Genomic DNA, 50132 nt, shown 5'->3' with positions numbered 1-50132 from the left:
ATGTACAGAGGGTGCTTGTTTTTTGCAAAGCTGAATAATTAGCATCTACAGGAATGCTAAATCGCCGGGGGCACAATCCATCGCCAAATATGCAAGGTGGAACAGACCTTCCAACATCAATTTGCGCTCTTACGCGGCGGGTGAGAGGAGTGCCGCTCAACAAAACGGGTATCCACCCTGATTTTGGAGGTGGCCTCGACTCCTTGCTCGATGGATTCGATCAGCAGGTCAACGGCTAATTGAGCCATGCGTTTTTTCTCGACATGAACGGTGGTTAGCTCCGGTGAAATGATGCGTGACTCCGAAATGTTGTCAAACCCAACGACAGATACTTGTTCGGGCACACGGATGCCTAGCTCCGATAACGTCTTCATAGCGCTAATGGCGATGTAATCACATTCGCAGAAGATAGCGGTCGGCAGTTGTCGGCCCGTTTCCATATACGCCTTGATTTGTTTCTTGAGATCTTCTTGAGACGATAACATGGTCGGCGCTACAGCAAAGATATGATCGGGATGGATTTCGAGTCCCTGTTCATGCAAAGCCTCATAAAAGCCAACTTTACGCTCCTCAAAGTTCTGAATCCGAACATTGGAAGCTATATAGCCAATTTCTGTATGTCCGATGCTGCATAGATGAGCACCCGCTTGATAGGCTCCCATGAAGTTATTCATGCTCACAAAATGAACAGGCAGCTTATCAAAGCAATTGTCGAGCACCACGAGGTGAGGTCCCAGACGATTTGAAATATCCAGAATCTCCTCCGGAGTCAGGTTATTGCCAAGTAAAATAATGCCGTCGCTTTGATTATCCTCCGCAAGCATCTTAATTTCGCGTTCAAAATACTCCATATCTACCGAAGAGAAAAGCAAGGAATAACCTTTGGAGCGGCAGCGATCCTCAATATAATGAATCAGCTCTCTAAAAAAGGGCTGCTGGTAATACGCTTCAAGTACGATACCCGAGTTGGTGAAAACGAGAAATGAGAGTGATTTCACGGCGTTTTCGACAGCGGATGCCCGAGGCTTCGGGGAATAACCGCTTTCTCTGGCAATTTCAAGTACACGATCACGAGTCTCCGAGCTAATCCCCGTTTTCCCGTTTAGAGCCAGTGATACCGCAGATTTGGAAACCCCGGCCATTTTCGCAATGTCTTCCATTTTCAAATCAAACAATCCCCATTTACTAAATTAGTTGAGTGAGTTTAGTTTATCTGTAACGACGTGGAAATGCAACGATCTATTTAATGTTTACTAAACTTTTTACATAAAAATAACTAAACTTTCGTAAAAAACAGCATTGACGTCCCATTATTGGCATGTTAGATTAAGTTTATTCATATAATTAACTAAACAAAGACGAAAAGAAGTATATTAATTTCAGTTCTGTTATTACTAAAAATTTAGTTGTTTAGCTAAACTAATCAGGAGGCACATCCATGAAAAAATTAAAGCTGGGCTACGCGCCGACTCGCCGATTCGTTTTTAGCGCGGAAGATGCGTTTAAGTACAAAGTGCTCATTAGGGAAAAAATTCAAAATTTCGGATTGGACATCGATATTGTCGATCTCGAGGGAATCAATTCAGAAGGTCTTCTCTATGACGATAACATTAACGCGGATCTCATCATCAATCGGTTCAAGCAAGAGGATGTAGATGCGGTATTTTTCCCGCACTGTAACTTCGGTACGGAAGACACAGTTGCACGGGTAGGCAAAGCGCTAGGCAAGCCTGTGCTGCTATGGGGGCCACGCGATGAAGCTCCGCTTGAGGATGGCATGCGGCTTCGAGATACACAGTGCGGACTATTTGCAACGGGGAAGGTGCTTAGACGCTTTAATGTACCATTTTCCTACGTGACGAACACGCGTGTGAATGATCCCGTTTTTGAAAGGGGTTTCTCAAATTTCATCTCGGCAGCGAATGTGGTTCGCCAGTTCCGTTCGCTGCGCATCCTGCAAATCGGACCGAGACCGTCGTCGTTTTGGACGATGATGTGCAATGAAGGGGAATTACTGGAGCGATTCGGTATTGAACTGCACCCGATTACGCTCGTTGACATCCAGCGTGCTACCAAACGCATTGAAAACGGCCAATCCTCGGAATTGGCGCAAGCGATGGACTACATCAAGGAGAAGCTGGACTGGTCGGAAGTGACGGAAGAGGACGTGAGGCGAATTGCCGCACTGAAAGTAGCCATGAAGCAGTACGCACAGCAAACAGGCAGCACGGCGATTGCCATTCAATGCTGGTCAGCGCTGCAGGAAGCGATGGGCATTATGCCTTGTCTGGCGAACGCGATTTTGACGGATGAACAGATTCCGGTAACGTGCGAGACCGACATCCATGGTGCGATTACCTCCGTTATGGTTCAAGCTGCTGCGATGAATGAAGCGCCGACCTTTTTTGCCGATTTAACGGTACGCCATCCGGAGAACGCCAACGGTGAATTGTTGTTCCATTGCGGGAACTTTCCTGTTTCTCTCTCCGTTGAAAATAAGCCTAAACTGCGCAAGCATTTCTTATTCGACGATCATGCGCCTGGTACTCACGAAGGTGAGATTAAAGGCGGCGGCATGACGTTGGCCCGTTTTGACGGCGATCATGGCGAATATCAATTATTCCTTGGGAAAGCCAAGGGAATTCAAGGGCCTTATACACGTGGATCTTATGTATGGGTTGAAGTGAATGACTGGCCGCTATGGGAAGAGAAGCTTGTGAAGGGGCCGTATGTGCATCATTCCGTAGGCATTCATGCCAATGTCATTCCTGCTTTATATGAAGCATGCTCGTATATCCCGGGACTATCCCCTGATCCTGTTGATCCGACGGAAAGCGAAATTCAGGCTTGGCTGCGAGGCAAGGGCCTGTAAATAAGGAGGGTTTATGGAAATCACAGCACTTCAAGCGAAAGCAACGCAAATCAGGATGGATTTATTGCAAATGATTGCACAGGCTCAAACCGGCCACACGGGCGGTTCACTTAGCAATACAGATATTTTAACCGCACTCTATTATCGTGTGATGAATATTGATCCAACGAGGCCGAAGGCGGCAGATCGCGACAGATTTATTTTGAGTAAAGGGCATTCGGTAGAATCGCTATGGTCAATCCTTGCTGACCGTGGTTTTTTTCCAAAAGAGGAGCTCGCAACCTTCAGTAAATTCGGCACGAAGCTCATCGGACACCCGAACAATAAGGTGCCGGGCATCGAGATGAATACAGGTGCGCTAGGCCATGGACTTGCGGTGGCTGTAGGTATGGCGCTTGCCGCGAAAAAAGACGGTGCCGCCTATAGAACTTATTGCCTCATGGGAGACGGCGAGCAGGCGGAGGGTTCGGTATGGGAGGCAGCGATGGCGGGATCTCACTACAAATTAGATAATTTGATCGGGATCATCGACCGTAATCGGCTGCAGATCAGCGGCTCAACGGAAGACGTTATGGGCTTGGATCCGCTTGAGGACAAATGGACGGCTTTTGGCTGGCATGTTGTTTCGATTGACGGCAATGACATGCAGGCTTTGATCGAGACGTTTGAGGCTGTACCGGAAATTAATGGAAAACCGACGCTTGTCATGGCAAATACGGTGAAGGGCAAAGGTGTTTCTTTTGCCGAAAATGTTCCACACTGGCATCATCATGTGCCTAATCAGGTTGAGTTGGAGAAAGCCCTGGCAGAGCTCGCTGCTACATTCGATAACTACGAGCAGAAAGGGAAGGTGGGTTAAGATGAACACGATTCCAAATCGGCAGGTCATATGCGAGACATTGCTCGAAAAGGCGCAGCATGACCGCTCTATTATGGTGCTTGCCAGCGATTCGCGGGGTTCGGCGGCGATGGGGCCTTTCGCCAAAGCGTTTCCGGAGCAATTCGTTGAGGTGGGCATCGCCGAGCAAAATATCGTCGGGATCTCCGCCGGGCTTGCCCACAGCGGCAAAAAGCCGTTCGTTACCTCGCCGGCCTGTTTCCTTAGCATGCGCAGCATTGAGCAAATCAAAGTGGACGTAGCGTACTCGGCAACGAACGTGAAGCTGGTGGGAATTAGTGGCGGCGTCAGCTATGGCGCGCTTGGCATGTCCCACCATTCCGTACAAGATGTAGCCGTTATGCGGGCGATACCGGGCATCGCTGTGATGATGCCGGCTGATCGGCATGAAACGAAGCGGATGACGGAGGCCCTTGTGCAGCACGAAGGCGGCGTTTATGTGCGAATTGGCCGCAACGCGGTAGAAGATGTATATGATTCGGACGATTACGAATTCATTATTGGCAAATCCGTGCAAATGCGCGAAGGCAGCGACATAACGATCATTGCGGCAGGAGAAACGGTACGCGTGGCTCTGGATGCACATCAAGCCCTGAAGGAAGCGGGCGTATCTTGCCGAGTGATCAATATGCACACGATAAAACCACTGGATGTGGATGCCATTATTCAGGCGGCGAAGGAAACAGGGCACATCATCACAGTGGAAGAGCACAGTGTTCATGGCGGGCTTGGTGCAGCTGTGTCGGAAGTAGTCGTTCAACATCAGCCCGTACCGATGCGGATTATCGGCATCCCAGACGAACCGGCGATTGCGGGAAAAACAGCTGAGGTTTTCGGCCATTATGGCATTAGCAGCAGCAATCTTAAGCGTGTGGCGCTTGGCATGCTCGGCAGACAGGAGTAATGACGATGGAAAAGTCCTATCTGCTCGCGATTGATCAAAGCACATCAGGAACGAAAGCGCTCATTATTGACCGCGCAGGACAGATAACGGCTCAAAGCGCGATCCCGCATCGCCAGTACTATCCTCGCCCGGGTTGGGTCGAACACGATCCAATGGAAATTTACGCAAATAGCATTCGCGCTGCGAAAGAAGCTTTGGCAATAGCCGGAGTAGGGCCGGAATCTTTAGCTGCCTTAACGATCACGAACCAACGGGAGACAGCCGTGTTGTGGGATGTAACGACAGGGCTTCCCGTGCATGCTGCGATCGTATGGCAGTGCCAGCGAACGGCTGACCAGTGCGCCGCCTATCAAAAGGCTGGGCACGAGGAGAGTGTGCGCAGCAAAACGGGCTTGATGCTCGATCCGTATTTCTCCGCTGCGAAATGGGGCTGGATCCTGGAGCATGCCGAGGGTGTGCGCGAAAAGCTGGCCGATGGCAAGCTGCTCGCAGGCACAATCGACAGCTGGCTGCTGTGGAAGCTGAGCGGGGGCAAGACGCATGCGACGGATTACACGAACGCCAGCCGCACCTCGCTTTTTAATATCCACACGTTACAGTGGGATGAGGAGTTGTGCGGCCTCTTTGGCGTGCCGCTGCAGCTTCTTCCCGAGGTCAAGGGCTCGGACGAGATTTTTGGCTACACGGAAGATAGCGAATTATTCGGCGATTGCCTTGTTCCCATCACGGGGGTCATCGGCGACTCGCAGGGAGCTTTATTCGGCAACCAATGTTTTGAGAGCGGTATGGCGAAAGCTACCTACGGCACAGGTACTTCGGTGTTGATGAATGTAGGCGAGAGTCCGATTTCATCGGGCAACGGACTTGTGAGCGCCATTGCTTGGGGCAGAGGCGGCAAAGTGACTTATGCCGTTGAAGCTGTTATCCGCACCTCGGGTGATAGCTTGACTTGGGTTCGGGATAATTTGGGCTTGTTTCGTACGTTCGAGGAGATGGAGATGATGCTTGAGCACACGCCGGATAGTGAAGGCGTATATTTGGTGCCGGCATTCGTCGGGCTTGGCGCGCCTTACTGGGACTCTTATGCCAGAGCATCTATCACGGGTATGAATCGGGGGACGACGAAAGCGCACATCATTCGGGCTGCCATTGAAAGCATTGCTTTTCAAGTACACGATGCGGTTAGATTGATGGAAAATGAAACGGCCGTTGCGCTGCAAGAACTGCGGGCAGATGGCGGTGCGTCGGATAATGTAAAGTTGATGCAATTCCAAGCTGATTTGTTAGGTAAAAGGGTCGTGAAATCGGAAATTGCGGAATTGTCCGCGTTAGGCTCCGCTTATTTGGGCGGTGTCGGAATCGGCTTTTGGACTTCACTAGAAGCGATAGGTGCAACGCGAGAAGGATCTATATCGTATCAGCCGAAAATGCGGCCGGAACTGCGCGAAGCCCATTGTTCGGGCTGGAATAAGGCCGTTTCCTCGGTATTAACCCGGAATGCTTAGACGCAAAAAAGGAGAGATCATAAATGCCGCATCATTTTATGCCGTATGAGGTTCCAGAGCAAAAGCAGGTTCGTGTCATTATCAATACCGATGCCAAATGCGAAGCGGACGATCAATACGCGATTGTTCATGCAATTTTATCACAACGCTTACAAATCAAAGGCTTTATCGGCGCTCATTTCGGTCCAAGAAGCGCCGCTCCGATGGAAGAATCTTATGAGGAAGTGGAGCACGTGCTCCAGCTCATGGGGATGAGAGAGCAATATGGCGTTTATCGGGGGGCTCCTCACAAAATCCCGGATGTGCATACACCCGTGCCTTCGGAAGGCAGCCAACTCATTATTGACGAAGCGATGAAGGACGATCCGAGGCCTTTATTCGTCACCTTTCAAGGGCCGTTAACCGATCTGGCCAGCGCTTATTTGCAGGAGCCGCGCATTGCGGATCGTCTTATCGCCGTTTGGATCGGCGGAGGTACGTATCCTGAGGGGCATGATGAATTTAATTTATCCAATGATGTCGACGCAGTGAATGCCGTTTTCAATTCGCCGATTCCGCTATGGCAGGTTCCTAAAAATGTGTACGAAATGGTGCGCGTTAGCCTCGCCGAGCTTGCTGTAAAGGTTCGTCCTCATGGCCGCATCGGCAGCTACTTGTATGAGTATCTCGTCAATCACAATATGAAAAACGGACATCGCCCGCAGTGGCCGAAAGGGGAGACTTGGGTGCTCGGCGATTCGCCGGCCGTTTCTCTGCTGCTGGAGGAGCAAAGGTTCGATTATGAGTTGATCGAGGCGCCGAATGTGGACGCCGAAATGCGCTATTTCGCGAAGCCGGGTAACCGCAAAATCCGTGTCTATCGGAGTGTGGATTCCCGATTTATTTTGGAGGATTTTTACGCGAAATTGGCGTTGTTTGCTCTCTATGAGAAGGAGCGGGATTCCCAGGAGTAGCGCGAGGGGGGCTATTTACGTCGCTAAGGTAACCACTCCCCCCCGACTCTAGCTGAGAAAGCTAAATAGGCCGTTTCGCAGTCGTAAAATCTCCTATTTCCAAATGAAAGTACTAAAAAGGCCGTCTCGCATTGCAATATAGGCATAATTCCGCCATATCTCCGGCGAGAAGGTCAAAAAATTCGTCTCGTAGTCGTAAAATCCGGCAATTCATTGCGAGAAAGCCTAATAGGCTTTCTCGCACCTTCAAAAGTACCTAGAACCTGCTTAAGTGCTCGCCGCAGCTGCCTTCCACCACAAAGACAAGCTGTAACGTTGTTTTATGTCGCTAACGTAGCTACAAACTGCACTCATTAGCATTGTAGAACAAGCTTAAATTCTGCGAGAAACCCCAATCCACGCCTACGACACGCTGTAGCGTTGTTTTACAACGCTAACGTAGCCCCTTCCCCCGAGTCAGCTCAACTGAAAAGTACAATCGGTTGTCTCACAGCCAAAAAATGCTCCATTACCTTCCGAGAAAGCTCTAAAGGCTGTCTCATATTCCATTGCCCCTTACTCAAGCACCAGCGTTTCCAACTAAAGCAGCTTCCACTTTTAACGATCCAAATCGCATGATAAAACGGAGTTTGGCTGATTAATTATGAAAGCGTTTCATTAAAAAATGCTTCAAGCTGAGTCTTTGCTAATTTCAAGCAGATAATGTGAAATACTTCAAATCTCCATTCGTTTTCTTCCCTCGCAAGCTGGAAAACATATGTTTTTAGCTCCTAGTATGGGGTTATAAAAATTACAATTCTACATATATCCAGTTTCATAAAAGCGTGGTATGATGTGTGATGTCACAATATTTCGTATACGAATGATTTTGGTGTGTAGGGGGGCGCGTTTTGGAAGAGGTTAAAGAACTTGTGGCTGAACTTACGAGGCTGCATAAAGTACGGGCTTCTTTACTGTATCGAGAACTTCAGCGGGAAGAGCTTACAGGACCTCAGTTATTTATCTTGCGTGAATTGTTTCAGAAGCAACCTAGAAAGCTTGGTGACCTTGCCCAGTCTGTGCAGCTCAGTAATAGTACTGTGTCAGGTATTGTCGACAGGCTTGAACGTGATGGGATGGTGGAACGCAAAAGAGATGAACAAGATCGCAGGGTGGTCTGGATTGGTACGACGGATTTCTGCCAACAAATGAAGAAATCGAAGGTCGAGACGATGAATAATGAGTTTTATGCAGGTCTAGAAAACGTCTTTACACCCGAGCAGATTGCGACTTGCAAAGAAGTAGTTGGTACATTGATTAAACATTTGGAGAAAAAGCTGGAGGGAACGGAATGAAACGTAAATTAATTTTAATTGTTATTCTGGCTGTTATTGTGCTTAGCGGAGCCTTTATCGGCAGTTATTACTGGTATCAAGGCGCTAACTATGTAGCGACGGACAATGCCCGTATCTCTGCGGATATCTACCGTGTCATGCCTCGAATTTCCGGCAAAATCAATACGCTGGGCATTAAGATGGGCGATACGGTTGTGGCGGATCAAATCGTTGGGCAGCAGGATATTACGAACTTATCCAATAGCTTATTAGATCAAGCATCCCTGCGTGCTCCGATTAGCGGAACGGTCATTCAAACTTCTGCCAAGGTCGGCGAAGTCGTGGCTCCTGGGCAATCGGTAGCGATGATTGTAGATAAAAATGCACTTTACGTATCCGCAGACATCGATGAGACGAAGATCAAAAAAGTCCATGTGGGTCAAGTGGTAACATTTGATGTCGATACATATGGCAAAACGGAATTCCAAGGGAAAATAATGGAGATTGGTCAAGCGACAGCTTCCACGTTCTCTTTGCTTCCAACAACAAGTTCAAGCGGGAACTTCACCAAAGTAACACAAAGAATGAGTGTAAAAATTTCTATAGACGATAATAAAGGATTGGATCTAGCGCCAGGAATGAATGCTTCGATCAAAATCCATATCAAAGGGGAGTAAGGATAGCCCATGAAAAAACATCTTAACGTCGTTATATCTTTAAGTGTTCTGGCCGGTTCCATGATACTTGCGAGCGGTTGTACATCCTCGTCGGCTACTACTGCGCAGTCAACCGTACCTTCCGTCAAGGTGATTACGATCAACAGCGCGAATGCTGTAGGCGCAAGCGGTAAACTGGCATCAGATCAAACCGTTCAAGTTGTGTCCAAAATTGGCGGTAAAATTGCCGCAGTTTCCGTTGAAGAAGGCGCTAAAGTGAAAAAGGGTGATCTGCTTGTGCAGCTTGATACGGAAGATTTGCTCCAGCAGTTGGATCAAGCGCAAGCAGGACTAACGGCTTCGCAAGCCAAATTGGCTGATACGGAAGCTGGTGCCCGCTCGCAGGATGTTCAGGCGGCAATGTCAGGTGTTGATCAAGCCAAAGCAGCTGTTAACCAAGCGAAAGCAGGGGTAACGCAAGCGCAAGCCGCTTATGATCTTGTGACCAAAGGATACAATCATGCTAAGAACTTTTATGATCAAGGCGATGTAACTTCGGATGAATTGGATAAAGTAACACTTGATTATGAAAAGGCTAAGTCAGCGAATGATGCTGCCCTTTCACAACAACAGGCTGCGAATGCGCAATTGACTGCGGCAGAAGCGAAGCTTGGTTTGCTTAGAGAAGGTGCAACAGCGAATGCGTTAGAACAATTAAAAGCCGATGTAACCGCTAAACAAGCTGCTTTGAATCTCGTTCAAATTGCAGTGAAAAATGCGGGAGTCGTATCTCCTATCGATGGCGTCATTGTTAAAAAGAACGTAAACGCAGGAGAAATGGCGCAAGCGGGTGCTGCTTTATTGACCGTTGTTAATGTGGATAAAGTGAAAGTTGAAGTTAGCGTACCTGAAGGAATGATCAATTCGATCAAGGAAGGTGGCAAAGGTAACGTTGTTGTCCCTAGTGTTCCTGGTAAAACATTCGAAGGAACGGTTTCCTTTGTAAGCCCGGTATCTGACACGAATAATAATACATTCCCGGTTAAGTTGACAGTAAACAACCCGGATGGAACGTTACATGCAGGTGCTGTAGCAAGTGTTGACTTCGGAGGCAGCAGCAGCGAAAGTCGTGTTGAAGTGCCTAAAGTAGCGCTTGTTCAAAAAGATGGGAAATCCGTCGCATTCAAACTTAACGGTGACGCCGTGCAATCCGTTGTTCTTCAGACTGAAGATAAGAATCAGGATTGGGTATACCTTAAAGGAGACTCGGCTCTGAAACCGGGAGATAAAATCGTCTTGAACCCGGGTGACAAGCTGACAGACGGAGCTAAGGTTCATGCCGAGTAAAGGAGGCTGCTACAATGTCAACAACAACGGCAGATACAGCTACTCCGGCAGTTGAGCAAAAAGAGGAGCAGATTACAGTCTACCAGTGGTTAGCACTGTTAGTACTCATTCTAGGCACATTTCTAGCCATTTTGGACAATAGTTTAATGAACGTTGCGATACCGAAACTGATGGCTGTATTCGGTTCAACATCTACGGAAATCGAATGGGTTGTTACGGGATATATGCTCGCTTCAGCTGTCGTTGTTCCGATGGGTGGCTTTCTGGCGGACCGATTCGGTTACAAAACAACGTTTCTGACCACGGTGAGCGCGTTTATCGTCGGCTCGGTATTGTGCGGGATCGCTTGGAGCGACACGAGTCTTATTATTTTCCGAATTATTCAAGGGCTTGGCGGCGGCTTTATTATGCCGGTCGGGATGGCCATGCTTTACCAGATCATGCCTCGCAGCAAAATTCAAGTAGCGATGGGGATTTGGGGGATTTCGGCGATGGCTGCGCCTGCGATGGGGCCAACGTTAAGCGGATATTTAATTGATAATTTCAGCTGGCGTTATTTATTTTACATTAACGTTCCCATTGGGATTGTTGCCGTAGGTCTTGGTTTAATTATCTTGAAAGAGACGCCTAAACGTGCAGGGCTGAAATTTGATTACGTAGGCAGTATCTTATGTATGATTGTTTTCAGTACGCTGCTTCTGGCATTGACGGACGGTCAAGCGGACGGATGGACTTCCTTCTATATTGTGAGTTTGTTCTTCATCTCTATTTCCTGTTTTATTCTATTAGTTTATATCGAGCTGGGTAAAGATAACCCGATTATGGATTTTCGGTTGTTTAAAAATTCCGTCTTTACAATCAGCTTGGCAGCCTCAAGTTTCGTTATGATTTCCATGCAGGGCGGGATCTATATGATGCCAATTTTCCTGCAAAATGTAACGGGACTGACGCCTATGCAGACAGGGTTGGTCATGATGCCGCAATCGATCGCCATGGCTTTCATGATGCCTGTTGCAGGAAAGCTTGTTTCCAAATACGGAGTCGTACCTCTAAGTATCGTAGGTTTGGCTATTATTGGTTTTACAACGTTGGAAATGCATGTTCTTTCGCAGCAAACGTCTACACATTGGATTAGCGGTTTGCTTGTTATCCGTGGGATTGGTATCGGTTTGTGTATGATGCCGCTGTCTTCAGCCGGGATGAATACGTTGCCCAATCATTTGATCGGCAGAGCTTCCTCTGTATCCAACGTTGTGCGTAACGTAATGGCATCGCTTGGTATCGCCTTGCTGACCAGTATTATGAATAACAAATCTACGCAGTTCGGAGTGAGATTCAATGAATCTATTTCTACGAATACGCCTGCGTATGCTGATTTTCAGACAAATGTCGTTCATCGTTACCTAGAACTCGGAACGGACGCGAGTTCAGCTTCCGGCGGTGTTATCGGCGTTTTATATGGACTCGTACAGAAAGAGGCTTTGACAAGAGCCATTGCTGACACCTTAATGGTATCTGCGGTTCCGGCTTTCATTGCGATCGTCTTGGTCATTTTTATGCGGAAGAAAAAGAAAAGTGAGGCAGCCGAGCAGCAATCCGCCAAAGATTCTGATGCTCAGCACCATGTGATGATCGAAATGTAATCGCAATACTCACTCTTGGGAGGAACGGGAAAAATGAAAATTCAATTTAAACAAGTAGCAATGACGCTCGTTCTGTCATCAGCATTGCTGATGACGGGACTTCCGGCGCTTGCAGAAGGAACAGATGCTGCTGTTGCTCAAACAGTCGCAGCTCCGGTCTATCAAATAAGCGACAGCCTGCAAGTTGTAATCGAAGGCGTCTCCAGCGAGAAAACAGCAAACGGTGTGCGTCTCGGTTCTGTAATTAGAATCATGAACACCAGCAATCAGACCCTGCGCATCCCAGACTATGAGCTTAAAGTAAAAACGACGGATGGTACCATCTATACGCTGCGTCCAAGCAGCAGCAATGCACACGGGGTGCAGCCGGAGTCGGAAGTCGAATTGACTTATTTGAAAGTCATTAACCGTCAAACAGAAGTGGATTTAAGCAATCTATCACTGATTGATGTGAATTATGATGTGTATCCGAAACAAGAGACTTTGCTTCTTTCTGCTCCAATCGATGGGGTAGTATGGAACGGAAATCGCGGAGAGTTTAAAAAGGCTCCAGCTTCCATTAAGTGGGGAGAAACGTTCAGCATCCCAACTGTGGCATCGCCACTGCAATACAAAACAGTGGATATTACCAGAAGCAACAGCAATGAAGGTGCTGTGTATGTTGTGAAACTTCTGGTAACCAATCCGAACGATCAAGCCGAAACTTTGCCAGCTATTGAATTGGATGGCAAGTCCAAAACGAATCTGTATGCGGGCAAACAGGTTGAAGATGCTCCTGTCGTGCTGGATGCAGGTCAAAGTAAATATGTTCATTATGCAATTCATGCCGATATGGATACTGTGCTGAACAGCATCAATGTGCTGACATCCGAAAGCTTCACGCAAGCAGATGCAGCAGGCAATGTAAAAACTTCAGCATTCACGATCGGGAAACTGAATGTGGAGATGCCTGGCGCTGCTGGTGCTACAGGCAGTTATACGTACGGAACGCCGATTACTTTTGAGAAATGGAATGACGTTATTAATCAGGATCTTGATGTAGCCCTGGTAGAACTGCATGTTACGGACAACAAAGATCAAGGCAGTAAAGTCGCTTTTGCTAAGTTTACTTTGACGAACAAGGGTGTAAGTGACATTCCTGTTCCCGCTTTCCAAACAATGCTTTCTAGCCCGACCGGCTATGACTACACAGGTTCCAGACAAAATGATGCACAGAAGTCGATCGCGCCAGGAACTTCAACGGTTGTCAGCTATGCATTTGTACTGCCTGTGTCTGAGACAAGCGATACATACACGATGAAGGTTCAAAACGAAATCAAAGGACAAACGGGCGGAGAATCCAAACCAACGTTCAAGTCAACGATTGCTTCCTACAAAGTAGCTGTACAGGAGCCAGAGGATAGACACGAAATCTCTTTGTATCCTTATACGGTTAATTTGAAAGACTACATGTTGTCTCAAATTACAGTGCCTGGACAAACGATTGCTCTGAATTACACCTACAAATTGCAGTTGTATATGGATCTCATTCGTGATCCTAAGGTGTTGGTAGACAATAGCTTCTCCAAATTGAAATTTGAGCTGGTTGATCGATCGGGCACGATTCTGGGCTCTAAAATCTTCCCATTCACCGGCACTGACCGCTTGGTCAATGGCAAACAAACGTTAACTTTCAGCAACTTAACGACAGATCAACTTCAAAATAATGTACTAGTTAATGTATATGAAGTGTTGAACACACCTTCAGGCGAAGTAGATCGACTGATTGCAGAGTTGAAATAAATAACAGAAGAGGGTGTCTCAATAGCCATGTACATGGTGGGGGCTCCCTCTTTGTTTTAAATGCTTGGATTTTCTGGTAGACTGTCTGATATCATGTCTGTAGGGTTACCGCTTACCCTTCCTGTTATTTTTTTAAATACAGATAGGCAAACGATTCGTAAAGCCATATAATTAGGAAGGACAATCAAAGTTATTCAGGAGGAAGGGAATCATGTCATTAATTGGAGAAGAACGCAAAGACTATATACTAAACCTGCTTAACCTTGAGGGCAAAGTAAAAACGACGGACCTGGTTGACAATCTGAATGTATCTTCTGAAACGATTCGCAGATATCTGGAAGAATTGGAAGAAGAAAACAAATTGAAGCGGGTATATGGCGGCGCTGTGAAAATCAATCTCTCCCGTGAGGAACCCTCCCATCTGAAGAGAGAAGTTTTGCATGCGGAAGAAAAACGAATCATTGGCCGTTCTGCAGCTACTTTAGTGGAAGATAACGAGGTCATTTTCATCGATGATGGATCAACGACTTTGCACATCATTGACTATTTGCTTAATAAGAAAAATATAACAGTACTTACAAATTCAGTTCCTGCTCTTTACCTGCTTATTGATTACAAGAACAAGGAACTCCTTTCCGGCGATATCTTCTTCATCGGAGGCAAAGTAAGTTCATTACAGTCTCGTGTTGTCGGCTCTATGGCTGAAAAAATGATCGAGAACTTTTATGTGGATAAAGCTTTTATTTCGATTGACGGCATTATGTTGGACAAAGGGATCACAGCTTTTGATGAAGATCGCGGACAATTTGCCAGGAAATTAATTGACCAATCGAAAATTAGCGTTGTGGTAACGGACAATTCGAAATTTGGGCAAGTACAATTTTACAAAATTGCGGACTTGAACAAGATCGATATTATCGTCAGCAATGTGGACGCTCCTAAAGAGTGGAAAGAACAGTTAGTGCAAAAAGATATTACCTGGATTCAGGCAGAATAGAAATTAGGTAGTGAGAGAAGCATCTGAGGCAGCGGCCTTGGGTGCTTTTTTGTGTTTCTTTCAACCATTTATCGGTAATTTTTCGACTTTTTTATGAAAATACTCCACTCTCAATTGAAGCGTTTACAGCTAAGATGAAAGCAGTAAACGATATTGAGGTGAACAACCAAAGTGATACATCCACTTGTACAAATGGAAGGTATTGATAAGCATTTCCCCGGCGTACAGGCGCTTTCCGGCTGCCAATTTGAACTAATGCCAGGTGAGGTCCATGCCTTGGTTGGTGAGAATGGTGCAGGAAAGTCGACCATGATGAAGATCCTGACCGGCATTTATCAGAAAGACGGCGGACGCCTCCTGTTGAAAGGGAAGGAGGTTCAGATTCCGGATACCAAAACCGCTCAACAACTAGGGATCAGCATCATTCATCAAGAGCTCAATTTGATACCCGATTTGACGATCGCTCAGAATATGTTCATTGGGCGGGAGCCGCGTAAAAAACTGCGATTTCTTTTAGATGAAAAGAAAATGAATGATGACACGAAGGCGCTTCTGGAACAGCTGAACCTGAACTTGGATCCGCGTATGAAAATATCGGAGCTGAGTGTCGCCAAGCAGCAAATGATTGAGATCGCCAAGGCGCTGTCTTTCCATTCCGAGGTGCTCATCATGGATGAACCGACTGCGGCGCTGACGGAAGCGGAAATAAACGAGCTGTTCCGGATGATTGAGAAGCTGAGGCATAACGGTGTAGGTATTGTGTATATTTCGCATCGCATGGAGGAGTTAAGAAGAATCAGCGACCGAATAACGGTCATGCGGGACGGGCGTTACATAACGACTGTGAAGACGCAAGAAACATCCATGAATGCGATCATTTCGATGATGGTTGGAAGGGAAATCGTCGTTGAGAAACGGCCAAGCTGGCAAGTCGGATCGCAGGATACGGTTTTGAAAGTCGAAAATCTAAGCCGAGGGAATGCCTTCAAGGATATTCATTTTACCGTGAATGCCGGTGAGATCGTGGGTGTTGCCGGTTTAATGGGAGCAGGCCGAACGGAGATGGCGCGAGCGATTTTTGGAGCCGATCGTATGGATACTGGTGAAGTCTATGTACACGGGAAAAAAGTGAATATTCGCGGAACACATGACGCGGTGAAACACGGGATCGGATATCTCTCCGAGGACCGCAAGCGATATGGACTTGTCGTGGATATGGAGGTGGGGGCCAACATTGCGCTGCCCTCTTTGAAGAAATTCCGCAACCGCATCGGGTGGATGAAGGATGGTCGCATTGAACAAGTATCAGGCCAATATGTAGAGTCTCTGAAAATAAAAACGCCGAGTGTGCAGCAGAAAGCGAAGTTTCTGTCAGGAGGCAATCAGCAAAAGGTCGTCATCGGGAAATGGTTGCATCGCGATTGCCAGATTCTTATCTTTGATGAGCCGACAAGAGGGATTGATGTGGGGGCAAAATCGGAGATTTATGCACTGTTAGAGGATTTAGCCAAGCAGGGAAAGGCGATTTTGATGATTTCCTCCGAGCTGCCCGAAATTTTACGTTTAAGCCATCGTGTGCTGGTGATGTGTGAAGGGCGAATTACCGGTGAGCTTCCAGGGGATCTGGCCAACCAAGAAGAGATTATGAAATTAGCAACAAGCCGCAATTAAGAAAGGATGGACATTCATGCAATTAAGCAGCTTGAAATCTTCAAAGCCTATGCTTCCAAAGACAGCGGCTACACAGAAATTGTTAGCTTTCGCCAGCTTGGCGCTCTTAGTTATTATTTTCTCGCTCTCCTCCAGCAATTTCTTGCAATTCACGAATATCGTCGGGATTCTTCTATCAACGGCTGTCATCGGTGTCCTGGCGTTAGGCTCAACGTTCGTTATTATTGCAGGCGGCATTGATCTCAGCGTCGGCACGGTCATGACTTTCTCGGCTGTGATGACCGGCGTGTTCATTACGAACTGGCATTTGCCGATTCCCATTGGCATTCTGGCAGGAATTTTGACAGGCGTCCTATGCGGATTGTTCAGCGGTTTTGCGGTAGCGAAGATGAATATTCCACCGTTTATTGCGACACTGGCCGTCATGATGATGACGAAAGGCTTGTCTCTCGTTATCTCGCATGCGAAACCAATTTATTTCAATGAAACACCTGCATTTCGTGAAATTGTGATGGGCACCGCGCTGGAGAAGGTGATTCCCGGCTTTGCAGTTCCGAATGCGATTCTGATCTTTTTCGGCCTTGCCATTGTTTCAAGCCTGGTGCTGACGAAAACGGTGATTGGACGCTATAACTTTGCATTAGGCAGCAATGAGGAAGCAACGCGGCTATCCGGTGTAAACATCCGTTTCTGGAAAATTGCCATCTATGTATTAACCGGTTTATTTAGCGGAATTGCGGGGGTCATGATCGCTTCGAGACTTGACTCCGCTCAACCGGCGCTTGGGATGGGGTATGAATTGGAAGCCATCGCGGCCGTCGTCATTGGGGGCACTTCGTTAAGCGGAGGCCAGGGTTCTATTCTCGGAACCGTGATCGGGGCTTTGATTATGAGTGTGATGACCAACGGTTTAAGGATCTTGTCCGTTCCTCAAGAATGGCAAACAGTTATCGTGGGTATTGTGGTTTTACTTGCGGTGTATGCAGACATTCTGCGTCGGCGTAAGGCGAGGTAATGACTTCAGGTATTCCTTCTTTGTAAGAATTCATATACCAAATTCCATGTAAAAGGGAGACGACAAAATGAAAAACAAAATGAGTAAAGTTGTCATGGTCACCGCTGCGCTTACACTTTCTGCATCTCTTCTCGCTGCTTGCGGCTCAAGCTCAACCTCCAGTACATCAACATCATCTTCAGCCAAACCTGCTTCTTCGAACGCTTCCAAACCTTATATTCCTGTGATTTCCAAAGGTTTTCAGCACCAATTTTGGCAAGCGGTAAAGCAAGGAGCAGAAAAAGCCGCCAAAGAATTCGACGTGAATATTACGTTCGAAGGCCCGGAAACCGAAGCGCAGGTCGATAAACAGATTGAAATGCTGCAAGCTGCGCTGGATAAAAAGCCAACCGCCATCGCTTTCGCAGCGCTGGACAGCAAAGCATCCGTTTCGCTTCTGCAGAAAGCGAAGTCCGCAAATATTCCGGTTATCGGCTTCGATTCCGGCGTAGACAGCGACATTCCCGTCACGACAGCAGCGACGGATAATAAAAAAGCCGCAGCGCTCGCCGCTGACAAAATGGCGGAGAAGATTGGCGATGCCGGTGAAGTTGCGCTTGTTGTGCATGACCAAACGAGCCGCACCGGCGTTGATCGCAGAGACGGCTTCGTCGACCAGATGAAAGCGAAGCATCCCAACATCAAAATCGTTGATATTCAATATGGCGGCGGCGACCAATTGAAATCAACCGATTTGGCCAAGGCGATCATTCAAGGGCACCCGAACTTGAAAGGTATTTTTGGAGCCAATGAAGGCTCGGCGATTGGTGTCGTCAACGCGGTGACGGAGCTCAAAAACGATAAGCTTGTCATTATTGGCTATGACTCGGGCAAAGCGCAAATTGACGCCATTAAGAGCGGAAAAATGGCTGGCGCCATTACTCAGGACCCGATCGGAATCGGCTATTGGTCCGTTAAGGCAGCAGTCATGGCTAGTAAAGGCGAAAAAGTAGAGAAGACCATCGATACAGGCTTCCATTGGTATGATAAAACAAACATTGACTCTGCTGAAATTAAGGTGCTGTTGTATAACTAAGTTTAGAGGAGGTTGCTCTTAAGCGGGCAACCTCTTTCTCTAAAAGAAATTCCAGGCCTCTACAGGAAATGTAAGCGTTATTCTCGAATAAAGTTGAGGTTCAGAGCGAATTTGTAAAACCTGAGGTGGTAAGGTGTATACCCTAATCATAGTTGATGACGAAGAAGCTGTACGGGAAAGTATTCGTGAGAAAATAGATTGGGAGGCCCATGGCTTTGAGTTAATTGGTTCTTATGGTGATGGGAGAGAGGCCTTGGATTCCCTCGAAATCCGTGTGCCGGATGTGATTATTACGGATATTTCGATGCCTCACATGGATGGGCTGGCGCTTGCCGCGGCCATTGCTGATCGTTACCGGGATATTACCGTCATTATTATGACGGGGTTCGGAGAATTCGAATACGCCAAGCAGGCCGTAAAACTGAAGGTTTATGAATATGTAATGAAACCCGTTGGCCATCACGAATTTACGGGTATTTTGCAGCATTTGAGAAAAGAGCTGGATGAGAAACGGTTAAGGAATGAAGATCTGTCCAGGCTGCAAAGCCAACTAAATATGAGCATGCCTTTATTGCGTGAGCAATTTTTAGAACGCATGGTCACCAGTGAAGTGAAGAAAGAGGAGATTCTGAATAAATTTGCTCTGTTTCATTTGTCACTCCCGGGGCCGCACTATATGGCGGCAACGCTAGACGTGGAAGAGTTTATGTACCCAATGGCTGCGAAAATAAGCTCGGAGACCGAATTGCTGCGGTTTGCCGTGTATAATATTGTTCACGAAATTTTTGAGTTAGAGCAAGGCGGTATTGTCTTTCGAACGAGAGACGAGCGAATCGGCATCATTTTCTCAGGTGAAATGCCTTATTTGATTCTGGCTGTCCAGAAATACGCGGAGCAAGCCCTGCAGTGCATAGAAAAGTATGTGAGAGTTCGCGTTTCGATTGGGATTGGCAGACCGTACCGGACGATGGAGGAGCTGTCCAAATCGTATTCCGAAGCGGGTTCGGCGCTCGATTATCGATTTATGGTCGGCAAAAATAAGATTATTTCCATTGAAGATATCGTACATGGGAAAGGCAAATTGCAGGTGCATCATGCAGAATGGGAGCGCAAGCTGATCGCAGCGTTGAAGACGGGGAATAAAGAGCTTTTCGCCAGGCTCTTGAATGACTGGATGCATGAGCTGCGCGCTTCGCAATCCTCGGTAGATCGCTGCTACATTTATGTGCAAAGGCTTCTTGTCGCCATCATTCAAGTATTTGAGGACTCCGGCCATGACGCCCTGGAGGCTGCGGATATTCTCGGACAGGTTCGAGCCTATAAAACCTTAGATGAAATAAAAGGGTGGCTGGAGTTGTTATGCCTGCAGTTGTTTGAACAGGTTATGATGAAAATGGCGCAAGATGTAGACTCTTTGTTGATCCGGTCTGAAGTGTATATTCTCGAAAACTATCAAAATGATAACTTATCGCTGAATGAAGTGGCCCAACACGTCTACATGAGCATGAATTATTTCAGCGGGCTGTTTAAGCAAAAGAAAGGCCAGTCCTTCATTGAATATGTCACATGGATACGCCTTGCCAAAGCAAAGGAACTGTTAACCGAGACGAATTTGAAAGCCTATGAAATTGCCGCGAAAATTGGATACAGTGACCCGCAGTATTTCAGCGTGATTTTTAAGCGGCATCATGGGATGACGCCCAAAGAATATAGATCAGCAAGCAGAGAGGGGAGCTCTCTTGAATAAAAGGCGTTTCTTTCGATTTAAAAGCATTCACACAAGCATAGCTGTCGCTTTCTCCTGTTTGATCATTGGCACTACGCTTATTCTGAGCTACAACACATACCGCCAGTCGTCGGACTCCGTTACCGAAAATTCGGTGCAGTATACGAATGAGCTGATTAATCAGGTTGGAACGACGATTGAGACGTATATTGATAATATGAAAAGTATTTCGTCCCTTCTATATAACAATGGGCAAATCAGACAGTATTTGACGATGACGGATCCACATTCAGAAGTCGGACAAAGCCTGGTCAACGCGATTGAAAGCTCCTTGCAAGTCATCGTTCAATCCAGAAATGACATTAGCGCAATTCTTTTTATAGGCTCCAATGGAGCTGTCATCTCCGACCGGGAGCAGAGCGCCCTGAAGAGTTATCCGGAGTTAATTGCGCAGGATTGGTATACGAAAGCGAAAAATGACGCCATCTATATTTCTTCCTCGGAAGTTGAACACGTCTATCACAACGAATATCCCTGGGTCATCTCCATGAGCCAGCAGTTTCGGGGCGACGATCGAATCAACAAGACCGGCGTGCTGCTGATCGATTTGAATTACACGATTATTAATGACCTCTGCAGCCATATTCAACTAGGCAAAAGAGGGTATGTGTTTATTGTCAATTCCGAAGGAGACCTCGTTTATCACCCTCAGCAGCAGATCATCCATACGAATTTGAAAAGTGAACCTATTGAAGCGATTCTGGCCTCGGGAGACGGGCAGTTATCATTGAAAGAAAATGATCATGAAAAAATCTTATCGATTCGAACGACGAATTTTGGTTGGAAAATTGTTGGTGTCACGTATCCCGAAGAGCTGGTTGGAAATAAAAAAAAGATGCAGCTGTCAACGGTTCTGTGGGGCAGCGTGTGTTTGATCATCGCGCTGGGCATTTCGATCGTGCTATCGTTTACACTCAGTCGGCCGATCAAGAAGCTGGAAGCGAATATGAAACAGGTGGAACAGGGCAACTTTGATATTCGGGCTGATATTACGCAAGCCGATGAGATTGGGAAATTAGCAAGGAGCTTCAATGTCATGCTGGTCAAAATAAAGGACCTCATGAAGCAAATTGTTCATGAAGAGGCGCTGCTTCGGACAAGTGAAATCAAAGCGCTCCAATCCCAGATCAACCCGCATTTCTTGTATAACACGTTGGAATCAATCATTTGGATGGCGGAAACGAACAAAATGAGAGAAGTCGTGAAAATGACCATGGCCCTCTCCAAAATGCTGCGTTACAGCATAGGCAAAGGGGAGCAAGAAGTTTCCGTATCCATGGAAATGGAGCACTTGGCTAACTATCTAACGGTGCAATCCATGCGATACACCAATAAATTTTCGTACGCGATTGAGGTTGAACCCGAACTGCAGGGCTGCCGTATGCTGAGGATAATGCTGCAACCGCTCGTGGAAAATGCAATTTACCATGGCATCAGGCGCATGGAAGAACGGGGGCATATCCGCATCGTAGGGCGGATGGTTGACGGCGTCATCCAAATTACGGTAAGTGATAACGGGCTAGGTATGGATAAAGCCAAGCTGCAAGGCTTGCTGGGAGCGGGACAAGGACCAGATTCGGAATCTTCCAAGGATCAGGGGCTAGGTGTTTGGAATGTGCATCATCGTATTCAGCTGTTCTATGGTACAGCGTATGGCTTGTCTTTCGAAAGCGAGCCGGAAGAAGGGACGACAGTCACATTGCGAATTCCTTGCTCCGAGTTGGAGGTGAAAGACGAATGAAGCGCTGGTTACTTTTAATTGTCATAGCGATCCTATCAATGGTTGTTTATGTGTATGGTTTAAAAGCGGCAGGTAAAAATAATCAGCCCATCGTTTTTGTGCCCAAGACCATTGATAAGCAAATTGAGTTTTGGCAGGTTGTCGAGCAAGGCGTCAATGCCGCTGCCGCAGAGATGGGGAGCACAGTGAAGGTTGTCGGCACAGACACGGAAAAAGATGTCGATGGTCAAATTCGGTTGCTGCGCGAAGTCATAGCGATGAAGCCGAAGGCGATTGTCTTGTCGGCTTTAGATTTCGAGCGAACGGTGCCTATTGCGCACGAAATTGTAAAAGCCGGCATTCCCTTAATTACCGTGGATTCCGGTCTTAAGGGAGGCATCTCCAAGTCGTTTATCGCCACGGATAATGTGGAAGCGGGGAAAAAAGCGGGTGAAGCGCTGATCCAGACACTGCCGAATCGCGGGCAAGTAGCTATTATTAATTTCATTAAAGGGTCATCTACTTCCATTGAAAGAGAAAACGGGCTTCGCTCTGCCATTCAAAGGGATACGGGCTTCCAAATCCTGAATACCTACTACAGCGAAGGTTCTTCGGAAAAAGCGTACGACATTACGATGCAGCTGCTGAAGGATTACCCGAATTTGCAAGGAATAGTCGGATTAAATGAGCCTTCGACCCTTGGCGCGGCCAAAGCGCTTCATGATTCGAAGAAGCCAGGAGAGATCAAGCTGATTGGCTTCGACAGTTCCATGGAGGAAATCGGTTTCCTGGAAGAGGAAATCATTCAGGCAATGGTCGTCCAGAAGCCGTTCAATATGGGCTATGTGGCATTGAAGACGGCGGTTCAACTGAGCAGTGGGCAGAAGGTGGAAGGAAGGATCGATACGGGGTCGGAGGTTATCTGGAAAACGAACATGTATACGAAACCGAATCAGAAGCTGCTTTTTCCAATCCTGGATAAGCGTCCTTAGTGGATGCTTTCAGGATTTTTTCTTTTCGACAGCATTTGACACCAAATTCTTCCAAAAAAAGTTGTTGCATTTTCCAATATTACACGGTACGATACAGATAATAGTTAAGCGCTTACATTGCGAGCGACCACGATTAAATCGGTTTAACAAAATCCATACCATACGTTTAATTCCACTCAAAAGAGGAGATTACCCGACTGTTATGTACGTTGTTAAACCGGTTTAATTTGTTGTTTATCGTTTTTTTAATGCTTTTTAAAGAAAGCGCTTTCCCTGTTCTCCGCATACTTAAACCGGTTTAAGCTTAAGTCTATCTAGGGGGTGGAAGGGAACCAATTTCCAGTTCGTGATGAGGAAGATTGAAGTACCAGATGAAAGATGGAGGGGATAGGTTTGAAAATGAATCGCATATTTATGGGCATGATGCTGATGGTGTCTGCTGTTGTTTTTGCTGCCTGCGAGAGTGCAAGTGAAGTTAGTCCAATGGCAAGCTCATCTGTTAAAGAGGCAACGACGGCTCCCGTAGCACCCGCTCCTGCAAAGACAGACGGATTCAAAGAAGCTCCTATGCTGACTAAGCTAGTGAGCGCAGGGACGTTAAAGCCAGTGGCTGAGCGTATGCCTGCCAAGGAAGATATCATGGTCGAAACCGTATCCGAGGAAATTGGCAAATACGGCGGAGATTGGAAGATGCCATGGACCGGACCAAATGACCGGTGGACTGTAGGTCAACCTACAGAGGAAGCTCTGTTTCGTTTTAAAAAAGATGGAAGCACGATTGAACCTAATGTGGCCAAAAGCTATGAGGTTAACAAAGATTCTACCGAATTTACGATTCATTTAAGAAAGGGTATGAAATGGTCGGACGGGGTGCCTTTTACCGCCGATGACGTGCTGTTTTACTGGGAGCATATGCTGACCAAAGAAACGTTCGGTAAAAAAATATATGACGCTTATTATTCCGTAGATCCTGTATCCGGGGAGAAGGCTTTGGCGACGGTTACGAAGGTAGATGACTACACCTTTAAGGTTGTGCATAAGTATCCAAGCGTACAATTCCTGGAACGTGTTGCGATAGATAACAAATGGTTCTTCGCGCCGGCGCACTTCCAAAAAACGATACTCCCTGAATTTGTAGGTCAAGAGAAGGCACTTGAGATTGCGAAAAAATGGGGCTTCGAAGACGTAAAAACATTCTTAGTCGCAACAGGCTACTATTATTGGGTTAATCCGCAAATCCCGACATTGCGGGCTTGGGTGGCCAAAAATGACCCCAACAGCGATCAGTTTATTATGGAACGTAACCCCTATTACTGGAAAACGGACAAAGAGGGTAATCAGCTTCCGTATATGGATCGTATCGTTGCTACCAAAGTACAGGATCCTGCTCAACGTATTCTAGGTGCGCTCGCTGGAGATTACAATTTGCTTGACTTCGATTTTAAAGACTTTACTGTGCTCAAGGAGAATGAGAAAAAAGCAGGATTCCGCGTTATGTCTTGGACGACGCCAAATTGGTCGAGCGCTGGCCTGCAGTTGAATCAGACGATTGCAGATCCAAATCTGCGCAAGCTGTTTCAGGATATTCGATTTAGAGAGGCCCTGTCGGTTGCTGTAGATCGGAAAGAGATTTCGGAAATCGTAACGAATGGCTTGGGCGCTCCTCAGCAGGCATCGGTTCCTGAAGGGCTGGTTGGCTACCAAGCAGGATGGGCAGATCAGTGGAGTAAGTTCGATGTGAATCGAGCTAATCAGCTGCTGGATGAGATTGGCTTGACCAAACGCGATAAGAATAATTTCCGTCTCAATGCAGATGGTTCTGATCTAACCATTACGATCATTGAAGGCAGTACGAGTACAGCAAGCTTCCTTGAACTTGTCAAAAAGTATTATGAGGCAGTGGGCATTAAAGTAGACCTTAAAGTTGTGGATCAAGGAACTCATCAGGAACTCAAATACGCTAACAAAATTCCTGCGACGACTGAAAATATCTCACTTGTTAACGTAGCATTCCGTCCGGATACGCTCGTTCCTCTGCGGGTGCTGACGCCTTGGTATGGACATTACGGGTTGTACTCGTCTTCCAATGGCAAAGAAGGTGTCAAACCGGAAGGCGATGTAGCTTTAATTCTCGACTACTGGAACAAAGTTAAAGCGTCAACAAGTAAAGAGGAGATCGAGAAGTGGAGCAATGAGATTGTGAAGCTGCATCAGAAAAATCAGTGGATTATCGGCTACGCTGGTCCTACACCGCGCCTTGTAGTAGCTTCCAATAAAATGGGCAACGTACCCAAAGACTTAGTTTATTCCGATGAATTCCGCAGCTTGGGGCATGGTCATCCCGCGCAATTTTTTATCAAACCATAAATAAGTTTTGGGCGAAAATAGGGGGATCCCGAATCCCCCTGTATCGTTCAGCGTTATTCTTGAATTAAACGGAGAGGATAGGGTAGAGATGCTTCACTATATTTTAAAAAGAATCGTCTTGGTTATACCGGTTATTTTCTTTATCTCCATGATTGTTTTCTACATTATTCAGCTTCCACCAGGTGACTACGTGTCGACTTATGCGGCTAAAATGTCGGTTGCCGGTGATGTCATGTCAGACGCCGATATAGCTGCAATGCGAGCAAGTCTGAAATTGGATCAGCCCTGGTTTTTTCAATATCTGGCTTGGATGAGCAATATGATAACGAACTTCGACTTCGGCTATTCTTTCAGCTATAACAAGCCGGTTACGACGGTTATCTCGCAATATATGGGGTTAACAATTGTCGTCTCTTTGGTGACAATGGCATTCACATACGCAGTGGCGGTTCCGATCGGTATTTACTGCGCTGTAAAGCAATATTCGATTGGTGATTATATTTTTTCGGCTGTTGGCTTTCTTGGCATGGCAACGCCGCATTTTTTGATGGCCATCATCTTAATGTATTTGTCGTATGTTTACTTTGGCGATCCCTTATTAGGTCTCTTTTCAAGTGAGTTCGTTCATGCAGGCTGGTCGTTCGATAAGGTATTGGATTTACTCAAGCATATGATCATTCCTGTTATCGTCATTGGGTTAGCGAATACGGCAGAATTGATTCGAGTTATGAGAGGCCAGATGCTGGACGAATTGAATAAGCCAAATGTGGTGACGGCGAGAGCAAAGGGCTTATCGGAAACAAAAATATTAATCAAATATCCGACCCGTGCAGCTATGAATCCGATCGTGAGCACAATTGGTTGGTCACTGACCTCTATATTTACAGGTTCTACCATTACGGCGATTGTTCTCAATCTTCCCATCCAAGGGCCGGTCATGTATAACGCTCTCTTAGCGCAGGATATGTACTTGGCGGGTACATGGCTGTTGTTTATGGCTGTTTTGACAGTTCTGGGTACATTGATTTCAGATATTTTATTGGCATGGCTCGATCCAAAAATTCGCACAGAGTTCAGAGGTATGTGACCATGAAAACGATTCCAATTATCGGAAGACAGAAGATAACGCCAATAAAAGAAGCTCCCAAAAGTGATCTTTCCCACAGCTCACAATGGAGGCTCATGTATCGTCGTTTAAAAAAGCATAAATTGGCCCGGATTAGCCTGGCGATTCTTGCATGCTTTTATGTAGCGGCCCTATTTGCACAGTTTATTGCGCCTTATGGTTTGCAAAGTTATGACAGTAAATACGTGAACGCTCCACCAGTGAAAGTGAGCTTTAAGGACGCAGATGGCCAGTTCCATTTGAGACCGTTCGTGAATGAGCTGAAATCAGGAAGAGATCCTGTGACACTCCGTAAAATATTTGTGCAGGACGAGAACGTTCGTCATCCTGTTCGTTTCTTTGTAGAAGGTGAAACCTACAGGTTTTTAGGACTGTTTTCTACAAATATTCATCTATTTGGCGTCGATGCGCCGGGACGTATCTTTTTATTCGGTACGGATGGTATGGGCAGGGATTTACTTTCCCGTGTATTTCTGGGGAGCCAAGTTTCATTAAGCATTCCTCTCATCGGCGTATCAATAAGCTTCGTTTTGGGATTATTTATCGGAGGGGTGTCCGGTTATTTCGGAGGTTGGTTAGACTCGATTATACAGCGGAGTATTGAAATTATTCGCTCATTTCCGACGCTACCTCTCTGGATGGCATTGTCAGCCGCCATTCCCGCCAGGGTTCCTATCGTTACGATGTATCTGTATATTGTTATCATTTTCGCCTTTATCGGGTGGACGGAATTAGCTAGGGTTGCGAGAGGAAAGTTCATATCTTTGAAAAATGAGGAGTATGTGTTGGCAGCCAAAATTGCCGGCGTGAGTGACGCGAAAATTATTATTAGACATCTATTGCCTGGTTTTATTTCCTATTTGGTTGTGGCAACGACCTTAGCCATACCTGGCATGATTCTTGGTGAAACCGCAATGAGCTTTCTGGGGCTCGGAATACGCTCGCCTGCAACGAGCTGGGGCGTTCTTCTCCAAGAAGCACAACAGATCGAGAATGTTGCTTTGTATCCCTGGAAACTGATTCCTTTAGGTTTTGTCATTGTGACGGTTTTAACCTTTAACTTTCTAGGCGACGGATTGCGCGATGCTGCCGATCCATACAAGAAGTAATACACTCTAGTCCAAAGCGAGGGGATAGTATGACATCGCAAGCCACCGTTTCACAATCTGAACGCCCCCTTCTGTCTGTCCAAGATCTCAGGATTCACATTCAAATGGATAATGGAGAAATGAAGGCTGTTGATGGCGTTGACTTTGATATAAAAAAGGGGAAGACGCTGGGCCTTGTTGGCGAGTCAGGCTGTGGGAAAAGCTTGACGAGCAGAGCGATTATTAGCATTAATCCCAAAGAGTGCGAAACCACAGGAAAGATCGTGTATCACTCCGAATCGGAGAAAGCCTTAAATCAGTTGGATTTGTTATCGTTACCTACACGGAGTAAACAAATACGTTCCATTCGTGGCAGGAAAATAGCGATGATTTTTCAAGAGCCGATGACTGCTTTTTCACCGATGTACACGATTGGAAATCAGATTATGGAAGCTATATTAATCCACCGAACGAAGAACAAAAAAGAGGCTAAAAAAATCGCGCTTGAAATGCTTGGCAAAGTCGGAATCTCGGATCAGGAGAAACGTTTTGACCAATTTCCGCATGAATTCTCCGGGGGGATGCGTCAACGGGCGATGATTTCAATGGCCTTGTCCTGCAACCCGGAATTGCTAATTGCCGACGAGCCTACTACTGCGCTTGATGTCACGATTCAAGCACAAGTGTTGGAGCTTATGAAAGAGCTTCAACGTGAATTTGGTATGGCTATCCTGCTGGTCACTCATGATCTTGGGATTATTGCCGAAATGTGTGATGAAGTAGCTGTTATGTACTTGGGGAAAATAGTTGAACAGTCGACAGTGAAGGAAATTTTCAATAACCCCAAACATCCTTACACCAAAGGGCTGCTCAAATCCATGCCCAAGTTATCCGGAAACAGGCATGCAAGGTTGGAATCCATCGATGGAACAGTTCCCATGGCAACCAATATGCCGCCGATGTGCGGTTTCTACGAGCGCTGTTCAGATCGAATCGAGGGTGTATGCAATAGGCAAAACGTTCCCAAAACGTATGTCTCCGATAACCATATGGTGAGATGTTTTCTCTACAAGGCTGAGGGTGAGGGTGAGGGAGAATAAGAATGTCTAAACCAATTTTGCAAGTAAATCAATTGAACAAGGATTTTCAAGTGAAATCCAAAAACAAGCTGTTTAGCAAACCTTCCTCCATCCGCGTGCTGAATAATGTTTCTTTTGAGCTTTTGGAAGGAGAGACATTAAGCATTGTTGGTGAGTCGGGCTGCGGTAAAACGACATTAGGACGTTGTATTGTGAGAGGGATGGATGCAACATCCGGGCAAGTTCTCTATCATCCGGAGGGAGAAGAGCAAGTCGACTTTCTGGGATTAAGGGGAAAAGCATTCAAGAAATATCGGAAAGATATTCAAATGATTTTTCAGGACCCTTTTTCATCTCTTAGTCCTAGGATGAGCGTGTATGACATTATATCCGAACCTCTTTTGGCCAATTTCAAGTTGTCGAAATCGCAATTGGATGAGAAAGTAACGTTCATCGCTGAAAAAACGGGTTTAAATGTCAGTTATCTCAAACGTTATCCTCACGCATTCTCCGGCGGACAGAGGCAGCGCATAGCGATTGCAAGATCTCTCATTTCCCAGCCAAGACTCATTGTCTGCGACGAAGCAGTGTCGGCCTTGGATGTCTCGATTAAAGCGCAAATTATTAATCTGCTGAAGGATTTGCAAGAGCAGCTTCAAATTACTTATATCTTCATTTCTCATGATTTATCTATCGTACAAAACATATCCGATCGGGTCGCGGTCATGCACCTGGGTAAAATTGTAGAGCTGGCGCCTGTTGATTCGTTATTTACCCATCCGATGCACCCGTACACCGAAGCGCTTTTGTCAGCCGTACCAGAGCCAGATCCCGATACGAAGAAGGATCGGATTATTCTGGAAGGAGAAGTTCCTAATCCGGCTAATCCTCCAAGCGGTTGTCATTTTCACCCAAGATGCAGGTATAAAACGGACAAATGCGTGCAGCAGGAACCTGAGCTGCAAACTGTGGACAATAACCATTTTGCTGCGTGTCACTACGCAAACCAATTAAATTTGAGAGGTGTCATTCATGAATCCTAATACGACGAATAGTTCAGCACCGAAGAAATTGATTGTTTTTCTGGATTGCGGCGATACCATTATCGATGAAGGCACGGAAATTAGAGATGATCACGATATTGTCATTCAAGCTAATGTGATTCCAGGAGCCGATGTCATGGTAAAAACGCTGGCTGAACGGGGGTATACATTAGCGATTGTAGCCGACGGCAATGCGCAATCCTTCAAAAATATTTTGACGCAAAATGGCTTGTACGATTATTTTACGACGATGGTGTATTCGGAGACGGTCAAAGCCTCCAAGCCAAGTCCTCGGATGTTCAAAGCAGCGATTGGCGCACTGGATCTCAGCGAGCAGGATTGCTACCGTATTGTCATGGTCGGCAACAACTTGAGCAGGGATGTTAAAGGGGCTAACCAAATGGGAATCACGAGCGTCTTCTTGAGCTGGACGCCTCGTTATCCGAAGCTGCACGCAGACGAAAGCGAAATCCCTCAATATACAATTAGTCACCCACTGGAGTTAATTGAATTAGTCGAGCAGCTCAATGACAAATTAGCATAAATGGATGGTTTTCTGAAGGGATGTTAATAAGGATATGGCTAAAATAGATGACGTTGCCAAATTAGCTCAAGTTTCGAAGGGAACTGTTTCCAATGTTTTTAGCCAAAAGAGGCCTACAAGTAATGAAGTGAAAGAGCGAGTATTACGTATTTCCAAGCAGCTGAATTATGTGCCGAATCATATCGCACGCAGCTTGGTGACGAAGAAAACGATGGCGATCGGGTTAACCATTCCGCATGGTAACTTCTTTTTTAGCGCATTTCATACGCAATTTATCAATGGGGTCATTCTCGAAGCCTCTTATTACGGATACCGGGTGCTGCTTGATATGATTCCTCTGCAAAAGGTTCAAACCCCTTTCTTGTCTAGTTATCCAATCGATGGGGCTGTTGTCATGAGACCAACTACCAATGATGAGCGAATACATCTGATGGCTTCCGAAAATATTCCATTTGTAACGGTTGGCAGGGTTATGAATCCAACGGTTCTTAATGCTTATAGTGTGGATAACGACAATCAAGCGGTTAGTTATCATATTTGTAAATATTTAATTGAAAAAGGTCACCGAAATATCATGTTTTTAAATGCCAACGAGTTAATGACAGTATCCATTGATAGAAAAGAGGGCTTCATCAAAGCGATGGAAGATCACCATCTTCACGTAGAAGATCACATGATCCATCATAAGCCTGATTTAAGTTCAAACGTATACATGGATTATGGCTACGAGGAAACGATGACTACTTTAGGGAAGCTTGGGAAAGGTGTAACCGCGATCATTGCGGATGATGACCGCACGGCCTTCAGTGCCCTCAATGCAATGAAAGATCTTAATCTCAAAGTCCCTGAAGATGTTTCAGTCTTCGTTATCTGCGGTGATCTTTCCATGATGGTTCAATCAAACCCGTCTCTAACCAGTATGGATTTGCAGCCTTCGGAATTAGGTGCTCAATCTGTCAGATTGTTAATGAAACAATTAGGTGTGCTGCCTAATGACTTCCAAAGAAATGTCATTATTCAAAGTAAAATAGTTGAAAGAAATTCTTGCTCCACGCTGGGGAACTTGGTTAAATGAATAAAAGGTCTGCTCCGAAACGGGGGCAGACCTTTTATTCATTCGTAGGAAGTCTTCCGATTAGCCCGTATAGTTCAGTGGAGGCTCTGCGTGATGTTAATGTTATATTACGTGACATTAAAGTGTTGACACAATTGTGGGGGAAAGCTTATAATCCTATTATAAAAACAACAAAAAACAATTAAAATCAATTAATTAAAGTTGTTTTTATGTTTGTTAATGAAGCAAACGATGTGGGGGGGATCATTGATCGGTTAGTCGATCAGCGAAAACGACGTTTTGCATCCAGACCATACAAAATTAAAGTAGAGAGAAGCGTGTGTCTTATCGGAAGGAACAGATTATAACCAGGAGAGGAATCGGAACAATGAAAAAATTAACTAGAGGTTTAGTCGTTGCGGTTACATTTGTTTCTTTATTATCGGCATGTGGTAAATCCGCAACCATCCAAGAGTCGACACCCGGAGCAGTCACAAGTCCTGCTGGAACAGGAAGTATAGATTCAACCAGTAAGGAATTGACAGTATATACGGCACTGGAAGATGATGCGATCAAGAACTATCTAGCTAGTTACAAGAAGAAATATCCTGATATTAAACTTAACATTGTCCGAGATTCGACGGGGGTAATCACGGCTAAGCTGCTGGCCGAGAAAGATAATCCGCAAGCAGATATTGTGTGGGGATTAGCGGCAACAAGCTTACTGGTGCTAGATCAGAACAATCAGTTAGAACCTTATGCTCCGCAAGGGGTAGAACGCGTACTGCCTGAATTTAAAGATAAAAATGTACCGGCGCATTGGGTGGGTATTGATGCATGGGAAACAGCTTTTATCGTCAACAAAACAGAGATGGCTAAGCGTAAATTGCCAATTCCTGAATCATATGCCGATTTGATTAAGCCGGAGTATAAAGGGCTTATTACCATGCCTAACCCCTCTTCCTCAGGCACAGGCTTCTTGACGGTATCCGGATTGATCCAATTGGAGGGCCAAGAGAAGGCTTGGAACTATATGAACAAACTGCATGACAATGTTGCTATGTATGTTCACTCCGGGTCGAAGCCGGCCAAGTTGGCGGGGACGGGCGAGTACCCAATCGGCATTTCTTTTGGATATCGCGGTTTGCAGGAGAAAAAGAACGGTTCTCCGGTCGAGGTTGTGTTCCCGAAGGAAGGCTCCGGGTGGGATGTAGAAGCCAATGCACTTATTAAGAAGAAAACGATTAAACAAGTGTCTCAGCAGTTCCTGGACTGGGCAATTACAGATGAAGTTATGAAAGAATACAACAAAAATTATGCCATTTTGGCAATCAAAACCGACAATTCACAGCTTCCTGAAGGCTACAAAGTCGATCCGATGAAACAATTGATCAAAAATGATCTCAACGATATTGCGAAGAATCGGGCAAGTATTCTGGCTGAATGGGATCAACGTTATAACACGAAGAGCGAGCCGAAATAACCCGCCATCAAGTTAATGAAACGGCTGCTGTCCGGATCTGCCGGGGTCAGCAGTCGCTTCCTTCTCAAATCTAAGTTCAAGGAGGCAGCTTATGCCAGAAGCCTATTTATCCATTCAAGGTGTGAACAAAACATTTGACTCCTTTACAGCGCTTAGAGAAATAAATATTGATATTAAAAAGAATGAATTCATTTGCTTGCTTGGCCCAAGCGGATGTGGCAAAACAACCTTGCTGCGCATTATCGCCGGTCTTGAGAAACCGACGCGCGGGCGAATCACGGTTGGAGGCAAGGACATCACAGATTTGCCGCCATCCAAACGAAACTTCGGCATGGTCTTTCAATCTTACGCATTATTTCCAAATTTAACGGCTGCTCAGAATGTGGCTTACGGCTTGCAGGGGAGGAAACTTACGAAGAAGGAAATTAACGACAAAGTAAGCGAGGCGCTTTCACTAGTCGATTTACTACATTTGAAAGAACGTTATCCAGCCCAGCTTTCAGGAGGCCAACAGCAACGCGTTGCACTTGCCAGAGCTGTTGTTTTATCGCCTGATTTTCTCTTGCTGGATGAACCATTATCAGCGTTAGATGCCAAAGTGAGGACCAAACTGCGTGAAGAAATTTGCAGCTTGCAAGAAAAGTTGGGCATTACAACCATTATGGTCACACATGATCAAGAAGAGGCATTGACCATGGCGGATCGGATTGTCGTTATGAATAATGCTGAAATTATGCAAGTGGGAAGCCCTCAGCAAGTGTATGATCAACCGGAATCGCCTTTTGTAGCGGATTTTATAGGTTCCATTAATTTCTTGGCCTACGGGCCTCGCAAAGGAAACTTGCCACTCACCAATTTTGCCGTCAGACCCGAACATATTCGTATTTCTTCTTCAGGTTCAGGATACCAGGCTGTGGTTAAGCACATGGAGTTTAGAGGTCCGTTTTATAGATTGATTTTGCAGCCCATTCGTGAGCTGAAAGATCTGCTAGGAAATCAGCTGCTTTCCGTAGATGTCTCTGCACAGCATGCACACAAGTTAAACTTGATGAAGTTTGCTGAAGTATCTGTTGAGTTTCCGCAAGAGAGAGTCATTACCTTTACACCGGATGATGTGGTGATCGCGTGATGGAGAAGCAAAGCGCTGCCTGGACACCGTCTGTTCGCCGAAACTGGGGAGAAATCCTCAATTTGCAAAATTTCCTAATCGTCGTACTCGTTATTACATTGTCGTTTACGATTTTAGTACCGCTCTGTTTGCTGTTCAGTAAAGCTTTTTTCAATACGAATGCAGAATTCATCGGGATCCAGAATTTCATCAAGTATTTTACGACACCTTCCTTGGCGCAATCCTTATGGAATACGGTATGGGTTTCGTTGCTTTCTACTGGGATTGCCGTGACCTTGGCATTCCTATATGCGTATGGGATTAGCCGGACGGCGATTCGAGGTAAAGCCTACTTGCATTATGTCGCCATGCTGCCGCTTTTTGAGCCGACCATGATGCACGGAATTGCTTTAACGTATCTTTTTGGCAATCAGGGCATTCTGACATCCGGTTTTTTTGGATTATTGTCCGGCGGTATTCATATCCCGATTTACGGTCCAGTGGGAATTGTTATTTCTGAAGTCATTTATTTGTTTCCGCAAGCGTTCCTCATTTTTATTACCGCTTTATCCATCACGGATCAGCGGCTGTATGAAGCGGCGGAGACATTAGGGGCAAGTAAGGTAAGGATGTTCCTGACAGTTACCTTGCCTTCGGTCAAATATGGATTAATCAGTGCAATCTTCGTTTGTTTCACGGCTTGTTTTACGGATTTCGGGGCGCCGCAAGCCATTGGCGGTAAATTCAACGTACTGGCCACGGATATTTATAAGCAAGTCATCGGACAGCAAAATATGTCAATGGGCGCTACAGTGGGCATTTTGTTAACCATTCCGGCAATCATCGCTTTTGTTGTTGACCGAATGGTCGAGAGAAAACAGCGTTCCATGCTTTCTTCCAAGTCAACTCCCTATCGGATAGCCGGGGGGAAAGCTCGAGACACCATCTTTCAATTGTTCGGAGTAGTCATTTCGATTTTAATTCTCATTCCCTTAATAACAATCGCATGTGCTTCATTAATTAAAGTTTGGCCTTATAACTTAAATTTCAGCTTCAAACATTATGATTTCTCCGGTGTCGCAGGCTCAGGACTTGATCCGTTCTGGACCAGTTTGCAGGTGTCGTTTTTTACAGCAATCGTTGGGACCATCGTCACGTTTTTATTCGCCTATCTCATTGAGAAATCGCGTCATTTGAACGGGCTTAGGCAGATTGGTTATTTTCTGTCGGTACTACCGCTAGCGCTGCCAGGGATGGTCATAGGTTTGGCTTACATTTTCTTCTTTAATAATCCGAACAATCCCATGAACTGGATTTATGGATCGATGATTATCCTTGTACTCGCCAATATCACTCATTTCTATGGCGTGCCGTTCATCACGGCGACGACAGCCTTGAAGAAGCTGGATAAAGAATTCGAGCTAGTTTCAGAATCGATGCGCGTGCCATTTTACAAAACATTGCTGAGAGTCACGGTTCCTATGTGTCTACCGGCAATTATAGAAATTGCCATGTACCTCTTTGTCAACTCCATGGTTACGGTTTCTGCTGTAGTATTTCTGCGGTCAGCGGATTTGAACTTAGCGGCAGTAGCGCTGGTGAGCATGGAGGATGCAGGTGATGTAGCAGCAGCGGCAGCTATGGCGGTGCTCATCGTGATTACGAATATTATCGTAAGACTGCTTTACACGCTTATTTCCAAAAAAGTTAGAAAGAAAACGGAAGCTTGGCAAATTCGAAAGTAGCCGCTAAGAACAAACAATGAGGCAGTTGTGCAAGGAGGTTCACGTTCGTGTCACTTATCGGGGAAGAACGTAAGGAGTATATCCTTAATCAGATCAATGCCGAAGGCAAAGTGATTACCAATGAGCTTGTCGAGGTGCTCCAGGTTTCTTCGGAGACTGTACGCAGGTATTTGGAGGACCTTGAAGAGGCTAACAAGCTGAAGCGGGTCTACGGCGGAGCGGTGAAAGTGAATCGTTCCCGGGAAGAACCCTCCCATTTGAACAGAAAAGTACTGAATGTGGAGGAGAAACGTAAAATAGGCAAATGGGCTGCAGCTCTTGTCCAGGACAATGAAGTGATTTTTATCGATGATGGCTCGACGACAATGCAGATGATCGAACACTTGCTTGATAAGCAAAATCTCACGATCTTGACAAACTCCATTCCTGCACTTCATTCGCTAATTGAGTATAAGAACAGGGAGTTGTACGCCGGGGAAATATTTTTCATCGGAGGCAAAGTAAGCTCTTTGCAATCCAGGGTTGTTGGCTCATTGGCGGAGAAAATGGTGGAGTACTTCTACGCGGACAAAGCGTTTATCTCCATCGATGGGATGATGATTGACAAAGGAATCACCTCTTTTGATGAAAAACGTGGTCAATTAGCGAAGAAGATGATGGAACATGCCAAAGTGAGCATTGTGGTATCCGATCACTCCAAAATAGGCATGGTGCAATTTTATAAAATGGCGGATTTGCGGGATATCGATGTCATCGTCAGTAATGTTCCTGCACCGGAAGAATGGGAAGTTGAACTGGAACAAATGCATGTCGAGTGGATCACATCAGAATAAATATTGATTTGCGAACTAAGAGAGGGATGGTAATGATGCCGAAAAATTATGAAGGTCGTATTCAAGCTGTTATTTTTGATTGGGCAGGGACGATGGTTGATTATGGATGTTTTGCGCCACTGGACGTATTCCTGCGGATATTTGAGAAACGGGGCATTGCCATTACAGCTGAAGAAGCACGCGGTCCGATGGGACTATTGAAATGGGATCATATCCATACCTTATGCAGCATTCCGAGAATCGCTCAGTTGTGGAAAGATAAATTCGGGGCTCTGCCGACGAATGCGGATGTGGATGATCTGTATGCCGATTTCGAACCTTTGTTATTTGAAATTTTACCGAATTATACGGATCTGATCCCTGGCGCACTGGACTTAGTGAAGGAACTGCGGAACAGAGGGCTGAAAATTGGCTCTACAACTGGATACACGGCGGAAATGATGGAAGTGGTGAGCCGGGAGGCCAAGTTGAAAGGGTATGAGCCGGATTCCTTGGTTACTCCTTCCGAAGTGAAAGCCGGACGGCCGTATCCGTGGATGTGTTACGCGAATGCTGCGAACTTAGGGGTTTATCCGTTCCAGGCGATTGTCAAAGTAGGCGATACGGTCAGCGATATTCAAGAGGGTGTTAATGCCGGGGCTTGGAGTGTAGGGGTTGTAAAAGGAGGAAGCGAGCTCGGTCTTACCGAGGAGGAAGTCAATACGATGCCGGCTGCGGAATTGGCAGCGAAAATGGCCGTTGTCGAAGAACGGTTCCGTCAAGCCGGGGCTGATTATGTGATTCCGACGATCGGCGACCTTGTGAAAGTCATTGACGATATTAACGCCCGGTTAGCAAAAAGCGGACAATAGATGAATAAAACGAAGGAGGACGTAACGATGAATATTGATTTAATTGAGGATAACCCGTATTTGCTTTTGACACCTGGCCCCCTCTCGACGAGCAAAAGGGTAAAAGCGGCGATGCTGAAAGACTGGTGTACATGGGATGATGATTATAATCGAATTGTGCAGGATATTCGCACTAAACTTGTTCAATTAGCGACCAAGGAGACGTCGCTTTATACCTCCGTTCTTATGCAGGGCAGCGGTTCATTTTGTGTAGAATCTGTGATCGGAAGCGTTATTCCACAGGATGGCAAAATTCTGGTTATGGCAAATGGCGCTTATGGCCAACGGATGGCCCAAATGGCGAAAATGCTGAATATTCCGCTCGTTCTCCTGGATAACGGGGAGGTTCATCCTCCAGACTTGGATCAACTGGAATATACGCTGCGCAAAGAAACGGATATCACACATGTAGCTGTTGTTCATTGCGAGACGACGACAGGCATGTTGAACCCGATAGAAGCTGTTGGCCGCATCGTCAAAAAATATAACAAAACTTATATCGTAGATGCCATGAGCTCCTTCGGCGGAATTCCGTTGGATATCGCGGAACTACAGATCGATTTCTTGATCAGCAGCGCTAACAAATGTATCCAGGGTGTTCCCGGATTCGGTTTTATTATTGCCAAAATTGATGAAATGAAAAAGTGCGCCGGATGGGCGCGTTCCCATTCCCTCGATTTGTTCGACCAATGGGATAAAATGGAAAAATATAATGGAAAATGGCGTTTTACATCGCCAACTCACGTTGTCCGTGCTTTCTATGAAGCACTGAAAGAACTGGCGGATGAAGGTGGCGTTGTCGCCAGGTACAATCGTTACAAAACAAGCCAGCGGGCACTCGTCAAAGGAATGAAGGTCCTCGGTTTTGAGACCTTGCTGCCGGAGGCGCAGCAATCACCGATCATCACTTCTTTCCTGTATCCGGGAAGCGATCAGTTCCAGTTCCAAACGTTATACGAGAAGTTGAAGCGCAGAGGTTTTGTGATTTATCCGGGGAAAATTACGAACGCCAACACGTTCCGAATTGGCAACATCGGTGAAGTGGAAGCGGCTGATATGATTCGTCTTGTGGATGCCATACAGCAAGAACAATTTTGGACATAGGCGAAGGAGAGGCGAGAGTATGATTATTGGTGTGCCGAAGGAAATTAAAAACAATGAAAATCGAGTTGGGATTACACCTGCGGGTGTGGCCACTTTTAAACATTACGGACATGAGGTTTGGATTGAAGCCGGCGCTGGTTTGGGGAGCGGCTTCGAAGATGAGGAATATTTGACGGCAGGCGCCATAATCGTGCCTACGGCTGCGGATGCTTGGTCGGCGGATATGGTGCTTAAAGTAAAAGAGCCACTGGCAGAGGAGTATGGGTTTTTTCGGGAAGGTTTGATTCTGTTCACTTATCTGCATCTAGCGGCAGAATCCGAGTTGACCCGGGCGTTAACGGACAAGAAAGTTGTCGCAATCGCATATGAAACGATTCAACTAAATAACGGTTCCCTTCCGATTCTGACCCCGATGAGTGAAGTAGCCGGCAGAATGTCTATTCAAATCGGCGCACAATTTTTGGAAAAGTCCAAGGGTGGAAAAGGTATTCTTCTTGGCGGAGTTCCTGGGGTAGCGCCAGCTGAAGTCGTCATTATCGGTGGGGGCGTAGTGGGGACGCAAGCGGCGAAAATGGCGGTGGGTCTAGGAGCGAGCGTTACGCTGCTGGATGTAAATCCAGAGCGGCTGCGTCAATTGGATGATCAATTCCAAGGACGGTTGCGCACGTTGATGTCGCATGGCAGCAATATTGCCGAGGCGGTTAAGAAAGCGGATCTGCTGATCGGCGCCGTGTTGATCCCGGGCAGCCGGGCACCGCGCCTGGTAACCGAAGCCGCCGTAAAAACGATGAAACCGGGTTCCGTTATTGTGGACGTAGCCATTGATCAAGGCGGCTCGATAGAGACTATTGACCGTATTACGACACACAGCAATCCGACCTACGTGAAACATGGTGTTGTGCATTATGCAGTTGCCAATATGCCTGGCGCGGTCGCACAGACATCTACAGTTGCTTTAACCAACGTGACCGTAGGTTATGGCTTGCAAATTGCCAATAAAGGCTATCGCGAAGCCGGGTTGCAGCATCAAGATTTAGCAAAAGGATTTAATACGATTGAAGGGAAAGTCACGTATAAAGCTGTTGCTGAAGCTCATGGTTATCCTTACGTTGAAATTGACGCGGTACTAAACGGTCTTCCCGTATCTGTATAACAAGTCCCGCAATATAGACGGGGGCATGTTGAGAGGAGAAACACAGTGTTGATATCTCCCTTTGTTATTAAGTTAGGCATTGCTCTATTTCTTGGTATGTTAATCGGCATTGATCGCCAATTGAAACATAAGCCAGTAGGCATGAAAACAAACATGGTTATTGCTGTTGCCAGCTGCTTAATTACAATGGTTTCAATTGAATCCGTAAGCCGATTTTCTATTCCAGGTCATACCAACATGGACCCCATGCGGCTTGCTGCACAAATTATCAGCGGCGTCGGTTTCTTAGGCGCAGGCGTCATTTTAAGAAAAAACAATGATGAAATTTCCGGTTTAACGACAGCCTCTATGGTGTGGTCAGCATCTGCGCTGGGGATTGCAACCGGTGCTGGATATTATATGCAGGCATTCGTAGCCGTCATTTTCATCATTTTTTCTGTCAATTTCTTCCCGATTATGATTAAGTGGATCGGCCCCCGCTCTCTCAAACAACGTTATTTGGAAGTACGAATCATCTGTCATGAAAGTCAGGATCCCAACCGGATTTTCAAAAGGTTAAAAGAACTAAACATTCAGATTGAACGCGTGAAAGTAAAGGATGTAGAAGGCAGCTCTAATCAAATGGAATTAAAGCTGCTAACGTACGAAAAAGTGCAGGCAACTGATATCTATGCTTCGTTGAAATCTGTTGAGCATGTTACTTTTGTGGAAGTTGAAAGCAGATAACCGTCTGTATGGCGGAACGGAAAAACCCCAGTCCTATTTCGGAGGACTGGGGTTTATTTCGTTTATTCCGGTGAGGAGACTCCGGACCAAGGGACCGGACTGCACTCCATCGACCTTCCTACGGGCATATATATAGCCCCATCAACTTCGACGATTTGTGAGATGATTTGACTTGGCAAAAGATTCCGACCGTCAAGCACATAAGGCCGACGCATAAGGTGAAGCAGGTAAGGCCAATCGAGTTCAGCAAACTGCGGCCATTCCGTCATGATCATGATAGCATCGGCCTGGGCTGCTGCAGCATAAGGGGAATCCATCACCTGAACGGTTTTGGCTCCAACTTGTCTGACGATAGGATCGAAGGCTTGAACCTCGATGCCATGGCGCTCACACTGAGCTAATAAGGTTAGAAATGGCGCGTCGCGAACATCATTGGTATTTGGCTTGAATGAGATGCCTAATACGCAGAGACGCTTGCCTAAAGGATTGCCCCAAAGCGAGATAAGTTTGGCGATCATCCTTGGAATGCGCTGCTCATTGACTTTGGCGACTGCTTCCAAAATCGGAAGCGAGCTGCCGATCAACTTCCCGGTCGTCAGCAGGGACTGCAAATCTTTGGAAAAGCAGGAGCCTCCATAACCAACGCCTGCCGACAGGAATTCAGGCCCGATGCGATGATCGGCACCAACTCCGCTCATGACATGGCGGATATCTGCGCCATAGCCTTCACACACATCGGACATCATGTTCGCGAATGAGATTTTCATCGCAAGAAAGGCGTTCGACGCATATTTGATAAGTTCAGCGCTGCGCCTGTCGCAAACATGTACAGGAGCCTCGATCCCCTCATATAATTGGCGAAGCAGGGATTCGGCTTGCGGCGTTTTACAACCGAATACGATGCGATCGGGTTCCATGAAGTCTGAGAAGGCGCTGCCTTGCCTTAAAAATTCAGGGTTAAAGGCGACTTCTGTATGAAGACCAGCCGCCAGCAAAGTAGCTTCCAGTTCATCGCAGGTGCCTACGGGTACAGTGCTTTTTATGATCACAAGGGGAGGACAGGTGCCGGCTTGCATCAAGAGAGACAGCACTTCATGCACATGCCCCAGATCCGTATGACCGTCTGAACGCGTAGGCGTGCCTACGGCAATCATCAAAGCGTCCGTGTCCGATGAGGCTCGGGCGAGATCTGTTTCAAAGCTTAATAACCCTTTGGCATAGACATCAGCCAGCTCTGGCTCCAGCTGAGGTTCCCATACGGTCAGCTTATTTTCCTTCAGCCCGCGAATGACGGGCTCACGGTCAACGGCAATGACTTCGTGCCCCAGTTTCGCAAAGCACACAGCGGCAACCAAGCCCACATATCCTGTTCCGACTAATGTTATTCGCATGGATGTCCCCTCCTTTAAGCTGTATAGAATCCCAGTTTACTTCCAATTCGGCGAGCATCGATAATTTGTTCGTAGTCCTCCAGCAATCTGTCGAAGATAGCGTCCCATGAGCGTCCAAGGGCAAAACCTCTTGCTGCTTTTCGGAAATCTGCCCATTGTTCCGGGGCATTGATGAAAGCATCAATAGCTTGAATGAAAGATTCCGGCTGGCGGGGCTCACATAAAGTTCCGGTCTGTCCGGGAACAATCATATCCCGTACGCCACCGCTATTTGCGGCAATAACGGGAAGACCGGAAGCCATTGCCTCTTGGACGACATTGCCGAATGTTTCGGTACTGGAAGGGAAGAAGAAGAGATCGGATGAGGCATAGATTTCTGCGAGTTCTTCCCCTTGCTTGTAACCGGCAAATGTCACATTGTTCGGAGCTTGCTCGCGCAGCTCCTCCAGTTGCGGTCCGTCTCCTACGATGAGCCAGTGAACACGCTCTTTCAACGAATCAGGCAAAGTACGCATGACGGCCGATAAGGTATCTATATCTTTCTCCGGGGCGATGCGCCCCACATAGAGGAGGAGGTAAGGGGCTGTAATTCCGTATCGCTCGCGAACTGCGCTCGTGTGCTTATCGGGGGTATAGAGCGCACAATCAACACCTCTGGACCACAAAAGCATGCGGTCAAAGCCTTGTGCATGCAGGTGCTGCATCGTATCGGTCGAAGGGACGAAAGTGGCGTCACAGGATTGGTGAAACCATTTCATGTATGTCCAATACAACGGAACTGCTCTTTTCATTCGGTAGTAGGTTAAATAGCGATCAAAGTGGGTGTGATAGGAGGCTACGTGCGAAATCCGATGCTTGCGGGCATAGTGGAGACCGCACAAACCGATGTTAAACGGAGTTGCCATATGGAGCAGATGGGGACGGAAGCGGTCAAGCTCAGAACGCAGAGAAATAATGTTGGGCAAGGCAATCCGGCATTCGGGGTAGAGAAAAAAAGGAACGGAAGGTACGGGGCGAATCAGTTCGGAGTAAGCCATTTCATCGGTGCATTTCGGCGTGAACACGAGGTGCTCAACACCACGACGATTTAAATAATCCGTAAGACGTCCTAACGTGAGTGCAACGCCATTCATTTGAGGAACGTAGGTATCGGTAAACAACGCGAGGCGCATAAGAATCCCTCCTGTAGTTCCTAGATGCCTTAAGGGTAACATTCGATTATTCGTGGAACGTTAACCGCATGTTAATTCTTTTTTAAAACAGCAAGGGCTTGACTACAGGCGTAGAACCCTCATTTTGTCGAAAATCAATGGTGAAAGGGTTGCAGAAATCGACATACAGCAATGAGAGATTTGGAATATGATAGAAAGGAAGGCAGAGTACACTCGTAGAAGGGGCTGATCGTTGTGGGCAAAATACAAATATCCTCAAAAGGGATCGAAAAAACGCTTCGTAAATTTGATTATTTGCAGGCGATTTCCGAATATATTTGGAACGGCTTCGATGCGCAAGCTACAGTGGTAGACGTTAAGCTTCATTTAAATGTGCTCGGCGGTGTTGACTATATCGTGATCTCGGATAATGGTTACGGGATTGATCGGCGTGAATTGGAACGGAAATTCACACCTTTTTTTGAGTCGGAGAAGCAGATAGATCCAGAGAAGCGGACAAGAACCACATCGGCGATGCATGGTAAAAATGGGATCGGCCGATTAACCTTTCATCGCTTTGCTTCCGATGCGACATGGAAAACGACCTATACAGACGGTTTATTGAAAAATACGTATACCATTCAAATTGGCGCGAACCATTTGGATGACTATAAGGTTTCGAGCATCAAATTGACGGATGGAGAGCCAGGAACGAGTGTAACTTTTCATAATATTGTGCAGGACTTCATCCTTGAGCATTTGTCGGCTTATCTCTGCAAGGAATTTGGCTGGTTTCTGGAGCTTCATGCGGACAAAGATTTCGATCTTCGCCTGGATGGCCAATCGCTGGATTATTCAAGTCTGATTGGGGAAAAAGAGTGCTTCGACCTCGTTCATGCTGGCAGCCAAACAGCCTTTCAAGTTAAATTCATTCGTTGGCAGGACCGTATCAACCACGAATATTCCAAGCTGTATTTCATCGACTCCCATATGGAAGAAAAGTATAAACAACCGACCACCTTTAATAATAAAGGGGACTCCTTTTACCATAGTGTCTATATTCAAAGCAAACTGTTCGACTACTTTGATTTTGAAAGTGATGATCAAAGCGGCCAGCTCGAAGCAGCTTTTGGCGTGAGCAAGAAAAGCGACGCTTTCCAATTTTTGCTGGAAGAAATCAATGCGTTTATTAAGCAGAAAAGAAAGCCTTATTTAGAAATACTGTCTGACCATGTCATTCAAGAATTTGCGGAAGCGAAGGCTTTTCCGGATTTCACGGACGGTCCTGAGGATACCATGAAGAAAAATGAGCTCGAATCGGTCATCCGGGAGCTCTGTCAGCTGGAACCCCGAGTGTTCGCTAGATTAAATTTGGAACAGAAGAAATTGATGGCGCATCTGATTCATTTGGCGATGGGCTCGGCAGAACGGAAGCGCTTGTTGGAGGCGTTATAAGAGCCACGGCGGTTTATGACCGCTGCCGATTCCGGTACTCCGAAGGAGAGATGCCATAATACAGCGTGAATTGCTTGCTGAAATGGTGGATAGACGAATACCCCAGATCCTCGGCGATGTCCGTAACCGATCGTGCGCTCTCTTTTAATGCGGCAGCGGCTTGCTTCATGATAACGGAAGTCCAGTAGGCCTTGGGCGACATGCCTGTGGCCTGTTTGAACAGTTGATGGAATTGTGTTTTCTTCAGCTTGCATTGTTCCAGCCAGGCTTCATAACTGGACCCCATATAGGCTTTCTGGTGAATATTATCGAGCAGGGGCTTGATACGGAAATCAATGAACGGCAGGTAGGTATGCAGTTGAACAATTTTTAGCAGTAAGGCTTGGAGAAGGCTTTTGCCGATAGCGTCTGAGTAGGGCGCAGCATTCTGATGCTGCTCTACAACTAGGGCGAACAGGTCGGTAATGGCGCTTTGATGTTGGAAATGGAGCAGATTAGGCAAGTTGTCCAAGTCGGAATTCGGCTCCATAGCCGTCAACAGGTGAGGATCGAAGTCGGCTTCTTTCCAAACAAGATGCTTCTGCCCAGCGTCCGGGCGCGTAGCCCATATGTCGCAATAAAGGTTATAGGTCGATAGCGCATGTGCGGCATCAGAATGGAAAGAATGCTGGAGCTTGGGCGGAAAATAGAGCAGGTCACCTTTGGCTATGGCAAAGGTACCTGTTGGGAGGGTAACGGTTCCTTTGCCGCCGGTCACAAGGTGGAAGGCATAACAATATCCTAACCGGAAAGATTCGCTGCCATTTTTCTCATAAGGAAAGCGGTAGTGGTGAGCGGTTCTTACGGATGGATTCATTGCTGTCAAAATTGGCATCGGACAGTCTCCCTTTGCTAGCAGGTTATCATCTAATTGTATGTCATAATGTTCTGGTTGAAAAGAAATAACCGGAAGAATTGATCAATCCTTGAACAGCCGGATAAATACGTTTTAACTCAAAGATGCTAAATTTATAAGTGTAGATCAACTTTGAGGAGGAATGAACACAATGAACGTGAACCAAATTGGCGGAAGTTTGAGCAAAGAGCAAGTCGACTTTTATAACACGGAAGGCTATCTCGTAATTCCCAATTTGCTTCAGGAAGAAGATCTCGCGCAGGCCATTGAAGCAATGACGACGAAGGTCTCGGCCATTGCGGAGGAGCTTATGCAGGCTGGGCTCATTCAGGACAAATTAGAAGATCGCCCTTTTAAATATCGCTTGGCGGAATTGTTCAAAGATTTGACGGCGGAGCATTTCCTGAAATATGGGCGCAGCTGGCGGGACAGGATTCCAGGTTATTTTCAATTAATGAGCAATCCCAAAATTTTGGATGCGGTTGAATCGCTAATCGGCGGCGAACTGTTTTCCAATCCGGTCTATAACACACGACCCAAAATACCAAAGGTTGCTGCAGGCGCAGTACCTTGGCACCAAGATAAATCCTATTGGCCCGATGCCAATTCCAATCCCGTGATTACGGTGTGGATTCCGCTAGTTGATGCAAATGAGATTAACGGTTGTCTGCACATTAAACCGCGCACGCACCGTAAGCGCTTACTGAAGTGGCACCGGGAAGAGGATACAGGAACAGGTTACACGGCTTTGCATGAAAGCCAGTTGGGCAGAACAGAGACTGTCGTTCTACCGGTCTCCGCAGGAAGCGCAATCCTGTTTAATGACCGTTGTCTGCACATGTCAACGCCTAATTTATCCGATGAGGTGCGTTGGAGTGTAGACCTGCGCTATCAGCCTACGGATCAAGACCCGATGCCGGGGCATGGAGCGGGATTCCTGGCGAGAAGTTACAAATATCCCGATCGCGTTGCGAACTTGGAGGATTGGCTGGAGAATCGGATGGAGCATATCCCCGTCACACCGGCCTAATCGGATAGGCGCGATCCATTTTACCTGGGAATATTTGGTCGATATTTAGACGATTCTGTCCACAAATAAGGAGTTGGCTCTTGTTGAGCCGCTCCTTTTTGTGCATTCGACATTATCCATGAATTGGAAAATTACTTTTTACCCTTATATGGAAAGGAAAATGCCAAAGAACATAGAATTGTTACTAAAAACACATGCGTTTATTGATAGGGTGAGGACTAACAACATGGATAATAGGGTAGAGAGTAAACCAATACCGACAAATTGGATGCAGCAAATTAACCAACTATTCGACCTTTGCTTTCACCATACAAATGCCAGCATTGCGGTTATTGATCTCCAAAATCATATTTTGCAGGTGAACAGAGCGTATGAAGAGATGTATGGTTGGACGAATGATGAGGTTTTTGAAAAGTGTTTAAAGACGGTTCCCTCATACGAAGTTGACCGAGTAAGGAATATCCATTCCCGTGTGATTTATCAAGATCAGGCTGAATGTTATGAGACGCATAAACTTCGCAAAAATGGCGATTCTTTTTTTGCCAGCATGACCATATCCCCTCTGAAGGATAGCGAAGGCCGTATTTTTGCGCTAGTGGAAGTAGCAAGAGACATTTCTAGTCGTAAAATGGAAGCTGTGAAGTTGAAAGAAAGCGAAGAACGCTATCGCAATTTGGTCGAGCACTCACCGGAGCCGATTATTGTATACACGGAATCTGTTATCGTATATGCAAACCCTGCCGCATTAAAGCTCGTAGGTGCAGAAAGTGAATATCAGGTGCGAGGGAAGTTAGCCATAGCATTTATTCATCCGGATGAAAGAGACGAGCTTCAAGATCAGGTAGAGGATTTAATGAAAGCCGAGAAGCCTACGGATATTATTGAAAAGAAGTTGGTAAGGCTGGACAACCAACTGATCAATGTCGAAATCAGAGCCGTTCCGGTTGAATATTTGGGCAAACCATCGGTTCAATTACTGTGCAGAGATATTACACATAAAAAAGTGATGGAAAGCATCGTTCGAGAACGGGATGAAGAGTACAGACGCATGATTAAATTGCTTCCTGAGCCGATTGTTGTTCATCAGGAAGGCATTATTTGTTATATCAATGATATCGGGTTGAAGCTGTTAGGGGCGGTAATGCAAAGTGAGGTTATAGGTAAAAGCGTGACTGAGTTCATCCACCCTGATTTTCATGAAATTTTTAAAGAGAGAGTCAAATCCGTTGAGTTCGCCGATCAATATATACCATTTATTGAACTGAATCTGTTAGGTCTGCACGGAGAACGAATTGCCATCGAGGCATCGTCTGTCGTACTTCATAAATATTTGGAACGTCCGGTCATTCAGACTGTGTTAAGAGATATCACCGAACGCAAGACAGCGGAGGAGATGCTGCTCCAATCGGAAAAACTCTCCGTAGTCGGACAATTGGCGGCAGGAATCGCGCATGAGATTCGAAATCCCTTAACCTCGCTTGTAGGGTTCTTAAAGCTTATCAAGTGTGCTCCTACTCAAAAAATCGTCGAGTACACAGATATCATGTTGGTAGAATTAAATCGAATCAACAGCATTGTAAACGAATTCATGCTCATTTCGAAGCCGCAAAGAAGCCGATTTGAAGATAAAAATATTTGCGAGATTATTGAAAACGTGGTCTCTCTGCTCCAGCCTCAGGCGCTTCTGCATAATGTTGAGATTGATTTTAATAGGATGAACGGCGGTGTTCATATGGTTAAAAGCGATGAAGGCCAGTTGAAACAGGTCTTTATCAATTTGTTGAAAAATTCCGTGGAAGCCATGCCAGGCGGCGGAATGATTCATATCGCTATTCAACGTCTAGGAAATAAGAAGATGTTGATTAAGCTCAAAGACAATGGGATTGGGATCGCTGAGGAGCTTATACCTAGACTGGGTGACCCCTTTTTTACGACAAAAGAAGAAGGAACTGGGCTTGGACTCATGGTTTGTTATCGGATTATTGAAGCGCACCATGGGAGCATGCGGATTCAAAGCAAACTGGGAGTAGGGACAGTCATCGATATTGAACTCCCTTTTGTGCTATAAAAGGTGGGCTTTCAACGTCTTTTTCATTCTGAAATAAAATTTCACAATTTCTTCAAAGCATGTCGACAAAGTTTTACAAACTTCTGCGGAATCATGATTTATAATAAAGACACTAACGATACTGAACAGAATTGGTGTGAAATGTTGAGATGGAACTATTGTTGCAGAAAATTGAAGCATTGCGCATGAAGATGATAGAGGAAGCCGAGCGTCACGGCTGTTTTACCCATGAAAAGGTCGTTGCGATTAGCCAACAATTGGATGAATATATTATCCGATATTACGTGCTGAAATAACAATCGGCAGGTTGACGATTAGACATCGTGGTGATAATATGGGATTAATCCAAGTGATTAACTTGGTTTAAGTGAAGCAGTTTGACCGACCGTAGAAAACGGAGGCGATCCTTTGATGGATTGCCTTTTTTTTTTTAATACCAACAGACAGGGAGATGTGGATATGAGTATTGGACAAAGACGTCTTGGCCGAACAGGCTTGCGCGTTTCAGAGGTAAGTCTGGGCACGATGGCTTTCGGCAGATGGATCGGGGAGAAGGAATCTGCCGAAGTGCTGGATACGGCGCTTGATGCGGGAATTACCCTGATTGATACAGCTGATGTGTATGGCTCCGGGATGGACAAGGATAACCCGCTTGAAACCGGCGAGTCCGAAACGATTCTCGGCAACTTGCTTGGCGCTCGCCGCCATGAAATCGTGCTTGCGACCAAGGTTCACGGACGTGTCGGACTGGGTCCGAATGATGCCGGTCAAAGCCGATACCATATTTACCGTGCTGTTGAGAATAGTCTTAAACGATTGAAAACCGATTATATCGACTTGTACCAAGTACATAGATTCGACGAGCAAACACCGCTGGAAGAAACGCTGCGCGCCCTGGACGACCTTGTTCGCCAAGGAAAAGTTCGCTACATCGGCGCCTCGAACTATGTGGCGTGGCAAATCGCCAAAGCGCATGGCATCTCTGCGCTGCAGCGGCTTGAACGCTTCGAAAGCGTTCAGCCGGAATACAGCCTGATTGCCCGAGGAATCGAGCAGGAGCTGCTGCCGTTCGCCATCTCGGAAGGCGTAGGCGTTATCGTGTACAGCCCGCTGGGACGCGGCCTTTTGACGGGGAAATACGCCTACGGCCAGCAACCGCCAGCAGGAACTCGTGGCGCTGCCAATGAGAAACGGTTGCAAGTGCTGCTGGAGCAAGAGCGGCATTTCCACATTGTGGAGCAGTTGAAACCAATCGCAGCGCGTAAGGGTTGGACACTTGCTCAGCTAGCGCTGAGCTGGGTTCTGAGTACGCAGGGAGTCACATCTGCGATTCTGGGTGTGTCCAAACCGCATCACATCACGGATATTTTGGCAACGGTTGCTGAGAAGTTGACTTCGGAGGAACTGAAAGAGCTCGATGCGGTGACGAGAAACCCCCAAGCGAATCTAGTTAGGAATTAAGACAGTAAATAGAGGGCTGCTCCAGGAAGATGATCTTCTGAGGGGCGGCCCTTTTTGTGCTGACTCTAGGAATAACACAAGTGGACCTAAAAAAAACGCCACTGGGACAGGAAAAATTTAACTATAATGAACATTGTTAAGCGCTTACACGGAAATAAACGTTAGTATTCGAACATGAAAGGGGGTCGCACAGGCCAACTGCACGAAAG

General features: G+C 46.3%; 41 protein-coding genes. 37 read left to right on the top strand and 4 right to left on the bottom strand.

All coding sequences use genetic code 11. From position 1 onward, the window contains the following. Positions 1-116: 116 nt before the first annotated feature. Positions 117-1166 (bottom strand): LacI family DNA-binding transcriptional regulator, encoded by a 1050-nt coding sequence (locus tag GON05_RS23125; RefSeq protein ID WP_181646181.1) that lies wholly within the window; start codon positions 1164-1166, stop codon positions 117-119. 272 nt (positions 1167-1438) lie between these two features. Here GON05_RS23125 and GON05_RS23120 point away from each other — a divergent pair, with 272 nt between their 5' ends. From GON05_RS23120 to GON05_RS22965, 32 genes are all read left to right on the top strand, one after another. Then, entirely contained in the window at positions 1439-2872 is a 1434-nt protein-coding gene (locus GON05_RS23120) for an L-fucose/L-arabinose isomerase family protein (protein WP_157322128.1), read from the top strand. A gap of 13 nt (positions 2873-2885) precedes the next feature. Further along, the gene (locus GON05_RS23115; protein WP_157322127.1) at positions 2886-3731 is read left to right on the top strand and encodes a transketolase; all 846 of its coding nucleotides are present in this window, start codon (positions 2886-2888) and stop codon (positions 3729-3731) included. Position 3732: 1 nt separating this feature from the next. Beyond that, positions 3733-4674, top strand: a complete 942-nt coding sequence (locus GON05_RS23110; RefSeq protein ID WP_157322126.1) for a transketolase family protein — start codon at positions 3733-3735, stop codon at positions 4672-4674. Continuing rightward, positions 4674-6179: a glycerol kinase GlpK gene (gene glpK, locus GON05_RS23105; RefSeq protein WP_157322125.1), complete on the top strand. Its 1506-nt coding sequence runs from the start codon at positions 4674-4676 to the stop codon at positions 6177-6179. Before GON05_RS23110 ends, glpK begins: the two co-directional genes overlap by 1 nt. 23 nt (positions 6180-6202) lie before the next feature. Continuing rightward, a complete protein-coding gene (locus GON05_RS23100) occupies positions 6203-7132 on the top strand; it encodes a nucleoside hydrolase (RefSeq protein ID WP_246239288.1) in 930 nt (309 codons plus the stop codon). A gap of 890 nt (positions 7133-8022) precedes the next feature. Further along, the gene (locus tag GON05_RS23095) at positions 8023-8466 is read left to right on the top strand and encodes a MarR family winged helix-turn-helix transcriptional regulator (protein ID WP_127450308.1); all 444 of its coding nucleotides are present in this window, start codon (positions 8023-8025) and stop codon (positions 8464-8466) included. Then, positions 8463-9122 carry an HlyD family secretion protein gene (locus GON05_RS23090; RefSeq protein ID WP_157322124.1) on the top strand — a complete coding sequence of 220 codons (660 nt, stop codon included), beginning with the start codon at positions 8463-8465 and terminating at the stop codon, positions 9120-9122. Before GON05_RS23095 ends, GON05_RS23090 begins: the two co-directional genes overlap by 4 nt. Positions 9123-9131: 9 nt before the next feature. Beyond that, positions 9132-10448 carry an efflux RND transporter periplasmic adaptor subunit gene (locus tag GON05_RS23085; protein WP_157322123.1) on the top strand — a complete coding sequence of 439 codons (1317 nt, stop codon included), beginning with the start codon at positions 9132-9134 and terminating at the stop codon, positions 10446-10448. A gap of 14 nt (positions 10449-10462) precedes the next feature. After that, entirely contained in the window at positions 10463-12091 is a 1629-nt protein-coding gene (locus tag GON05_RS23080; RefSeq protein WP_127450302.1) for a DHA2 family efflux MFS transporter permease subunit, read from the top strand. 33 nt (positions 12092-12124) lie between these two features. Beyond that, positions 12125-13873, top strand: a complete 1749-nt coding sequence (locus GON05_RS23075; protein ID WP_157322121.1) for a hypothetical protein — start codon at positions 12125-12127, stop codon at positions 13871-13873. 211 nt (positions 13874-14084) lie between these two features. After that, a complete protein-coding gene (locus GON05_RS23070; RefSeq protein ID WP_157322119.1) occupies positions 14085-14870 on the top strand; it encodes a DeoR/GlpR family DNA-binding transcription regulator in 786 nt (261 codons plus the stop codon). A gap of 192 nt (positions 14871-15062) precedes the next feature. After that, positions 15063-16541: a sugar ABC transporter ATP-binding protein gene (locus GON05_RS23065; RefSeq protein WP_157322336.1), complete on the top strand. Its 1479-nt coding sequence runs from the start codon at positions 15063-15065 to the stop codon at positions 16539-16541. A 16-nt stretch (positions 16542-16557) separates the two neighbouring features. Continuing rightward, a complete protein-coding gene (locus tag GON05_RS23060; protein ID WP_157322117.1) occupies positions 16558-17556 on the top strand; it encodes an ABC transporter permease in 999 nt (332 codons plus the stop codon). 67 nt (positions 17557-17623) lie between these two features. Then, a complete protein-coding gene (locus GON05_RS23055; protein ID WP_157322115.1) occupies positions 17624-18631 on the top strand; it encodes an ABC transporter substrate-binding protein in 1008 nt (335 codons plus the stop codon). 133 nt (positions 18632-18764) lie between these two features. Further along, the gene (locus tag GON05_RS23050) at positions 18765-20378 is read left to right on the top strand and encodes a response regulator (protein WP_157322113.1); all 1614 of its coding nucleotides are present in this window, start codon (positions 18765-18767) and stop codon (positions 20376-20378) included. After that, positions 20371-22158 carry a sensor histidine kinase gene (locus tag GON05_RS23045; RefSeq protein ID WP_157322111.1) on the top strand — a complete coding sequence of 596 codons (1788 nt, stop codon included), beginning with the start codon at positions 20371-20373 and terminating at the stop codon, positions 22156-22158. The genes GON05_RS23050 and GON05_RS23045 overlap by 8 nt, the downstream gene beginning before the upstream one ends. Continuing rightward, positions 22155-23129 (top strand): substrate-binding domain-containing protein, encoded by a 975-nt coding sequence (locus tag GON05_RS23040; protein ID WP_157322109.1) that lies wholly within the window; start codon positions 22155-22157, stop codon positions 23127-23129. The genes GON05_RS23045 and GON05_RS23040 overlap by 4 nt, the downstream gene beginning before the upstream one ends. 399 nt (positions 23130-23528) lie before the next feature. Further along, positions 23529-25496 carry an ABC transporter substrate-binding protein gene (locus GON05_RS23035; protein ID WP_157322335.1) on the top strand — a complete coding sequence of 656 codons (1968 nt, stop codon included), beginning with the start codon at positions 23529-23531 and terminating at the stop codon, positions 25494-25496. 88 nt (positions 25497-25584) lie between these two features. Next, entirely contained in the window at positions 25585-26583 is a 999-nt protein-coding gene (locus GON05_RS23030; RefSeq protein WP_127450288.1) for an ABC transporter permease, read from the top strand. A gap of 2 nt (positions 26584-26585) precedes the next feature. Next, a complete protein-coding gene (locus GON05_RS23025) occupies positions 26586-27731 on the top strand; it encodes an ABC transporter permease (RefSeq protein WP_157322108.1) in 1146 nt (381 codons plus the stop codon). Between the two features lie 29 nt (positions 27732-27760). Next, a complete protein-coding gene (locus GON05_RS23020) occupies positions 27761-28810 on the top strand; it encodes an ABC transporter ATP-binding protein (RefSeq protein WP_157322106.1) in 1050 nt (349 codons plus the stop codon). 2 nt (positions 28811-28812) lie between these two features. Beyond that, positions 28813-29832 (top strand): ABC transporter ATP-binding protein, encoded by a 1020-nt coding sequence (locus tag GON05_RS23015; RefSeq protein WP_157322104.1) that lies wholly within the window; start codon positions 28813-28815, stop codon positions 29830-29832. Then, on the top strand, positions 29822-30376 hold the full coding sequence (locus tag GON05_RS23010) for an HAD family hydrolase (protein ID WP_127450280.1): 555 nt from the start codon (positions 29822-29824) through the stop codon (positions 30374-30376). Before GON05_RS23015 ends, GON05_RS23010 begins: the two co-directional genes overlap by 11 nt. 34 nt (positions 30377-30410) lie before the next feature. Beyond that, positions 30411-31451, top strand: coding sequence for a LacI family DNA-binding transcriptional regulator (locus tag GON05_RS23005; RefSeq protein WP_157322102.1), 1041 nt, complete (start codon positions 30411-30413; stop codon positions 31449-31451). Between the two features lie 367 nt (positions 31452-31818). Next, positions 31819-32913 (top strand): putative 2-aminoethylphosphonate ABC transporter substrate-binding protein, encoded by a 1095-nt coding sequence (locus tag GON05_RS23000; protein ID WP_157322100.1) that lies wholly within the window; start codon positions 31819-31821, stop codon positions 32911-32913. Positions 32914-33004: 91 nt separating this feature from the next. Then, positions 33005-34042 carry a putative 2-aminoethylphosphonate ABC transporter ATP-binding protein gene (locus tag GON05_RS22995; protein WP_157322099.1) on the top strand — a complete coding sequence of 346 codons (1038 nt, stop codon included), beginning with the start codon at positions 33005-33007 and terminating at the stop codon, positions 34040-34042. Further along, positions 34042-35766, top strand: coding sequence for a putative 2-aminoethylphosphonate ABC transporter permease subunit (locus tag GON05_RS22990; protein ID WP_157322097.1), 1725 nt, complete (start codon positions 34042-34044; stop codon positions 35764-35766). Before GON05_RS22995 ends, GON05_RS22990 begins: the two co-directional genes overlap by 1 nt. 47 nt (positions 35767-35813) lie before the next feature. Then, a complete protein-coding gene (locus tag GON05_RS22985) occupies positions 35814-36599 on the top strand; it encodes a DeoR/GlpR family DNA-binding transcription regulator (protein WP_181646180.1) in 786 nt (261 codons plus the stop codon). A gap of 35 nt (positions 36600-36634) precedes the next feature. Continuing rightward, a complete protein-coding gene (phnX, locus tag GON05_RS22980; protein ID WP_157322334.1) occupies positions 36635-37450 on the top strand; it encodes a phosphonoacetaldehyde hydrolase in 816 nt (271 codons plus the stop codon). Between the two features lie 27 nt (positions 37451-37477). Next, a complete protein-coding gene (gene phnW / locus GON05_RS22975; protein ID WP_157322095.1) occupies positions 37478-38593 on the top strand; it encodes a 2-aminoethylphosphonate--pyruvate transaminase in 1116 nt (371 codons plus the stop codon). Positions 38594-38612: 19 nt separating this feature from the next. Further along, positions 38613-39746, top strand: coding sequence for an alanine dehydrogenase (ald, locus tag GON05_RS22970; RefSeq protein ID WP_157322093.1), 1134 nt, complete (start codon positions 38613-38615; stop codon positions 39744-39746). 48 nt (positions 39747-39794) lie between these two features. After that, complete coding sequence (locus GON05_RS22965) at positions 39795-40472, top strand: MgtC/SapB family protein (RefSeq protein WP_157322333.1); 678 nt, start codon at positions 39795-39797, stop codon at positions 40470-40472. A gap of 62 nt (positions 40473-40534) precedes the next feature. Here the strand turns inward: GON05_RS22965 and GON05_RS22960 are convergent, their stop codons facing one another. Together GON05_RS22960 and GON05_RS22955 are read right to left on the bottom strand one after the other, a co-directional pair. After that, positions 40535-41863, bottom strand: a complete 1329-nt coding sequence (locus tag GON05_RS22960; protein WP_157322091.1) for a UDP-glucose dehydrogenase family protein — start codon at positions 41861-41863, stop codon at positions 40535-40537. A 14-nt stretch (positions 41864-41877) separates the two neighbouring features. Next, positions 41878-43035 (bottom strand): glycosyltransferase family 4 protein, encoded by a 1158-nt coding sequence (locus tag GON05_RS22955; protein ID WP_157322089.1) that lies wholly within the window; start codon positions 43033-43035, stop codon positions 41878-41880. Between the two features lie 234 nt (positions 43036-43269). Between GON05_RS22955 and GON05_RS22950 the strand changes: the two genes are divergently transcribed. Continuing rightward, positions 43270-44469, top strand: coding sequence for an ATP-binding protein (locus GON05_RS22950; RefSeq protein ID WP_157322087.1), 1200 nt, complete (start codon positions 43270-43272; stop codon positions 44467-44469). Positions 44470-44482: 13 nt separating this feature from the next. On the opposite strand, the gene GON05_RS22945 is transcribed toward GON05_RS22950, so the two are convergent. Next, a complete protein-coding gene (locus tag GON05_RS22945) occupies positions 44483-45343 on the bottom strand; it encodes an AraC family transcriptional regulator (protein ID WP_157322085.1) in 861 nt (286 codons plus the stop codon). 172 nt (positions 45344-45515) lie between these two features. Between GON05_RS22945 and GON05_RS22940 the strand changes: the two genes are divergently transcribed. From GON05_RS22940 to GON05_RS22925, 4 genes are all read left to right on the top strand, one after another. After that, entirely contained in the window at positions 45516-46394 is an 879-nt protein-coding gene (locus tag GON05_RS22940; RefSeq protein ID WP_157322084.1) for a phytanoyl-CoA dioxygenase family protein, read from the top strand. Positions 46395-46620: 226 nt separating this feature from the next. After that, a complete protein-coding gene (locus GON05_RS22935; protein WP_181646179.1) occupies positions 46621-48462 on the top strand; it encodes a PAS domain-containing sensor histidine kinase in 1842 nt (613 codons plus the stop codon). Between the two features lie 149 nt (positions 48463-48611). Then, positions 48612-48758, top strand: coding sequence for an aspartyl-phosphate phosphatase Spo0E family protein (locus GON05_RS22930; RefSeq protein WP_145657396.1), 147 nt, complete (start codon positions 48612-48614; stop codon positions 48756-48758). A gap of 163 nt (positions 48759-48921) precedes the next feature. Next, positions 48922-49923 (top strand): aldo/keto reductase, encoded by a 1002-nt coding sequence (locus GON05_RS22925; RefSeq protein WP_157322080.1) that lies wholly within the window; start codon positions 48922-48924, stop codon positions 49921-49923. The last annotated feature ends 209 nt before the right edge of the window (positions 49924-50132 follow it).

Origin of the sequence: Paenibacillus anseongensis (assembly GCF_009757995.1) — a bacterium.
Lineage (GTDB): Bacteria > Bacillota > Bacilli > Paenibacillales > NBRC-103111 > Paenibacillus_E > Paenibacillus_E chondroitinus.
This window is presented reverse-complemented; position numbering and strand designations above follow the sequence as displayed.

Coding starts and splice junctions, on each gene's coding strand:
- phnW (WP_157322095.1), top strand. CDS start 37,478: ATGAATATTGATTTAATTGAGGATAACCCGTATTTGCTTTTGACACCT.
- GON05_RS23075 (WP_157322121.1), top strand. CDS start 12,125: ATGAAAATTCAATTTAAACAAGTAGCAATGACGCTCGTTCTGTCATCA.
- GON05_RS23115 (WP_157322127.1), top strand. CDS start 2,886: ATGGAAATCACAGCACTTCAAGCGAAAGCAACGCAAATCAGGATGGAT.
- GON05_RS23090 (WP_157322124.1), top strand. CDS start 8,463: ATGAAACGTAAATTAATTTTAATTGTTATTCTGGCTGTTATTGTGCTT.
- GON05_RS23040 (WP_157322109.1), top strand. CDS start 22,155: ATGAAGCGCTGGTTACTTTTAATTGTCATAGCGATCCTATCAATGGTT.
- GON05_RS22990 (WP_157322097.1), top strand. CDS start 34,042: ATGGAGAAGCAAAGCGCTGCCTGGACACCGTCTGTTCGCCGAAACTGG.
- GON05_RS23070 (WP_157322119.1), top strand. CDS start 14,085: ATGTCATTAATTGGAGAAGAACGCAAAGACTATATACTAAACCTGCTT.
- glpK (WP_157322125.1), top strand. CDS start 4,674: ATGACGATGGAAAAGTCCTATCTGCTCGCGATTGATCAAAGCACATCA.
- GON05_RS22960 (WP_157322091.1), bottom strand. CDS start 41,863: ATGCGAATAACATTAGTCGGAACAGGATATGTGGGCTTGGTTGCCGCT.
- GON05_RS23065 (WP_157322336.1), top strand. CDS start 15,063: ATGGAAGGTATTGATAAGCATTTCCCCGGCGTACAGGCGCTTTCCGGC.
- GON05_RS22940 (WP_157322084.1), top strand. CDS start 45,516: ATGAACGTGAACCAAATTGGCGGAAGTTTGAGCAAAGAGCAAGTCGAC.
- GON05_RS23000 (WP_157322100.1), top strand. CDS start 31,819: ATGAAAAAATTAACTAGAGGTTTAGTCGTTGCGGTTACATTTGTTTCT.
- GON05_RS23015 (WP_157322104.1), top strand. CDS start 28,813: ATGTCTAAACCAATTTTGCAAGTAAATCAATTGAACAAGGATTTTCAA.
- GON05_RS23085 (WP_157322123.1), top strand. CDS start 9,132: ATGAAAAAACATCTTAACGTCGTTATATCTTTAAGTGTTCTGGCCGGT.
- GON05_RS22930 (WP_145657396.1), top strand. CDS start 48,612: ATGGAACTATTGTTGCAGAAAATTGAAGCATTGCGCATGAAGATGATA.
- GON05_RS23100 (WP_246239288.1), top strand. CDS start 6,203: ATGCCGCATCATTTTATGCCGTATGAGGTTCCAGAGCAAAAGCAGGTT.
- GON05_RS23010 (WP_127450280.1), top strand. CDS start 29,822: ATGAATCCTAATACGACGAATAGTTCAGCACCGAAGAAATTGATTGTT.
- GON05_RS23005 (WP_157322102.1), top strand. CDS start 30,411: ATGGCTAAAATAGATGACGTTGCCAAATTAGCTCAAGTTTCGAAGGGA.
- GON05_RS23030 (WP_127450288.1), top strand. CDS start 25,585: ATGCTTCACTATATTTTAAAAAGAATCGTCTTGGTTATACCGGTTATT.
- GON05_RS22925 (WP_157322080.1), top strand. CDS start 48,922: ATGAGTATTGGACAAAGACGTCTTGGCCGAACAGGCTTGCGCGTTTCA.
- GON05_RS22945 (WP_157322085.1), bottom strand. CDS start 45,343: ATGCCAATTTTGACAGCAATGAATCCATCCGTAAGAACCGCTCACCAC.
- GON05_RS22935 (WP_181646179.1), top strand. CDS start 46,621: ATGGATAATAGGGTAGAGAGTAAACCAATACCGACAAATTGGATGCAG.
- ald (WP_157322093.1), top strand. CDS start 38,613: ATGATTATTGGTGTGCCGAAGGAAATTAAAAACAATGAAAATCGAGTT.
- phnX (WP_157322334.1), top strand. CDS start 36,635: ATGCCGAAAAATTATGAAGGTCGTATTCAAGCTGTTATTTTTGATTGG.
- GON05_RS23055 (WP_157322115.1), top strand. CDS start 17,624: ATGAAAAACAAAATGAGTAAAGTTGTCATGGTCACCGCTGCGCTTACA.
- GON05_RS23080 (WP_127450302.1), top strand. CDS start 10,463: ATGTCAACAACAACGGCAGATACAGCTACTCCGGCAGTTGAGCAAAAA.
- GON05_RS23035 (WP_157322335.1), top strand. CDS start 23,529: ATGAATCGCATATTTATGGGCATGATGCTGATGGTGTCTGCTGTTGTT.
- GON05_RS22955 (WP_157322089.1), bottom strand. CDS start 43,035: ATGCGCCTCGCGTTGTTTACCGATACCTACGTTCCTCAAATGAATGGC.
- GON05_RS23025 (WP_157322108.1), top strand. CDS start 26,586: ATGAAAACGATTCCAATTATCGGAAGACAGAAGATAACGCCAATAAAA.
- GON05_RS23020 (WP_157322106.1), top strand. CDS start 27,761: ATGACATCGCAAGCCACCGTTTCACAATCTGAACGCCCCCTTCTGTCT.
- GON05_RS22995 (WP_157322099.1), top strand. CDS start 33,005: ATGCCAGAAGCCTATTTATCCATTCAAGGTGTGAACAAAACATTTGAC.
- GON05_RS23060 (WP_157322117.1), top strand. CDS start 16,558: ATGCAATTAAGCAGCTTGAAATCTTCAAAGCCTATGCTTCCAAAGACA.
- GON05_RS23110 (WP_157322126.1), top strand. CDS start 3,733: ATGAACACGATTCCAAATCGGCAGGTCATATGCGAGACATTGCTCGAA.
- GON05_RS23120 (WP_157322128.1), top strand. CDS start 1,439: ATGAAAAAATTAAAGCTGGGCTACGCGCCGACTCGCCGATTCGTTTTT.